We start from the raw sequence: 56998 nt of genomic DNA, 5'->3' as shown, positions 1-56998 counted from the left end.
GGCCTTCGTCATCACCTGGGCGGCCGGGACGCTCTGCTGCTCGATGGTCACCCCGAGCCGCTTGCCGCACCGGGCCAGCGTCTGGGCGTCCCAGCGGTGGTAGGACTCGTCGGTCGACGAGTTCATGACGGTGTACACGTCCGGGTCCCGCTGCTGCCCGCAGCCGGACAGGACCGCGCCGCCGGCCAGCGCGGAGACGACGGTGAGCGGAACGATGACCCGCCGGTGGTGACGACGGCGCCGTTGGCGCGGGCCGTCCGGGGAAGGCGCTGTCACCAGGGCGGGGCGGGTGGCGTCATCGAAGGGGTCGTCGCCGCGCCGGCCGGCGGTCCGGAGCCCGAAGGCGAACCGGTCGGCGGGGGTGTGATTGAAGCGGTTCGACATTCTGCTGCCTCTTGTCGACATGCCCGGATGGCCACGCTGCCGTGCGAGCGATTTGTTTGCTGGCAGTACTAATACGCCATCCTGGCGCGGGTTTCTAGACCACCTCCGTGACGTGCTCGTCACCTAGGGGCAACGTGAGGGTGGATTGTCGGGTATTGGGTCCCGGGCGGGGTGGGCTGAGGTGCACGTTCATAGATTGTCGAAGCGCTTCGAAAAACATTTGTTTTGTGTACGATCAAAATCGGGCTGACGGCACAACCCCGAACCCACCTCCGTACCCTCGTACCGGCTAAGGACGACCCCCATGAAGTTCACCGACGGCTTCTGGCAGATGCGAGACGGTGTGGACGCCTCGTACGCCACCGACCTCCGCGACCTGCGTCTCGACGCCGACCGGCTCACCGCCCACGCGTCCGTCAAGCGCGTGACGCGGCGCGGTGACACGCTCAACGCGCCGCTGATCACGGTGGAGGCGTTCGCCCCCGCCGAGGGCGTCATCGGTGTCCGCGTCACCCACCTCGCGGGAAAACGCCGCCCCGGACCGGAGTTCGCGCTGCCCGGCGCCACCGAGGACGCCACGGCCGCCACGCGTGACGACGGCCGGGCCGCCGAACTCACCAGCGGCCCCCTCACCCTCCGGCTGCCCACAGAGGGCGACTTCGGCCTGGAGTTCCTGGACGCGCACGGCCGCCTGCTGACCGCCGCCGGACGCAAGGGCACCGCCTTCGCCACGGTGGCGGACGGCGGGCACCACATGCTCGCCCAGCTGGCCCTCGGCGTCGGCGAGACGATCCACGGCCTCGGCGAGCGGTTCACCCCGTACGTCAAGAACGGCCAGGTCGTCGACATGTGGCAGGCCGACGGCGGCACCAACAGCGAACAGGCGTACAAGAACGTCCCGTTCTACCTGTCCTCGCGCGGCTACGGCGTCTTCGTCAACCACCCGGGCAAGGTCTCCTTCGAGGTCGGCTCGGAGGCCGTCGGACAGGTCCAGTTCAGCGTCGAGGACCAGGTCCTGGAGTACTTCGTCGTCGCGGGCCCCACGCCCAAGGACGTCCTCACCCGCTACACCGCGCTCACCGGCCGCCCGGCCCTGCCCCCTGCCTGGTCCTTCGGTCTCTGGCTCACCACCTCGTTCACCACCGACTACGACGAGGCGACCGTCACCTCGTTCGTGGACGGCATGTCCGAGCGCGGCATCCCGCTCTCCGTCTTCCACTTCGACTGCTTCTGGATGCGCGAGTACCAGTGGTGCGACTTCGAATGGGACCCGGAGACCTTCCCGGACCCGGTCGGCATGCTCACCCGGCTCAAGGAGAAGGGGCTGCGGATCTGCGTCTGGATCAACCCGTACATCGCGCAGAAGAGCGCCCTGTACGCGGAGGGCGCGGAGAAGGGCTACTTCGTCCGCACCCCGGAGGGCGACATCTGGCAGTGGGACAAGTGGCAGGCCGGCATGGCGCTGGTCGACTTCACCGACCCCGAGGCCACCGCCTGGTTCCAGGCCAAGCTGAAGACCCTCCTCGACCAGGGCGTCGACGGCTTCAAGACGGACTTCGGCGAGCGCATCCCCACCGATGTCGTCTGGCACGACGGCTCCGACCAGGAGCGGATGCACAACTACTACACGCATCTGTACAACAAGACAGTCTTCGAACTCCTGGAGAAGGAGCGCGGCCAGGGCGAGGCGGTCCTGTTCGCCCGCTCCGCCACCGCGGGCGGCCAGCAGTTCCCCGTCCACTGGGGCGGCGACTGCTGGTCCTCCTTCGGCGCGATGGCCGAGTCCCTGCGCGGCGGCCTGTCCCTCTCCCTGTCCGGCTTCGGCTTCTGGAGCCATGACATCGGCGGCTTCGAGGGCACCCCGGACCCGGCGGTCTTCAAGCGCTGGCTCGCCTTCGGCCTGCTCTCCTCGCACAGCCGGCTGCACGGCTCCTCGTCCTACCGGGTGCCGTGGGAGTTCGGGGACGAGGCGGTCGCGGTCGCCAGGCGGTTCACCGAGCTCAAGCACCGCCTGATGCCCTACCTGTACGGCGCCGCCGTCGAGGCCCACCGCACCGGCGTCCCGACCATGCGGCCCCTGCTGCTGGAGTTCCCCGACGACCCGGCCGCCCGCACGGTGGACCGGCAGTACCTGCTCGGCCCCGACCTCCTGGTCGCCCCGGTCTTCAGCGAGGACGGGCAGGTCGAGTACTACGTCCCCGAGGGCACCTGGACCCACCTCCTGACCGGCGGGACCGTCACGGGCCCCGGCTGGCACCACGGCACCTACGGCTTCGACAGCCTCCCGCTCCTGGTCCGCCCCGGCGCGGTCCTGCCGCTCGGCGCGGACTCCGCCCGCCCCGACGGCGACTGGACGCGCAACCTGGAGCTGCGCGTGTACGCCCCCGAAGGCACCGGCGACTTCACCCGCACGGTGACGGTCCCCGACCTCACGGGCGCACCCGCCGCCACGTACGAACTGGTCCGTGAGGGCGGCACGCTCCGCGTCACGGCGGACACGGACCGGCCGCACGAGGTCGTGGTCGTCGGTGACACGTCACTGGACGTCGTCATGGGCTGAGCGGCTTTCGTCCGTCCCGTCAGAGGTCGTTGTCGATTCCCGTGACGACCGGGGTTCCGAGCGGCGCGTCCTGCGCGGAGAACCCCGTCTCCCGCAGGGCCGTGGACACCAGTCCTGCCGCTTCGAGCTCCGCTTCGTACCGGTCCGCGGTCTCGACCTCCACCCGGATGGAGAAGGTGCCGTCGTCGTTGAGCGTCAGCAGGTCGATCCCCTCGCTTCTGCTCAGGTCCGTGTGCCGCTTGGCCAGCGCCTCCTCCAGTTCCGCACGGGAGGTGTCGGAGATTCCGGTGACGAAGGTTCCAGGGACGGTGATGACGAAGGTGGTCACGACGGCTCCTGCTTCCGTTGGGTAAGGGTGTCTTGTCCGGCTTCCCCTATTCTCGCCCCGCAACCAGGTGCGGGCCCCATCCGGGCGATGTCCCCCATGCCGGACGGTCCGCCCCGCCCGCGGCGGCTGTCCTGCCGGCCCGCCCGGAAGCGCCCCGTAGGCTCCCGTTCATGGACCACGTGGACGCGAACCCCGAACGGCTGGCCGGAACATGGCACATCGTCTGCTCGTCGTTCCCCATGTGGCGAGGCGGCAGGCGCACCGACGCCACGTTCACCTACACCCCACTGCCGGGCCGGAATTCGGGGCCCCGGATGCGGGACGAGGTCGCGTACCGGGTACGAGGCCGAACGCGCCGCATCCGGGGCACGGACACCCGGCTGACCTCGCGCCCCGGCACGGTCTACCGCTGGCGGGGCAAGGGCCTGCTGGCGGTGCTGACGAGCGTGTGGGAGGTGAGGGAGACGGGCGAGGACGACGCGTGGGCCGTCATCGCCTTCACCCGGTCGCTGCTCACCCCGGCCGGCGTCGACGTCGTCGTTCGTGCCGACCGCCTCACCGACCAGGCCGTACTGGCCGGGGCGAAGGCGGCGGCCGCCCGGTACGAGGCCGAGCCCCTCCCGCTCCCGGGCAGCGGATCAGCGTCCGCGTGAGCCTCTCCAGCCGGCGTCAGACAGGGCCTAGCGCTCCACGCGCCTCAGTCCGCGCACGGCCGGGATCGCCAGCAGCAGGACGCAGGCGACGATCGCCATGGACGCGGACACGTAGAGCAGCGGCCCGGCCCCCACGACGAGCGCGAGCGGTCCGGCCGCCGCCTGCCCGACCGGCTTCATCACCAGCGAGCCGGCCGCGTCGTACGCGTGCACCCTGCCGAGGACGTTCTGCGGGATGTGGGTCTGCACACTCGTGTGGAACATGACGACCCAGAAGGCCATGCCTATCCCGCTCACCCCGTAGCACCCGGCGATGAGCGGCGCGGGAAGGTCGAGGGCGAGCCCCAGCGGCATGAGCACCCAGAGGACCATCGAGAAGGCTCCGGCCCGCAGGGGATATCTCGGGCGGAGCCTGATCGCGATGATCCCGCCCAGCACGCTTCCCGCCCCCAGGGACGACATGACCAGCCCGAACACGGACGCCCCGTAGTCGGTGACGAGCATGCTGTTGCCCAGGGTCGTGCTCGGACCGGCACCGGCCAGCTGCCAGAGCATGAAGACGACGATGACACTCCACAGCCAGGTCCTGGACCTGAACTCCCGCCATCCCTCCACCAGATCGGCCCGGAACGAGGTTTCGTCCTCCCGCCCGGTCGGGCCCATCGGGACCGAGCGGAGCCGGAGCAGGCACGCCCCGCTGGCCGCGTAGGTCAGCGCGTCGAGGGCGACCACGGAGGCGGGCGAGGAGACCGCCAGCAGCAGGCCCGCCAGGGACGGTCCGATGACGACGGTGACGGACTCCGAGATGCGGAGGGTGGCGTTGGCCCGCTGCACGTCCCGGGAGATGAGCGGCGTGATGCTGGCGACGCCCGGCTGGAAGAGTGCGCTGCCCGCCCCGATCAGGGCCAGCAGGACCAGGATCTGCCACAGCCGTGGCGTGCCGAGCAGGAACAGCAGCGCGAGCAGTCCCTGGGAACACAGCCGGGCCGTGTCGGAGACGACCATCAGCCGCCGGGCACCCAAGCGGTCGGACATCACCCCGCCGAAGATGATCAGTGCCGCGAACGGGGCCACGAGTGCGGCGAGCGCGTAACCCACACCACTGGCCCCGTACCCGGCCCGGATCACGGCGGCCGTGATCGCGACCGGAAGCATCGCGTCGCCCAGCAGGGAAGTGGTGCGGGCGGTGAAGAACCGCCGGAAATCCGCCGTCCACAGTGGCGGATCGGACGAGGCCTCCTCGACTCGCAGGTCTCGGGTCACGTCCGAGTCGACCACCGCGCACCATCCCCTGTATTCCATTGACTGCGACCGGGGCGACCCTCTCACGCCTTGACCACTGTCGGTCAACGTGGTTTACGGACGCTCCTTAGACTTGGCCGGGTGAACCGGACCGATCGCCTCTATGCCCTGGTCGAGGAGTTGCGCGCCGTCTCGCCCCGTCCGCGCAGCGCGCGCTGGCTGGCCGACCGCTTCGAGGTCAGCTCGCGCACCATCGAGCGGGACATCAGCGCCCTGCTCCAGGCCGGCGTGCCGGTCTGGGCCGAGCCCGGCCGCACCGGCGGCTACTGCCTCGACCGGAGCCGGACGCTCCCGCCGGTCAACCTCACCCCCGGCGAGGCGGTGGCGATGGCGGTGGCGCTGCGCGGGATGGAGGGGACACCGTTCCGGGCGACAGCGGCGGCGGCGCTGCGGAAGCTGGTCGCGGCCATGGGGGAGGACGACGCGGCCGCCGCGCACGACATGGCCGGGCGCGTCCACCTGCTCGGACCGGTGGACGCGCCCCCGCCCGTGCCGGGGCCGCGAGGAGCGGCGGACGCGCTGTCCACCGGACGCGTCCTGCGCATCGAGTACGGCGACCGCGAAGGCGCCACGACGACGCGCGACATCGAGCCGCTCGGATACATCGGCAAGACGGGCCACTGGTACCTGCTCGCCTGGTGCCGGATGCGGGATGCCCTGCGCGCCTTCCGCACCGACCGGATCGTCTCCGTCCACGTCACGGCCGAGGTGCCGGAGCCGAGGGAGCTGCGGCGTGAGGACCTCGACATCCCGTACGGCGTCGTGCACCAGCTCTCGCTGAGCTGAGCTGAGCTGAGCTGAGCTGAGCTGAGCTGAGCTGAGCTGAGCTGAGCCGAGCCGAGCCGACGGTCCGGCCGGCGGCTGCCGTCGGCCGACCGGATCAGGCCCCGGTGAACGGCGGCCTGAACACGGCGAAGTGGTTGCCGGCCGGATCGAGCAGATGCGCGAAGGTCACCCCGACCGGGTTGACCTGCGGCGCGCGCTGAACCGTGCCGCCCGCCTCCTCGACCCGGCGGCAGGTCGCCTCGACATCCTCGACGAGCACGGTGAAGACCGCGTAGTCCGGCATCCTGCCCTCGGTCGCGAACAGCCCGCCGCGCATCCCCTCCCCGTCACCCGTGGTGATGATCCGGTATGCCTGGTCGGTGCTCCTGGTGTCGTCGTGCGCGACCGTCCACCCGAACACGTCCCCGTAGAACCGCTCGGCCTCCGCCGGACGGGCGGTGCCGATCTCGAACCAGGCGACCGCGTTGAACTGAGCCATGACGTACATCCCTTACGTGTTCCGCCGGGCTCGCCCCGGCCCTGCCCACTCTGGGTGCCTGCGGCGACAGCCCCCTGTCGGTGTTTCCGAACGGGAATCCGGGTGGGCGCGCCCGCCCGCCTCACCACGGGCGGAATGGGATCGTGGACCAGCGGGTTCGCACCATCGACAGCACCTGAGCGGTAACAGCACCGAGAGCGGATGGCCTTCACATGGGCGAGTTGATCCTGATCCGGCACGGCGAGACCGAGTGGTCCCGTAACGGGCAGCACACGAGCCACACCGACCTGCCCCTGACCCCCCTCGGTGAGCGCCAGGCCCGAGCCCTCGCGCCGCTGCTCGCGGACCGGGACATCGCGGTCACGCTGGTCAGCCCTTCGGTACGGGCCCGGCGCACCGCCGAACTCGCCGGGCTCGCCGCGCCCCGGATCACGCCCGAGCTGCGCGAATGGGACTACGGCGGCTACGAGGGCATCACCACGGACGAGATCCGCCTCACCCGCCCCGACTGGAACCTCTGGACGGACGGTGTCGCCGCCGGCCCGGAGGCGCACCCCGGTGAGACCCCCGTGGAGGTGGGCGAGCGGGCCGACCGGGTGCTCGCGGAGGTCAGGGAGGCGGCCGGACGCGCCGGGGACGAGGACATCGTGCTGGTGGCCCACTCGCACTTCCTGCGCGTCCTGACCGCCCGCTACCTGGGCCTGTCACCCGCAGAGGGCACGCTCTTCCAGCTCGCCACGGGCGCGGTCTCCCGGCTGGGCACGGAGCACGGAAACCCGGTCATCACGGCGTGGAACGTGTCCCTGCCCGAGAGCCTGTTCCCCACCGCCGTTCCGGACGCCTCCCAGCCCTGAGGCCGCCTCGGGCCGTGTCCGCACGGCCGGGAGGCGGGGCGGTCAGCCCGCGTCGGACAGTTCGCCGTCTTCGTGCCGGACACTCGGCGGGCAGGGGGGCGGCGGCGATGGTGCTCAGGACGCCCCGAGCACCGCCCGGTCGTAGCCGCTGTTGCGGACCTCCTGGTAGTTCTCCCGTATGTCCTCCCAGATCTCGCTGAGTTCGTCGAGCGTCGTGCCGTCCATGTCCCTCACGATCTTCATGACGCCCGGCGCGTCCGGGGGAGTTCCCGACGGGGCGTTTACAGTCCCGCACCGCCGCGCTAACCTGCCCGCTCAGTGCCTGGGAGCGCTCCCAGGCGCGAACTCGCCTGCGTGGTGGGGTGAGAACGCGGACGGCCGGCATCTCGTGGGGAGATACCGGCCGTCTGTGTGCGGTGCCTCGGTCAGGAGATCAGCTCCACCTCCGCGAGCGTCGCCGCACTGTCGAGCACCAGCCGGTAGTGCGCGTAGGAGCCGGGGGTCTTCACCGTGAAGGCCCTCGTCTGCTTGTCCCAGGCGAACGACTGGCCGGACCGCTTGTCGAGGTCCCTCCAGCGCTTGCCGTCGGCGGAACCCTGTACCACCCAGCCGCTCGGCGCCTTGGCCGCCGCGTCCGAGGTCAGCGTGTACTGGACCGCCTTCGTGCCGGCGGGGGCCGGCAGCTCCACCGACTCGACCTGGGCGGAGGTCGCCGAGGTGTTGTCGAAGAGGGCGCCCGCGCCCTTCAGGGCGTCCTTCTTGGGGGAGGGCACCTTGTCGTCCTTGGTGATGGAGACCGGGGCCGCGTCCTTGCCGGTGCCCCAGGCCGAAGGCTTCGGACCCATGTCGAAGTCCAGCACGCCGCCCTTGGCCAGCAGGTCGTGCGGCAGCGAGGTGGAGGTCCACTTCTTGCCGTTGACCCTCAGGCCCTGGACGTAGATGTTCTTCGCGCTGTTCTTCGGCGCCCTGACGACCAGGTCGTGGCCGTTCTCCAGGTGCACGGTGGTCTTGGTGAACAGCGGGGAGCCGATCGCGTACTCACCGCTGCCCATGACCAGCGGGTAGAAGCCGAGCGAGGAGAAGAGGAACCAGGCCGACTGCTCGCCGTTGTCCTCGTCGCCGTGGTAGCCCTGGCCGATCTCGCTGCCCGTGTACAGGCGGCCGAGGACCTCGCGGACCTTCTCCTGCGTCTTGTACGGCTCGGAGGCCGCGTCGTACATGTACGTGACGTGGTGCGCGACCTGGTTGCTGTGGCCGTACTGGCCCATCCGTACGTCACGGGCCTCCGTCATCTCGTGGATGACGCCGCCGTAGCTGCCGACGAACTCCGGGCCCGCCGTCTCCGGGGTGGCGAAGTAGGTGTCCAGCTTCTTGCCCAGGGCGTTCCGGCCGCCGTACAGGTTCGCCAGGCCCTTGCTGTCCTGCGGGGCGGTGAAGGCGTAGCCCCAGCCGTTGGTCTCCGTGTAGTCGTAGCCCCACACGCGCGGGTCGTACTGGTCGGACGGCAGCCGCCAGTCGCCCTTGGCGTCCTTGCCCTGGAAGAAGCCGGCCTTGTCGTCGAAGAGCTCGACGTAGTTGCGGGCCCGGTTCATGAAGTACTCGGACTCGTCCTTGTAGCGCTGCTTGTGCGTCTTCTTGTAGAGCGCCTGGCCCATCTGCGCGATGCCGTAGTCGTTGACGTAACCCTCCATCGACCAGGACATGCCCTCGTGGGTCGTGGTGTCGGCGTACCCGACGAACGGGGACGTCTCCATGCCCTTGCGGCCGACGCCGGAGGACGGCGGGACCACCGTGGCGTTCTTCAGGGCCGCGTCGTACGCCGCCTCGGCGTCGAACTTCACGCCCTTGACGTAGGCGTCCGCGAACGCCACGTCAGAGGAGGTGCCGGTCATCAGGTCCGAGTAGCCGGGCGAGGACCAGCGGGAGATCCAGCCGCCGTCCTTGTACTGCTGGACGAAGCCGTCCACCATCTCGCCGGCCTTCTTCGGGGTGAGGAAGGAGTAAGCCGGCCACGTCGTCCGGTAGGTGTCCCAGAAGCCGTTGTTGACGTACACCTTGCCGTCGACGATCTTGGCGCCGGTGTGGGTCGGGGTGTCCGAGCCGACCTGCGGCGAGAAGGGCGAGGCGTACTTGTCCTTGCCGCCGACCTTCTCGAAGCCCGAGTTCGGGTAGAGGTAGAGCCGGTACATGCTGGAGTACAGCGTGGTCAGCTGGTCGGCGGTCGCGCCCTCGACCTCGATCTTGCCCAGCAGGTCGTCCCAGGCGCCCTGGGCCTTGTTCTCGACCCGGTCGAAGGAGCGCGAGGCGGGGATCTCCGCGGCCAGGTTCTGCTTGGCCTGGTCGACGCTGATCAGCGAGGTGGCCAGGCGCAGGTTGACGGTACGGTCCTTGCCCGCGTCGAAGCGCAGGTAGCCCGTGACGTCGTCACCGCCGCCGCCGGACAGCTTGCCGCTGCCGGTGACGGGGGCGTCGAAGACGCCGTACACGAAGAGCCGGGTGGCGCCTGTCGAGCCGCCGCTCTTCACGTCGGAGAACCCGGTGAAGGAGCTGGTCTTCGGGTCGAGGGTGAGCCCGCCGTCGTTGGAGACGTTGTCGAAGACCATGCTCGCGTCCTTGCCCGGATACGTGAACCGCATCCGCGCCGCGTGGTCGGTCGGCGTCATCTCGGCCTTGAGGCCGTTCTCGAACGTGACCCCGTAGTAGTGGGGCCTCGCCGTCTCGTTCTCGTGCTTGAACGGCAGCGCGCGTGCCTTGCGGTCGGCGTCCGGGGTGCCGGACGCGACCGACGGCATCAGCTGGAAGGTCTGCCGGTCGCCCATCCAGGGGCTCGGCTCATGACTCGCGCTGAAGGCCTGCATGGTGGGCAGGTTGTCCGCGTTGTTGCCCGAGGCGTAGTCGTACAGCCAGCTCGTCGATCCGGCGTTGGTCACCGGGGTCCAGAAGTTGAAACCGTTGGGCACGGCGGTTGCGGGGATGTCATTGCCCCGCGAGAAGCTGCCGCTGGAGTTGGTGCCGCGGGTGGTCGAGGCGTAGTCCGAGAGGTGCGCCTTGCGCTTCTCGGGCGCCTTGGGGGCGATCTTGACGTCGTCGATCCAGCCCTGGAACTTCGACGGGCCCTTGGGGGAGTCGTACGCGACGAGGATCCGGTCGACGGTCTTGCCCGCCGCGACCGTGCCGATGTTGGCGTCGACCTTGTTCCACTGGTTGACGTACAGCCGCTTGGCGTCGGCCTGGCCCTGCGGGGTCAGCAGACCGCCGTTGGAGTCGGTGGCGCGCAGCTCGCTCAGGTACGTGCCGTCGGTGAACGCCAGGTCCACCGCGACGTGCGTGGCCGGGTAGGACAGGTCCGTCTCGCCCATCTGGGGGTAGACCAGGTAGGACAGCTCGGTGTCCCGGGTGACGGCGGTGTTGACGTCGAAGACCTTGTTGTACGAGTAGGCCCGGCCGTCCGCCTTGTGGGTGCCCGCGTAACGCAGTGCCTTCTTTCCGGTGAAGCCCGCGCCGGCCTTGGCGGTGGGGGAGCCGGAGGGGCCGCGGTCGATCTGGCTGCGCATGTCGTCGGGGGCCGGGGTGGAGGTGTCCCCGTCGGAGAACTGGACGTCGGCGAGCTGGGTCGCGTCGTCGGCGCCGTTGTTCTTCGTGATGTCCAGCCGGAAGTGCTGGTAGGCCTTGTCCGTCTTGAAGTCGTAGGACTTGGTCTGGAAGCGCTCGGAGAACGTCTGGCCGGTCCGCGAGTCCAGATCCGTCCAGCTCTTGCCGTCCTCTGAGCCCTGGAGCGTCCAGTCCTTCGGGTCCCGCTCGTCGTGGTCGTCGGCGGAGGTCAGCGCGTAGGTGACGACCTTGACCGGCTCGGACAGATCGAACTCGGCCCAGGCGGTGGGCTTGAACGACAGCCACTTCGTCCCGGATTCACCGTCGACGAGGTTTTCCTTCACCTCGCCGCCGCTGGTGTTCTCGTCACTCGCGCGGACATCTGTGACCTTGTCGGTCACATTGCCCGGTATTCCGGCGGAGAAGCCGCCATCGATACCCGATGTCCGCTTCTTTCCGTCCGGGCCTTCTTCGACGGTATTGCGCCAGTCCGGCTGCTTCTCGTCCTCCTCGAAGGAAGAACTGAAAGTCCGGTCGCCCGCAGGCTTATGACCCTTTTCTCCTGACCCGGCCGACTGAGCGGCGGCCGCGGTGGGGGCTGTCACGACCAGAACCAGTGAGGCCGCGATCAGCGCGACCGTGCTGTTTTGTCTCTTGCGAGAACCGTGTCGGGGCTGCATGCCGAGCCATTCCTCCCGAGGAAGTGCGCTTGGACAACGTTGTCAGAAGCGTGCGCAAGAACCAGTAGGAAGTGAAGTGCCTGGTGGTGTCAAGGGTGTTGGATGGAAGCCCGGTTCCGAATCAACCGTATTGCGGAAATCGTTACATCTGGAGGAGGCCGTGCGGTGCCGAGGTATCCGCGAGGTCTCAACTCGGGAAAGACTGCCGCTCAAACCTGCATTCGATCTTGCTCAGTTGGCCGCAAGTGGACTATACCTGTCGGCGTCTGCACAGGACTTTTTCATCTGCGCGACAAGGGGGACAACGGGGTCCGGGCAACTCGACGCGCCACAGGTGCGTCGGCTGGCCCCCTCCCCCTACACCCCCCACTGCAATGGCTAGCCTGCAATCTGCACCACCCAAGCGCAACTGACCGCGGTGGCGGGGCCCTTCGCCTGAGGCGAATATCGATGGGCGACCGGTACAACACCGCCTGAGTCCTGGAGAAGGCGAGGACTTGAGCATGGCATCCACCTCCGCCCGCAAGAATGAGGGCCTTGGCCGTCGCGACGTGATCAAGCGGTCTGCCGCACTCGGTCTGATCACCGTCCCGACAATGAGCTTCCTGTCGGCGTGTGCGAGTAGCGACAGCAGCGACGACGACACGGTCAAGAAGGGCAAGACCAGCGCGAAGAACCCGCTGGGCGTCAATGACACGGCCGGTCTCGACGTGGTCATCTTCAACGGCGGCTTCGGCGAGCAGTACGCCATCGACGCCGAGAAGGAGTACACCAAGGCGTTCCCCAAGGCGAAGGTCAAGCACAGCGCGACGCAGAAGATCCAGTCGCAGCTGCAGCCGCGCTTCAACGGTGGCACCCCGCCGGACCTGATCGACAACTCGGGCGCCGAGCAGATGGACATGGGTGTCCTCGTCGGCAAGAAGCAGCTGCTCGACCTGACGCCGCTGATGGACGCCCCGTCCTTCGACGACCCGAGCAAGAAGGTCCGCGACACCCTGCGCCCGGGTGTCCTGGAGATGGGTCAGTTCGACGGCGACCCGGTCTGGATCATGTACTACGCGTACACGGTCTACGGCGTCTGGTACTCGCAGACCGCGCTCGACGGTCTGGACGCCCAGTACCCCGAGAACTGGGACGACATGCTCGCCCTGTGCGCGAAGGCGAAGAAGAAGGGCATCGCCGGCTGGACGTACGCCGGCAAGTACCCCTACTACCTCCCGTTCTCGCTCTACCCGTTCATCGCCAAGATCGGCGGCCGGGAGGTTCTCGACAAGATCGACAACCTGGAGCCGAACGCCTGGAAGGACCCGGCCGTGAAGGCCGCGTTCGAGGCGTACTACGAGCTGCAGCAGAAGGGGTACATCCTCAAGGGCACCCCGGGCCTGACCCACATCCAGTCGCAGACCGAGTGGACCAAGGGCCGGGCGCTCTTCATCCCGAACGGTTCGTGGGTGGAGAACGAGGCGGCGCCGACCACGCCCAAGGACTTCAAGATGATGGTCGCGGCGCCGTCCGGCCTGGACTCGTCCGACAAGCTGCCCTTCGGCACCATCTGGGCGTCCGGCGGCGAGCCGTTCATCATCCCGGCCAAGGCGAAGAACCCCGAGGGCGGCATGGAGCAGCTGCGCATCATGCTCTCCGAGGCGTCCTCGAAGAACTTCACCAAGCAGGTCAAGTCGCTGAGCGCCTTCAACGGCGGCACCGACGGACTGACCCTGTCCACGGCCATGCAGTCCGGTGTCGACGTGCTGAAGAAGGCCGGCGACAACGTCGTGAACCCGCGTATGCAGGACTGGTACGTGAAGCTCCAGAAGGAGCAGATCGGTGCGGGCCTCGGCGAGATGATGGCCGGGCGTCTGACGCCCGCAGAGGCCATCAAGAAGATCCAGGGCTACGCGGACGCCGCGGCCAAGGACCAGTCCATCAAGCACTACAAGCACCAGTGAGTAACCGTCACCAGCGGCGGCACCCGCGGAAAGATCGGGGTCGGTAAACGATGCAGCACGGCAAGTACCGCTTCATTGTGGGGTTCCTGGTAGTCCCACTGGTGTTGTACGCGGTCTTCGTCATCTGGCCGTTCATCCAGGCCATCTACTACTCGTTCACGGACTGGACCGGTCTGAGCCCCGACTTCAAGATGGTCGGCTTCGACAACTACACCCGGATGCTGAAGGACGACATCTTCTGGAAGTCGTTGCAGCACAGCCTGCTGCTCGTGCTGCTGCTGCCGCTGGTGACGCTGGGCCTCGCGCTCTTCTTCGCCTTCATGCTCAATGTCGGAGGCCGGCGGCGCAAGAACGCCGCGGTCTCCGGCGTGCGGGGTTCTGGTTTCTACAAGATCGCCTACTTCTTCCCGCAGGTGCTGTCGATCGTCATCGTCGCCCTGTTGTTCCAGTTCGCGTTCAACCCGCGCAGTGGAATGCTGAATTCGGCGCTCAAGGGAGTCGGTCTCGGTTCCATTCAGCCGGACTGGCTGGGTGACCCGAGCCTGGCGCTCATCTGCGTCATGTCGGTGCTGATCTGGTCGACGGTCGGATTCTTCGTCGTCCTCTTCTCCGCCGGAATGGCGTCCATTCCGAAGGACTTCTACGAGGCGGCGCTCCTGGACGGGGCCAGCCGCGTCACGACGTTCTTCCGGATCACCCTGCCGCTGCTCTGGGACACCGTGCAGTCGGGCTGGGTCTACATGGGCATCCTGGCGCTCGGGGTCGAGGCGTTCACGGCGGTACAGGTCATGACCGTGGGCCCCGGCGGCCCCGACTACTCGACCACCGTCCTGCCGCTGTACGTCTACCAGACGGCGTTCCGTGACGGCCAGGCCGGATACGCGACGACGATCGGTGTCGGACTGCTCATCATCACCATGGCGTTCGCCGCCATCGTGATGCGACTGGGCCGGCGCGAGCGGCTGGAGTTCTGATGCCGCGCTCCCCGGGGCGCGGTGCCCGGACCCCCAGCAGGGAAGACAGCCCGGCCGAGGTGGCCGGCTCGACAGTAGTACGAGGTGAGCACGCGTGAAGGCCACTGACACCCCTCCCGTGGATAAGGTGACGGAACCGGCCCCCGTGTCCAAGCCGCCCGCACCGGCCGGCAAGGCGAAGAGCAGCGAGGGCAAGGTCCTCAACGTCTTCTCGCACGGTGTGCTGGTCATCTGGGCGATCCTGGTGGTCATGCCGCTGCTCTGGGCGATCATGGCCTCGTTCAAGACAGATGACTCGATCCTGTCGACGCCGTGGGCGCTGCCGGACAAGCTTCACTTCGAGAACTGGTCGCGTGCCTGGGGTCAGGCGCACATGAGCGATTACTTCCTGAACACCATTCTGGTGGTGGGCGGTTCGCTCATCGGCACCCTGCTGCTCGGCTCCATGGCGGCGTACGTACTGGCGCGGTTCGAATTTCCCGGCAACCGCTTCATCTACTACATGTTCATCGGCGGGATGAGCTTCCCGATCATCCTGGCGCTGGTCCCGCTGTTCTTCGTCATGAACAACATGGGCCTGCTGAACACGCGGCACGGACTGATCATGGTCTACATCGCGTACTCGCTGCCGTTCACCGTCTTCTTCCTCACCTCGTTCTTCCGCTCGTTGCCGAGTTCGGTGGCGGAGGCGGCGATGCTCGACGGCGCCTCGCACACCCGGACGTTCTTCCAGGTGATGCTGCCGATGGCGAAGCCCGGCCTGATCAGCGTTGGTATCTTCAACTTCCTCGGGCAGTGGAACCAGTACCTGCTGCCAACGGTGCTGAACACCGATCCGAAGTACCGGGTGCTCTCCCAGGGACTGGTCGAACTGGCCAACGGGCAGGGCTACAAGGGCGACTGGTCCGGGCTCTTCGCCGGACTGGTGATGGCGATGCTGCCGGTCCTCGCGGCCTACATCATCTTCCAGCGCCAGGTGGTGGCGGGCCTCACCGCGGGAGCGGTGAAGTAACTCCTCGAACGCTCGCACCGACCGACCGAACCGCCCGCCGGCATCCTCGCCGACGGGCGGTTCGTCTGTTTACGGGGGAGTTCGCAGGGGTCGAGGTGCGAGGGTCCGGTGCTCATCCGAGGCTTCGACTGCTCAAGGTCTTGACGGGGAGTACCCCAAAACGCTCAGCTTAGAGTTCACATGTTGGAGAATATGGCAGGAGTGAGAGAGTCGATGGAGACTCCGGGGTCGCAGACATCTCTGCATCGCGCCAACCTTGAGCGGGTCGTGCGCGCCGTACGTATGGCGGGGTCACTCACCCAGGCGGAGATCGCCAGGAGCACGGGCCTCTCCGCGGCCACCGTCTCCAATATCGTTCGCGAACTCAAAGAGGGCGGCACGGTCGAGGTGACCCCCACCTCCGCGGGCGGCCGCCGCGCCCGCAGCGTCTCCCTCAGCGGTGACGCGGGCATCGTCATCGGCGTCGATTTCGGGCATACGCACCTGCGGGTGGCGGTCGGCAACCTGGCCCACCAGGTGCTGGCCGAGGAGTCCGAGCCGCTGGACGTGGACGCCTCCTCCGCCGAGGGCTTCGGGCGGGCCGAACAGCTGGTCAACCGGCTGATAGAGACGACCGGGATCAGCCCCGGCAAGGTGATCGGGGTCGGCCTCGGTGTACCCGGCCCGATCGACGTCGAGTCCGGCACGCTGGGCTCCACGTCGATCCTGCCGGGCTGGACGGGCATCAACCCCAGGGAAGAGCTGGCCGGCCGCCTCGGGGTGCCGGTCTACGTCGACAACGACGCCAACCTCGGGGCGCTGGGGGAGCTGGTCTGGGGGAGCGGCCGTGGGGTCAGCGACCTCGCGTACATCAAGGTCGCCAGCGGTGTCGGCGCCGGTCTGGTGATCGACGGGCACATCTACCGGGGACCCGGCGGCACGGCCGGCGAGATCGGCCACATCACCCTCGACGAATCGGGCCCGGTCTGCCGCTGCGGCAACCGGGGATGCCTGGAGACGTTCACGGCCGCCCGGTACGTGCTGCCGCTGCTCCAGCCCAGCCACGGCCCCGATCTCACCATGGAGCGGGTGGTCCAGCTGGCCCGTGAGGGCGATCCGGGGTGCCGTCGGGTGATCGGTGACGTCGGGCGGCACATCGGCAGCGGGGTGGCGAACCTCTGCAATCTGCTGAACCCCAGCCGGGTGGTGCTCGGCGGCTCGCTCGCGGAGGCCGGCGAACTGGTCCTCGGTCCGATCCGCGACTCGGTCGCGCGCTACTCCATCCCCAGCGCCGCACGGCAGCTCTCCGTGCTCCCCGGGGCGCTCGGCGGCCGGGCGGAAGTGCTCGGCGCGCTCGCCCTCGTCCTGAGCGAGATGGGGGATTCAACCCTTTTGGAGAGCACCCTCCCCACGGCCACTCCTGCCTTCACTTAGATAACGAATGGCACCGTTGTCATCTCGTTAAGGATTTACTCCTTGACGCTGGCCTCGCGGCCGAGTTGACTTCCAGCCACCTCGGCCGCAACGCTGCGGCCTCGTCAGGGAGGCACACCCGTAATGAACGCAATGACGCGACGCATCGTCATAGGCACGGCCGCGGTTTCCATGGCCGTCTCCCTCGCAGCCTGTGGCAAGGCGGGCGACGACAAGGACAGCGGCAGCGGTGGCGACAGCAAGACCATCGGCCTGCTGCTTCCGGAGAACAAGACCACGCGTTACGAGACCTTCGACCGCCCGATGATCGAGGCGAAGATCAAGGCGCTCTGCTCGGACTGCGACGTCAAGTACAACAACGCCGGCGGCGACGCCGAGACGCAGAAGAAGCAGTTCGACTCGCTGGTCACCCAGGGCGTCAAGGTCATCATCCTGGACACGGTCGACTACAAGGCCGTGAAGTCCTGGGTCCAGCAGGCCGACAAGAAGGGCGTGAAGGTCGTCGCGTACGACCGTCTCGCCGAGGGCCCGATCTCCGCGTACATCAGCTACGACAACGAGAAGATCGGCCGCCTCCAGGGCGAGGCGCTCGTCAAGGCGCTGGGCGACAAGGCGAAGAGCAGCAACGTCGTCATGATCAACGGCTCGCCGCTCGACCCGAACGCCCCCTTCTTCAAGAAGGGCGCGCACAGCGTCCTGGACACCCAGGTCAAGAAGGTCGTATACGAGCAGGACATCCCGGACTGGTCGCCGGACGAGGCGAACAAGAAGATGGGTGCCGCCCTCGACTCGCTGGGCAAGAACGGCTTCCAGGGCGTCTACTCCGCGAACGACGGCATGGCCGGTGGCATCATCACCGCCCTCAAGAAGCAGGGTGTGAAGGTCCCGGTCGGCGGCCAGGACTCCGAGCTCGCCGGTCTGCAGCGCATCCTCGCGGGTGAGCAGTCCTTCTCGATCTACAAGCAGATCAAGCCGCAGGCGGACACCACCGCGGGTATCGCGGTGAAGCTCCTCAAGGGCGAGAAGTTCGACGACCTGGTCAACACCAAGGTCGACAGCCTCTCGGGCGAGTTCAAGGCCACCCCGTCGCGGCTGTACGACGCCACGGTCGTGACCAAGGAGAACATCGGCTCCACGATCGTCGCGGACAAGGTCTACAAGGCCTCCGAGATCTGCACCCCCGAGTACAAGAAGGCGTGCGACGCCGCCGGCATCAAGTAACACCGGCGGGCAAGCCCTCAGGGGCGCCCCTTGCCAGTCCGGCCCCCGCCCCGTCAACGCCCCGCAAAGCGGGGGCGGGGCCGGACTTCTTCTCACCGGATCCGGTCGTCGGACTGCCGCCGCCCCAGGCCCCACGGGCCACCAGGCGACGACGGTGGTCCGACGGCCCGAACCGGCACCCCCTGTGCAATGCAGCACCATCCCCGCCGGTCAGGCGGCGAAGGAGATGATTCACGTGTCCGCTACGCCCGTGCTGGCGTTGCGCGGAATCTCCAAGCGGTTCGGCGCCGTTCAGGCGCTCACCGATGTGAACCTGGAGATTCATTCCGGCGAAGTGGTTGCCCTGGTCGGCGACAACGGCGCCGGCAAGTCAACCCTTGTCAAGACCATCTCGGGTGTTCACCCGATCGACGAAGGCGCCATCGAGTGGGAGGGCGGGACGGTCCGGATCAACCGGCCGAACGACGCCCAGGACCTCGGAATCGCCACCGTCTACCAGGACTTGGCCCTCTGCGACAACCTCGATGTCGTCGCCAACCTCTTCCTCGGCAACGAGCTGCGCAGCGCCTCCGTCCTCGACGAGATCGGGATGGAGAAGCGCGCCAAGGAACTCCTTGACACCCTGTCCATCCGGATCCCCAGCGTCCGTATCCCGGTCGCCTCGCTCTCCGGTGGCCAGCGCCAGGTCGTGGCCATCGCCCGCGCCCTGATCGGTGACCCCAAGGTCGTCATCCTCGACGAGCCGACCGCCGCACTCGGCGTCGAGCAGACCGCCCAGGTGCTCGACCTCGTGGAGCGGCTGCGCGAGCGAGGCCACGGCGTGATCCTCATCAGCCACAACATGGCCGATGTGAACGCCGTCGCGGACCGGGTCGCGGTGCTCCGGCTGGGCCGCAACAACGGCGTCTTCGACGTCGCGACCACGTCCCACGAAGAGGTCATCGCCGCCATCACCGGCGCCTCGGACAATGCCGTCACGCGCCGCCAGGCACGCACAGTCACGAAGGAGGACGCAAAGTGAGCGACCTCGCCAAGACCCCCGGGACTTCCGACGAGAAGACCGAGAAGGCCGGGCAGAGCGCCACGGTGCCGGCCCAGGCGGCCGAACCGTCGGCGGCGGCCATCCCCGCGGTGGACCCGCGCCTGCTCATCCGCGAGGAGGGCTTCAAGGGCTACTGGTCGGAGTTCCTCCGCAAGGTGCGCGGCGGTGAGCTCGGCTCGCTGCCGGTCTTCGTCGGGCTGATCGTCATCGCGATCGTCTTCCAGTTCCAGAACAGCAACTTCCTCTCCGCCAGTTCCGTCGCCAACATCGCTGTCTACAGCTCCGGCCTCGGCATCATGGCGGTCGGCATCGTGTTCGTGCTGCTGCTCGGTGAGATCGACCTCTCGGTCGGCTCTGTCGCCGGTGTCGGTGCGGCGACCTGGGCCGTGCTCAACGTCAACCACGGCTGGCCGGAGTGGCTGGCGATCCTCACCGCCGTCCTCGCCGGGACCGCGCTGGGCGCCCTGCACGGCTTCTTCTTCGCGAAGATCGGGGTGCCGGCCTTCGTCGTCACCCTGGCCGGCTTCCTCGGCTGGAGCGGTCTGCAGGACTGGATGATGGGCGGCGAGGGCTCGATCAACACGCCGTCCGGCAGTGTCGTCGAGGACCTCACCAACTACTTCTTCGAGGACAAGGGCGTCGGCTACGGCCTCGCCCTGGTCGCGGTGATCGCGTACGCCGCGTCCCTCCTGGTGGACAGCAAGCGCCGCAAGGCCGCGAACCTGCCCGCCCGCCCGGTCACCGAGATCGTGCTGCGTACCGCTGTCGTCGCCGTCCTGTGCTTCGTCGTCGCGTACGTCCTGAACGAGCCCGAGGGCGCCCGCGGCCTGCCGCTGGCCCTGGTGCTCTTCCTCGCCGTCCTGGTGATCGCGGACTTCGTGGCCCGCCGGACCACCTTCGGCCGCCAGGTCTTCGCGGTCGGCGGCAACGCGGAGGCCGCGCGCCGCGCCGGTATCAGCGTGGACCGCATCCGCATCATCGTCTTCGCGCTCTCCGGCACGCTGGGCGCCTTCGGTGGTCTCTTCATCGCCAGCCTCTCCGGCGGCGCCACCAAGAGCGTCGGCGGCGGCAACACCCTGATGCTGGTGATCGCTGCCGCGGTCATCGGCGGCACCAGCCTCTTCGGTGGCCGGGGCAAGGTCTGGTCCGCGCTCCTCGGCATGGTCGTCATCCAGTCGATCCAGCAGGGCCTGAACATGATCGGCATGGCCAACGCCGTGCAGTACATGATCACCGGCGCGGTTCTCCTCGCCGCCGTGGTCATCGACTCGGTCTCCCGCCGCACGCAGAAGACCGCGGGCCGCGCCTAGTACGCAGCCCGCGCGCAGTACGCGGTCCGCGCCTAGTACGCAGCCCGCACCGCGACACCGACAGTGCCCGGCGCCCCTTCGGGGGGCGCCGGGCACTGTCGCGTTCCGGCGGGCACACGCCCTCGCGGGTGACATTAGTGTGTGGCGCACAGTATCGTGTCACGCGTGGGCACCGATGAACTGATCCTCAGCCAGGCCCAGGAGCTACGCCGCGGCACGGTCGTGCTGGCCTGCCTGGCGCTCCTGGAGGAACCGCAGTACGGCTACGCGCTCCTGGAGACGCTCGGTGACGCCGGGATTGCGGTGGACGGCAACACCCTCTATCCGCTGCTGCGGCGCCTGGAGAAACAGGGGCTGCTCGTCAGCGAGTGGAACACCGAGCAGTCCCGGCCGCGGAAGTTCTACCGGATCAGCGCCGAGGGAGCCCGGGTCCGCACCGGGCTGCTGCGCGAGTGGCAGGCACTGGACGCCTCGATAGCACGCCTGACCAAGGGGGACCGATGAGAACGCTGAGTGCGCCCGGCACCGGCACGCTGACCGACCGTTACGTGGCGGAGGTCGTCCGGCGCATCCCGGCCGGCCGGCGCGGCGACGTAGCCGAGGAGCTGTCCGCCACGATCGCCGACACCGTCGAGGCCAGGGGGCCGGGCGACCCGGCGGCCGCCGAACGCGAGGTACTCACCGAGATGGGTGACCCGGTCCGGCTCGCCGCCGGCTACGCGGACCGGCCGCTCACCCTGATCGGCCCCGAGCTCTACCCGGCGTACGTACGGCTCCTCACGGTGCTGCTCCTCGCCGTGCTGCCGGCCGTCACCGCGGTGAGCGCCGTCGTCGACGTCCTGGACGGGCGGGGAGCCGCGTCGGTGATCGGCGGGGCCGCCGGGACGGTGCTCTCCGTCGGCGCCCAGATGATCGCCTGGCTCACCGCGGCCTTCGCCCTGGCCGAGCGGTCCGGCAGGCGCCCCGGCGCGCCCGGCAGGGCGGTCTGGACGCCGGAGGAGCTGCCCGAGTCCCGTGCGCCGGGGAGACGCGGCGCGATGGCGTACGCCGGTACCGCGTGGCACGCGCTGCTGATCGCCCTGATCGTGTGGCAGCACACCGCGCAGCCGTACCGGACCGACGAAGGCGTACACCTCGACGTGCTCGACCCCGGCCTGTGGTCGGGCTGGATCTGGCCGGTCCTGGCCGGGCTCGCCGGACTCGTGGCGCTCGACGTGATCCGGGCGGTGCGGGCTCCGACGCGGGTGCTCGCGGTGTGGAACATCGCCGCGGAGGCGGCGTTCACGCTGCCGCTCGCCTGGATCCTGTACCGACGGGAGTTCTTCGACCCGGCCTTCCTGGCGGACGTCAACGGCGGCTGGCACACCCCGGACTCCTTCTACACCGTGGCGGTCCTGCTGGTCCTGCTGGGGGGCGCGCGGGCGGTGATGCGGCGGCTCGCGGAGGCGCGGGCCTGAATCCGCGGCGTCGTTCCCGTCACAGTGCCTGCCCGGAACCATTCGCGACGCGCCCCGAACGCACAGGTGGGGCCGTCCGTCCGGCCTCGCGGGGCGGGACCGGTGGGTCAGCACACGCCCGCCCGATGTCCGTGGCGGCGAACGGAACATTAGACTCATCGGATCGGCATGCTCGACCAGCACAATCGCAAGGAGGCACGGTGACACAGCCGCGCGAAGCGCGTCATGCACGGGCGGTGGCGGGCGACGGATGGGATCTGCTGGCCGGCATCGCCGGACCGCGTGACCTGGACCGGCTCACCCCCGAGCAGCTGGAGCAGCTCGCCGAAGAGATCCGGACCTTCCTCGTCGACGCCGTCTCCAAGACCGGCGGACACCTCGGACCCAACCTGGGCGTGGTCGAGCTGACCATCGCCCTGCACCGGGTCTTCGACTCCCCGAAGGACAAGGTCCTCTTCGACACCGGCCACCAGAGCTACGTCCACAAGCTCCTCACCGGCCGCCAGGACTTCACGAAGCTCAAGAGCAAGGGCGGCCTCTCCGGCTACCCCTCGCGCGCCGAGTCCGAGCACGACGTCATCGAGAACAGCCACGCCTCCACGGTGCTCGGCTGGGCCGACGGCCTCGCCAAGGCCAACGAGGTGCTGAAGCGTCCCGACCACGTCGTCGCGGTCATCGGTGACGGGGCGCTCACCGGCGGCATGGCCTGGGAGGCGCTGAACAACATCGCCGCCGCCAAGGACCGCCCGCTCGTCATCGTCGTCAACGACAACGAGCGCTCCTACGCGCCGACGATCGGCGGCCTCGCCAACCACCTGGCGACCCTGCGCACCACCGACGGCTACGAACGCTTCCTGGCCCGCGGCAAGGACCTCCTGGGGCGCACCCCCGTCGTCGGCAAGCCGCTCTACGAGACGCTGCACGGCGCCAAGAAGGGCCTCAAGGACTTCATCGCTCCGCAGGGCATGTTCGAGGACCTCGGCCTCAAGTACGTCGGCCCGATCGACGGACACGACCTGGAGGCACTGGAGTCCGCGCTCCAGCGCGCCAAGCGCTTCGGCGGCCCGGTCATCGTCCACTGCCTCACCGAGAAGGGCCGCGGCTACACCCCGGCGCTGCTGGACGAGGCCGACCGCTTCCACGCCGTCGGCAAGATCCACCCCGACACCGGCCTGCCCGTCGCCACCTCCGGCCTCGACTGGACCTCCGTGTTCGGCGAGGAGATGGTCAAGCTCGGCAAGGAGCGCGAGGACATCGTCGCGATCACCGCGGCCATGCTCCAGCCGGTCGGCCTGACCAAGTTCGAGAAGGCCTTCCCGGACCGGATCTACGACGTCGGCATCGCGGAGCAGCACGGCGCGGTCTCCGCGGCGGGCCTCGCCACCGGCGGACTGCACCCCGTCTTCGCGGTCTACGCCACCTTCCTCAACCGCGCCTTCGACCAGGTCCTGATGGACGTCGCCCTGCACAAGTGCGGCGTGACCTTCGTCCTGGACCGGGCCGGTGTCACCGGTACGGACGGCGCCTCGCACAACGGCATGTGGGACATGTCGATCCTGCAGTGCGTGCCGACGCTCCGGATCGCCGCCCCGCGCGACGCGGACCAGGTCCGCGCCCAGCTGCGCGAGGCCGTCGCGGTCGACGACGCCCCGACGGTCGTCCGCTTCTCCAAGGGCGCGGTCGGCCCGTCGGTCCCGGCCGTCTCCACGGCCGGCGGCATGGACGTGCTCCGCGAACCCGGTACCGACCGGCCCGACGTGCTGCTCGTCTCCATCGGCGCGCTCGCCCCGATGTGCCTGGAGATCGCGGACCTGCTCGACGCCCAGGGCATCTCGACCACGGTCGTCGACCCGCGCTGGGTGAAGCCGGTGGACGAGGCCATGGCGCCGCTCGCCGCGAAGCACCGCGTCGTCGTCACCGTCGAGGACAACAGCCGGGCCGGCGGCGTCGGATCGGCCGTCGCCCAGGCGCTGCGCGACGCCGACGTCGACGTACCGCTGCGCGACTTCGGCATCCCGCCGGTCTTCCTCGACCACGCCTCCCGCAAGGAGGTCATGGCCGAGATCGGGCTGACCGCACCGGACATCGCCCGCCAGGTCACCGGTCTGGTCGCCAAGCTCGACGGCCGCTACGAGACGGACGCGGAGAGCCGCTCCGTGGCGGAGCCCGTCCGGGACTGATCCGTAACGCCGCATCGCCGATGGGCCGGTCGCCCACCCTCCAAGGGTGGTCCGACCGGCCCATTCGTGTGAAATCCCGCGCTGCGGGGCGTGCCGGGAGCGAGCCGGTCCGAATCTCCGAATCATGGCATCCACGACGAGTGCGTGGAGGTACGCCGGTGAGCACGCAGCAGGACCTGCCCCCCAGCCGGGACGGGCTGTTCAGGACCAAGTCGATCGAACAGTCCATCCGCGACACGGAGGAGCCGGAGCACGCCCTCAAGAAGTCCCTCTCCGCCCTGGACCTCACGGTCTTCGGAGTGGGCGTCATCATCGGCACCGGGATCTTCGTCCTCACCGGCAAGGTGGCCAAGGAGACGGCGGGACCCGCCACCGCCATCGCCTTCGTGGTCGCGGGCGTCGTCTGCGCCCTGGCCGCCCTCTGCTACGCGGAGTTCGCCTCCACCGTCCCGGTGGCCGGGTCCGCGTACACCTTCTCCTACGCCTCGCTCGGCGAACTGGTCGCCTGGATCATCGGCTGGGACCTGGTGCTGGAGTTCGCGCTGGGCACGGCGGTGGTGGCGGTCGGCTGGTCCGGCTACGTCCGCTCGCTCCTGGACAACATCGGCTGGTCGCTGCCGAACGCGCTCTCCGGGACCGACGCGACGAAAGGATTCGGCTTCGACATCCTCGCATTCGTCCTGGTCCTGATCCTCACCGTCATCCTGGTGCTGGGCATGAAGCTCTCCGCCCGGGTCACCACCGTCGTGGTGGCGATCAAGGTGGCCGTCGTGCTGATCGTGATCATCGCGGGCCTCTTCTTCATCGACACCGCGAACTACTCGCCCTTCATCCCCGAGGCCCAGCCGCAGTCCGCCGGTTCCGGCCTGCAGGAACCGCTGGTCCAGCTGATCTTCGGGTACGCGCCCACCAACTTCGGCGTCATGGGCATCTTCACCGCCGCCTCCATCGTCTTCTTCGCCTTCATCGGCTTCGACGTGGTGGCCACGGCCGCGGAGGAGACCAAGGTCCCGCAGCGCGACATGCCCCGCGGCATCATGGCCTCGCTCCTCATCTGCACCACGCTCTACGTCGCCGTATCGATCGTGGTCACCGGAATGGAGCACTACACAGAGCTCTCCGTGGACGCCCCGCTGGCCGATGCCTTCAAGGCCGTCGGGCACCCCGTCTACGCCGGGATCATCAGCTTCGGCGCCGCCGTCGGCCTCACCGTGGTCTGCATGATCCTGCTGCTCGGCCAGACCCGGGTGTTCTTCGCGATGAGCCGGGACGGACTCCTCCCGCGCTTCTTCTCGAAGACCCACCCGCGCTTCCACACCCCGTACCGCCCGACCATCCTGCTCGGCGTGATCATCGCGATCGTCGCCGGATTCACCAGCATCGACGAGCTCGCGACCCTGGTGAACATCGGAACGCTCTTCGCCTTCGTGGTCGTCGCCCTGGGCGTCATGGTCCTGCGCCGCACCCGCCCGGAGCTGCACCGCGCCTTCCGCACCCCGTGGGTCCCGCTGATCCCGGTCCTCTCGGTGGCCGCGTCCGTCTGGCTGATGCTCAACCTGCCGGCCGAGACCTGGCTGCGGTTCGGCATCTGGATGGTCATCGGCGTCGTCATCTACTTCACCTACGGCCGCAAGCACAGCCGGGTCCACCGCAGCACGCGGTGAGCCCCGGACAGACTCCCGACGAAGGGTATGTCATGAAGTTCGCAGTAATCGGCGGCACCGGGCTGATCGGGTCGCAGGTCGTCAGGAACCTGAACGCCGCCGGGTACGAGGCGCTCCCGCACTCGAAGGCCACCGGCGTCGACATCATCAGCGGCGAGGGACTGGACGCGGCGGTGGCAGGTGCCGACGTCGTCCTCGACCTGACGAACTCACCGACCTTCGACGAAGCCTCGCCCGAGTTCTTCCGCACGTCGATGGGGAACATGCTGGCCGCTGCGGGAAAGGCCGGCGCCGGCCACTTCGTCATCCTCTCGATCGTCGGCGTGGACAAGGTGCCGGAAGTCGACTACTACCGGGCCAAGCTGCTCCAGGAGGAGCTTCTGGCGGCGGGCCCGGTCCCGTACTCGATCGTCCGAGCCACCCAGTTCATGGAGTTCATCGACGACGTGCTGTCCTGGACCGCGGAGGGCGACACCGTACGGCTGCCCACCACCCCGCTCCAGCCGGTCTCCGCCGCCGAGGTTGCCGAGACGGTCACCCGGATCGCCGAGGGGACACCCGTGAACGGCATCCACTCCATTGCCGGGCCCGAGGTCTTCGCCCTGGACGAGCTGGGCCGCATGACGCTGGCCGCCAAGGGCGACAACCGCAGGGTCGTGACCGACCCCACCGCAGGCATGTTCGCCGCCGTCCAGGGGGACGCCCTCACCGACCCGGGCGCGCATCTCGCGAGGACCCGCTACGCCGAGTGGCTCTCCTGACCGCGTCGCACCCACGCGGGCGCGACGCGGTGAACGGGTGATCAGCCGCCGGTGGCGGGCGACTTCCTGGCGGACGCGGGGATGGCGGTGTCCTCGCGCAGCGCCTTCCAGAGCGTCCTGGCCTGCGGCTGCGCCGCCACCACCCGGTTGGGGTCGATCCGGTCGTACGCCACCGGCAGCATGATGGTGTCCATGGAGCCCGGGTCGACGCCGTTCATCGAACGGGCGAACCTGCTCAGTGACGTGAGCGAGGCGAGACCCTCGTCGGTGGTGAGGGACTTGGTCGCGGAGTTGGCGATCCGGTAGGTGCTGGCCGGACTGCCCAGCAGGTCCCGCGACTTGACCTCGCCGAGGAGTGCCAGCAGGAACTGCTGCTGGAGTCCGATGCGGCCGAGGTCGCTGCCGTCACCGATGCCGTGGCGGGTGCGGACGTAGGAGAGGGACTCGGTGCCGTCGAGCTTGTGGGGCCCGGCGGTGAGGTCGAGTCCGGAGGCCTTGTCGTGGATATCCTGGGGCACATCGACGGTGACGCCGCCTATGGCGTCGACGAGGTCCTTGAATCCGGCGAAGTTGATCTCCAGGTAGTGGTCGATACGGACCCCGGACATCTTCTCCACGGTCTTGACCACGCAGGCCGGACCGACCTGGGAGTAGACGGAGTTGAACATCACGCGGCTCGCGGAGCCCATGGCCGAGCCGTCGGACCTGACGCACTCGGGCCGGGTCACCAGGGTGTCGCGCGGGATGGACACGGCGACGGCCCTGCTGCGGCCCTCGGGGATGTGCACGACCATCGCGGTGTCGGAGCGCGCGCCGCTGACGCCGCCCCCGCCGCCCAGCGCCTTGTTCTCCGCCCCGGCGCGCGAGTCGGAGCCGAGGACCAGCAGGTTCTGCCCGCTGGTGGGGAGCCTTTCGGGGCGGTCGTCACCGAGCGCCCTGTCGATGTCGACGCCCTTGATGTTCCCGTCGAGCCGGCTGTAGAGCCAGTACGCTGTCCCGCCCGCGGCGATGACGATCACGAGTAACGACAGCAGGAGCGCCCGGCGTATTCGCCGGCCGCGCGTCCGCTCGCGCCCGCGCCCGCGACGGGGACTGTCCGGGGAACTCGGGCTGTCAGGTGTGCTGGTGTCCTGGCTCATCCTGAATGAGTCCTCACAACTGGTGTGCGCACGGGGCCCACAGCGGGATCGTGACGGCCCCTGGCACGTACCGGAGCCCGTTCCGGCCGCGAATCGTACGCTGGTGAACCCCGGAATACCCCGCCTTACCGGGGTTTAGGATGTAACAGATTCGAATTCGTGCGCGAGTTGTCGGATGTCAGTTCTGGAAAGGTAATCGCAGAATCATGCTCGGACAGGATGCCCGTGCGACCTCGAAGGTTGCTCCCGGGGCCCCAGCGCTACGCGGCATCTGGCTCACCCGGGCCAAGGACGGCAGGCTCACCGCGTACGTCGCCGGTGACGGCCGTCTGCGCCGCTGGTCGGAGACGCGCCCCGGTGGTCCGCAGTGGGACGCCCCGGACGTGGTGCGGCTGCCGGGACTGACGCATCTGTCCGTGGCACAGAACTCCCAGGGCTACGTGCACTTCGCCGGCCGACGCGAACGGCCCGCGGCCTCGGGCGGCGTCACCGTGGACGTCGTGCACGCGATCCAGTACCAGACGGGACGCCCGGTCTCCTCCTGGAACTCGCTGGGCAACCCGCACAAGGAAGCCGATGTGGGCAGCGGGTTCGGCGCGCCCGTCGTCGTGGTGAAGGCCTCCGGCGAGGTGCACGTCGCCGCCCGCAACGGGCGCGGCGGCATGATGGTGCGCCGGGAGCGCGCCGACGGCAAGTGGCGCGGCTGGGAGGACCTTCGCTGCACGCGCATCAAGGAGGTCCCCGCCGTGGTGGCGCTCGATTCCGGCTGCCTGGAGATCTTCGCCTCCACCGACAAGGGCACGCTGTACTGGCAGCAGGAGAAGCCCGGTGGCGGCTGGGGCGAGGTCGAGCGTTCACCCTTCGCGGTGAGCCCGGGGTCGCTCGCGGTGCTGGAGACGGCACCCGGCCGCGCGACGTACTTCTGGACCGACCCCTCGGGCGGTGTCGTCGCCTACCGGGCCGACGGCTCGCCGATGGAGCTCGGCGGTACGCCCGGCGAGGGCGGGCACGCGTTGATCCGCACGGAGTTGGACGGGCTCGACTGCACGGTGCTTGCCCACCGCGGGGTGAACGGCGCGGTGGCCGTCGGCGTCGGGGTGACCGAGAAGGAGGCGGGCGGCGTGTGGTGGTCGGACACTGGCGCGGCCTGCCTGGGCACTCCGGCCCTGACGCACGACGCGCTCGGCCGGGTGGTCATGGCCGCCGTGGGTACGGACGGGGAGCCGCGGGTGGCACGGCAGACGGAGGGGCCGGGGCTCGGCTTCGACGAATGGCGCGCGCTGTGAACGCCGCGCGGTGACACCGGCGGTCAGCCCGGCCGGCCGCACTCCGGGCCCGTGCGCCGTGCGGGGCGCCGCCGGGCGGACGGGGCTTTCGGAACACGCCCTCGCCCGGTCTCAGGCAGGCGGACCGCTGTGCGCTCCGGCGATGACGATGCGGATGAGCAGGTCGTAACTCTCGTCCAGGCTCTCCGGCAGCCCGAACGCGCCGCCGGTTTCGAGGACCGCGAAGCCGTGGACGGCCGCGCGCAGGCAGCGGATCATGTGGATCGCCGCCGAGTCCGTCAGTCCGTACGAGCGCAGCGTGGCGCGGATGATGCCGAGCAGCCGTTCCCCGGCTTCGGCCGTACCCGGATCCGGGCTCTGGAGCATGGCCGCGTAGCGGTGCGGGTGGCGACGCGCGTAAGCGCGCCAGGCCTCCATGAACGCGCGGACCGCCTCGTCGGCCGAGCGGCCGAGCACCGCCTGGCCCGCGGCCTCCGCCATGTCGTCCATGATCCGCGCGGAGACGAGGACGCGGAGTTCGGCGAGGCCGCGCACGTGCTTGTAGAGGGAGGGGGTGGCGACGCCCGCCCGGTCCGCCACCGCGGACAGGGTGAGGGCGGAGGCGCCCTTCTCGTCCACCGTCTCCAGTGCGAGGGCGACGACCGCGTCCGGGGACAGGGCCGCCCTAGGCACGGGCGGTGTCCTTGAGGAAGGCCAGCATGGCGGTGGCGACCTCTGCCGGGGCCTGCACGTGGGGGTAGTGGCCCACTCCCTCGATCATCTCCAGCCGCCCGAGCCCTGCGGGCAGGCTCGCCACGATGCCCTCTCCCTCGGCCTGCGGGTCCGCCCAGTCGGGGTCCAGCGTGCCCTCGACGACGAGGACGGGGCAGCGGACACCGGCCAGCTTGGCGCCCGCGTCGGTGGGCGCGGACATGCCCATCTTGCTGACGACCGCCATCCGGCCCGGCCTGCGCAGGTCGGCCTCCAGAGCGGCGATATGGGCCGCGTACCCCTCGGGCTTGGTGCCGGGGAAGGCGTGGTCCAGGTAGCGCTTCCACAACCCGACGCTGCGCAGCAGGCCCGTCCCCATCAGCAGTGACATGCCCTTGCGGTAGCGGGCGTTGGAGAACAGTGCGCCCATGTCGATCTTCTGCGCGCGGGTGAAGGGGCCGAGCTCGACGACCGCGCTGACCAGCTCCGGCTCTTCGGCCGCCGCGATGGTGGCGCCGCCGCCCGCGAAGGAGTGGCCCACGATGACGGCGGGGCCGCCCAGGTGCCGGATCAGGGCCAGCAGGTCCGCCGCCGCGTCGGTGCGGGTGTAGGAGCTCCAGCCGGTGCTGGACTCGCCGTGCCCGCGCTGGTCCATGGCGGCGACCCGGAAGCCGGCCGCCGCCAGCAGGTCCGCCAGCTCGCGGAAGGCGCCTCTGTTGGTGCCCATGCCGTGGGCGAGCACGATCAGCGCGCCCTCACCGGTCACGTCGTACGCGAGCCGGCCGCCGTCGGTGTCCAGGAACTCGGTCATGTCCACTCCCGTTGTTAAGGTTGATAGCCATTAAGCTAATGGCATTAGCCAGAGGTGTCAACCGTCCGCACGCGGAAGGGCCGTACGGGACAAGTCCCGTACGGCCCTTCCGCTGCTGTGACCGGCCTCTGGCGAGGCCCGGCCCGGTGAATTACGCCGGAACGCTCGCCACACCCCGCGCCAGGAACTTCTTCCCGTTGACCCGCTCGGAGACGCCCTCGCGGTCCAGGTACGGCGTGATGCCGCCCAGGTGGAAGGGCCAGCCCGCGCCGGTGATCAGGCAGAGGTCGATGTCCTGGGCCTCGGCGACGACGCCCTCGTCCAGCATCAGGCCGATCTCCTGCGCCACCGCGTCCAGGACGCGGTCGCGGACCTGCTCCTCGGACAGGACGGTGTCGCCCTGCTTCAGGAGGGCAGCGACCTCCGGGTCCAGCTCTGGCTTTCCGGAGTCGTAGACGTAGAAGCCGCGCTTTCCGGCCTTGACGACCGCCGCGAGGTTCTGCGAGACGGTGAAGCGCTCCGGGAAGGCGCGGTTCAGGGTCTCGGAGACGTGCAGGCCGATCGCCGGGCCGACCAGCTCCAGGAGCACCAGCGGGGACATCGGCAGGCCGAGCGGCTCGATGGCCTTCTCCGCGACCTCGACCGGGGTGCCCTCGTCGATGACGTTCTGGATCTCGCCCATGAAGCGGGTGAGGATGCGGTTGACGACGAACGCCGGGGCGTCCTTCACCAGCACCGCGGTCTTCTTCAGCTTGCGGGCCACACCGAACGCCGTGGCCAGCGAGGCGTCGTCGGTCTGCTCACCGCGGACGATCTCCAGCAGCGGCAGGATCGCGACCGGGTTGAAGAAGTGGAAGCCGACGACCCGCTCGGGGTTCTTCAGCTTCGACGCCATCTCGGTGACCGAGAGGGAGGAGGTGTTGGTGGCGAGGATCGCGTGCGCCGGGGCGACCGCCTCGACCTCCGCGAACACCTGCTGCTTGACGCCGATCTCCTCGAAGACGGCCTCGATGATGAAGTCGGCGTCGGAGAAGCCCTCCGCCTTGTCCAGCACACCGGAGACCAGGGCCTTGAGGCGGTTGGCCTTGTCCTGGTTGATGCGGCCCTTGCCGAGCAGCTTCTCGATCTCGGCGTGGACGTAACCCACACCCTTGTCGACGCGCGCCCGGTCGATGTCGGTCAGCACGACCGGCACCTCAAGGCGGCGCAGGAAGAGCAGGGCGAGCTGCGAGGCCATCAGGCCCGCGCCCACCACGCCGACCTTGGTGACCGGGCGGGCCAGGTTCTTGTCCGGGGCACCGGCCGGGCGCTTGGCGCGCTTCTGGACCAGGTTGAACGAGTAGATCCCGGAGCGCAGCTCGCCGCCCATGATCAGGTCCGCCAGGGCCTGGTCCTCGCGGTCGAAGCCGGCGGACAGGTCGCCGTCCTTGGCCGCGGCGATGATCTCCAGCGCGCGGTACGCGGCCGGGGCGGCGCCGTGCACCTTGGAGTCGGCGATGGCCTTGCCCCGGGCGACGGCCTGGTCCCAGGCATCCCCCCGGTCGACCTCGGGGCGCTCGACGGCGAGGGTGCCGTTGAGCACGTCCGCCGTCCAGATCAGCGACTGCTCCAGGAAGTCGGCGCCCTCGAAGAGCGCGTCCGCGATCCCGAGCTCGAAGACCTGCTTGCCCTTGAGCTGACGGTTCTGGTTGAGCGAGTTCTCGATGATCACCGAGACCGCGCGGTCCGCGCCGATCAGGTTCGGGAGCAGCGCGCAGCCGCCCCAGCCGGGGACCAGGCCGAGGAAGACCTCCGGCAGCGAGAACGCGGGCAGCGCCTTGGAGACGGTGCGGTACGAGCAGTGCAGACCGACCTCGACACCGCCGCCCATGGCCGCGCCGTTGTAGTACGCGAACGTCGGGACCGCGAGGCCGGAGAGCCGCCGGAAGACGTCGTGGCCGCCCTTGCCGATGGCGAGCGCGTCCTTGTGCTCCTTGAGCAGCTCGACGCCCTTGAGGTCGGCGCCGACCGCGAAGATGAACGGCTTGCCGGTGATGCCGATGCCGGTGACCGTGCCCGCTGCGGCCTCCTTCTCGACCTGGTCGATGGCGGCGTTCAGGTTCGCCAGCGACTGCGGTCCGAAGGTGGTCGGCTTGGTGTGGTCCAGGCCGTTGTCCAGGGTGATGAGGGCGAAGTTGCCCGCACCTCCCGGCAGGTCCAGGTGGCGTACGTGCGCCTGGGTGACGACCTCACCGGGGAACAGCTCGGCCGCACCCTTCAGAAGCTCGGTGGTGGAGCTCACTTGCTGCCTCCGTCTGCGTCGAAGTGCGGGTTCTCCCAGACGACCGTGGCGCCCATGCCGAAGCCGACGCACATGGTGGTCAGGCCGTAGCGGACCTCCGGCTGCTCCTCGAACTGGCGGGCCAGCTGGGTCATCAGCCGGACGCCGGAGGAGGCCAGCGGGTGGCCGTAGGCGATGGCGCCGCCGTACTGGTTGACGCGCGCGTCGTCGTCCGCGATGCCGTAGTGCTCCAGGAAGGCGAGCACCTGCACGGCGAACGCCTCGTTGATCTCGAAGAGACCGATGTCCGAGATGGACAGGCCCGCCTTGGAGAGGGCCTTCTCGGTGGCCGGGATCGGGCCGTAGCCCATGACCTCCGGCTCGACGCCCGCGAAGGCGTAGGAGACCAGGCGCATCTTCACCGGGAGGCCCAGCTCGCGGGCGACGTCCTCGGCGGCGAGCAGCGAGGCGGTGGCGCCGTCGTTGAGCCCCGCGGCGTTACCGGCCGTCACCCGGCCGTGCGGGCGGAACGGGGTCTTCAGACCGGCCAGGGACTCCATCGTGGTGCCCGGACGCATCGGCTCGTCGGCGGTGACCAGGCCCCAGCCCGTCTCACCGGCTTCCGCGTTGGTGCGGCGTACGGAGACCGGCACCAGGTCCTGCTGGATGCTGCCGTTGGCGTACGCCTTGGCGGCCTTCTCCTGCGAACGCACCGCGTACGCGTCGGCGCGCTGCTTGGTGATCGTGGGGTAGCGGTCGTGCAGGTTCTCCGCGGTCATGCCCATGAACAGGGCGGACTCGTCGACCAGCTTCTCCGAGACGAAGCGCGGGTTCGGGTCCACGCCCTCGCCCATCGGGTGGCGGCCCATGTGCTCGACGCCGCCGGCGACGACGACGTCGTACGCGCCGAAGGCGATGGAACCGGCCGTCGAGGTGACGGCGGTCAGGGCGCCCGCACACATGCGGTCGATGGAGTAACCGGGGACGGACTGCGGCAGACCGGCCAGGATTCCGGCAGTGCGGCCGAGCGTGAGGCCCTGGTCGCCGATCTGCGTGGTCGCGGCGATGGCGACCTCGTCGATCTTGGCCGGGTCCAGGTCCGGGTTGCGGCGCAGCAGCTCCCGGATGGCCTTCACGACGAGATCGTCGGCGCGGGTCTCGTGGTAGATGCCCTTCGGGCCCGCTTTGCCGAACGGGGTGCGGACGCCGTCGACGAAGACGACGTCCCGGATGGTACGAGGCACGGTGGCTCTCCTCCAGGGTGCGGGATGGCACTGCTGCGGGGCACGCCCGGAAGCGCGCCGCCACCGCTCATGCTACTTGCGGGTAACCAGACTGCCCAGTCCTGGTGCCGGGAGCGGCGAAGGTCACACGCGCGAAATGGCCCGGACGGCCCCCAAATGGGGTCGTCCGGGCCATGCGGCACGGAGTGGGCGGCCGAAGGCCGCACAACCTGGCGTGAATACGCCCCTGGCCGATGCCTTTTCAGGCCTCCGGAGTCAGCGCGCTGAACAGCAGCGGGGCGACCTGTTCGATCTGCCAGTGCCGTGCGCCGTATCCCGCGAGTGCGTTCTCCACCGCGTCCCGGGTCGGATTCTTCGGCGGCTCCCAGCACACCCGGCGCACCGTGTCCGGCGTGATCAGGTTCTCCTGGGGCATGTGCAGCCGCTCCGCCAGCTCGGACACCGCGGCCCGCGCGGCGTGCAGGCGTGCGGCCGCGGCCGGGTCCTTGTCCGCCCAGGCACGCGGCGGCGGCGGGCCCGTCAGCGGCTGGCCGGGCTGCGGGAGCTCCGTCTCGTGCAGCTCCTTCGCCCGCTCCACGGCGGCCTGCCACTGCTCCAGCTGTCGCCGCCCCATCCGGTGGCCGAAGCCGGGCAGTGCGGTCAGCGCCTGGACGTTGACCGGGACCGCCAGTGCGGCCTCGACGATCGCGGCGTCCCCGAGCACCTTGCCCGGCGAGATGTCGCGGCGCCGGGCGACCTGGTCGCGGGTGTTCCACAGCTCCCGGACCACCGCCATCTGGCGGCGGCGGCGGACCTTGTGCATCCCGGAGGTGCGGCGCCACGGGTCCTGGCGCGGGGGAGCGGGCGGGGCCGCGGCGATGGAGGCGAACTCCTCCCGCGCCCACTCCAGCTTGCCCTGCCGGTCGAGCTCCTCCTCCAGGGCGTCGCGCAGGTCGATCAGCAGCTCGACGTCGAGCGCCGCGTAGCGCAGCCACGGGTCCGGCAGCGGGCGGGTGGACCAGTCGACGGCGGAGTGGCCCTTCTCCAGCGAGTAGCCGAGCACGTTCTCGACCATCGCGCCGAGGCCGACGCGCGGGAAGCCCGCGAGCCGCCCGGCCAGCTCGGTGTCGAAGAGCCCGGTCGGCGTCATCCCTATCTCACGCAGACAGGGCAGGTCCTGGGTCGCCGCGTGCAGGATCCACTCCGCCCCGTGCAGCGCCTCGCCCAGCCCGGAGAGGTCGGGGCAGCCGACCGGGTCGACGAGCGCGCTGCCCGCGCCCTCGCGGCGCAGCTGGACGAGATAGGCGCGCTGCCCGTAGCGGTAGCCGGAGGCGCGCTCGGCGTCGACGGCCACCGGGCCTGAGCCCGCGGCGAAGGCGGCGATGACCCCGGCCAGGGCATCGTCGGAGGCCACCACCGGTGGAATGCCCTCGCGAGGTTCGAGCAAGGGGATCGGCGCCGGGGCGACGTCGTCCGGGGGAGCGCCCCCGGTGGTTCGCAGTGAAGTGTCTGCTGCGGTCTCTTGGGCGTCGGTCACGCCTCAAGGGTATCTGTGTATGCACGGCGCCCGTCGACGGAACGTTCCGTCGACGGGCGCCGATGCACGTAAACCAGCCGGATCCGCATTTCCGCATACCGGCGGGGGTGTCGATTCAGTGGATGATGCCCGTCCGCAGGGCCACGGCGACCATTCCTGCGCGGTCTCCGGTGCCGAGCTTGCGGGCGATTCGGGCGAGGTGGCTCTTGACGGTCAGGGCGGACAGGCCCATGGAGACGCCGATCGCCTTGTTGGACTGCCCTTCGGCGACGAGGCGGAGAACCTCCACCTCGCGGCCGGACAGTTCGCGGTAGCCGCCCGGGTGGCTCGGGGTGCCGGGGGGACGGCGGTGCATACGGGCGGCATTGGCGCCGATGGGGGCGACGCCGGGACGGGTGGGGTGGCCGATGTTGGTACGGGTGCCGGTGACGACATAGCCCTTGACGCCGCCCGCGAGGGCGTTGCGCACCGCGCCGATGTCATCGGCGGCGGAGAGGGCGAGGCCGTTCGGCCAGCCGGCGGCTCGGGTTTCGGACAGCAGGGTCAGCCCGGAACCGTCGGGCAGGTGGACGTCGGCTACGCAGATGTCGCGCGGGTTGCCGACGCGGGGGCGTGCCTCCGCGATGGACGACGCCTCGATGACGTCACGTACTCCGAGTGCCCACAGATGGCGGGTGACGGTGGAACGGACGCGCGGGTCGGCCACGACGACCATGGCCGTCGGCTTGTTCGGGCGGTAGGCGACCAGGCTTGCGGGCTGCTCTAGGAGAACGGACACCAGGCCTCCTGGGGAGTGGCGGTACGGGGCGGCTCGGGGATGAAGCCGGGGCGAACCGTGCTTGAAGGGTCATTGACCTCTTCGGCACCGGAAGCCCGCTCCTTTAGAGGAAGATCACGATTTGGTGAGTAACAATTCGGGCAAATAGGACATGCGATCGATTGTACGAAAAGAGAGCCGGTGCCTGTGCGAGGTTTATGACGCAGTGTCACGAAATATGGAGGCGGTGCCCCGGACCGTGTCTGTCCGCCTCTCCGTCCTACGAAACCTGCGGCCCGCGTCGCTGCGGCAGCGTCACCACCGCCGCGTCGGCGGGGCCCGACGGCGGCAGGCCGGCGATCTGGCACAGCAGGTCGCCCCACGCCATCAGATGCGCCGCCGTGTCCGGCACCCCGCCGCGCCCCTCACGGGGTGTCCAGGACGCCCGGATCTCGATCTGCGTGGCGGGACGCCGCACCCCCAGAGCGCCGAAGTAGTGCGAGCTCGCCCGGGTGACCGTGCCGCCCGCCTCCCCGTAGCTCAGCCCGCGCGCCTCCAGCGCCCCGGTCAGCCACGACCAGCACACCTCGGGGAGTAGCGGATCGGAGGCCATCTCCGGCTCCAGTTCGGCACGCACCAGCGTCACCAGCCGGAAATTGCCCTGCCAGGCCTCGTGCCCGGCCGGGTCGTGGAGCAGCACGAGCCGCCCGTCCGCGAGATCGTCCTCGCCGTCGACGACGGCCGCCTCCAGCGCGTACGCGTGCGGAGCCAGCCGCTTCGGCGGGCGCGTCGGCTCCACCTCCAGCTCGGGCCGGAGCCGCGCCGAGCGCAGCGCGTCCACCGCCGAACGGAACGCGGGCGGGACGGAACCACCCTCCGCACTGTCCGTGCTGTCAGCACCATCGGATTGATCGGAGAAGTGTCCCTGCGCCGGAGCCATGCGGGGAAGAGTAGGCGGAACCGGAGCCTCGCGCAGGGAGGGACACCCATGCGGGGCCGGGCTCCTTCCGCGCGCGTGCGAAGATTCTGTGTGTGAGTGCCAACGACCGCCCTTCGGGCCAGCAGACGAAGACCTCCGCCGCCCACGAGTCGGCGTTCCTCAAGGCGTGCCGGCGCGAGCCCGTGCCGCACACGCCGGTCTGGTTCATGCGCCAGGCGGGACGGTCGCTGCCCGAGTACCTGAAGGTGCGCGAGGGCATCCCGATGCTCGACTCCTGCACGATGCCGGAGCTCGCCGCGGAGATCACGATGCAGCCCGTCCGCCGCCACAAGGTCGACGCCGCGGTCTACTTCAGCGACATCGTCGTCCCCCTCAAGGCGATCGGCATCGACCTCGACATCAAGCCCGGCGTCGGACCGGTGATCGCGGAGCCGATCCGTTCGCGGGCCGACCTGGCCCGGCTGCGCGACCTCACCCCCGAGGACGTCTGGTACGTCACCGAGGCCATCGGCCTGCTCACCGCAGAGCTGGGGTCCACCCCGCTGATCGGCTTCGCGGGCGCCCCCTTCACCCTCGCCAGCTACCTGGTTGAGGGCGGCCCGTCCCGCAACCACGAGCACACCAAGGCCCTGATGTACGGGGACCCGGAGCTCTGGGCCGACCTGCTCGACCGCCTCGCGGAGATCACCGGCGCCTTCCTCAAGGTCCAGATCGAGGCCGGTGCCTCCGCCGTGCAGCTCTTCGACTCCTGGGTGGGCGCGCTGGCCCCCGCCGACTACCGCCGCTCGGTGCTGCCCGCCTCCGCGAAGGTCCTCGACGCCGTCGCCCCGTACGGCGTCCCGCGCATCCACTTCGGCGTCGGCACCGGTGAACTGCTCGGCCTCATGGGCGAGGCCGGCGCGGACGTCGTCGGTGTCGACTGGCGGGTCCCGCTGGACGAGGCCGCGCGCCGTGTCGGCCCCGGCAAGGCGCTCCAGGGCAACCTCGACCCCTCCGTGCTCTTCGCGCCGACCGCGGCGGTGGAGGCCAAGACCCAGGAGGTGCTGGACGCGGCCGCCGGTCTTGAGGGCCACATCTTCAACCTGGGCCACGGGGTGACGCCGAACATGGACCCGGACGCGCTGTCGCGGCTCGTCGAGTACGTCCACACGAGCACCGTCCGCTGACCACGGGGCCGGGCGCCGCTCTCAGGCGGTGCCCGCCTCGCGTACGGCCGTCACCGTCTTGCGGGCCGCCACCAGCACCGGGTCCCAGACCGGGGAGAACGGCGGGGCGTAACCGAGGTCCAGGGACGTCATCCGCTCCACCGTCATCCCGGCGGTCAGCGCCACCGCCGCGACGTCCACCCGCTTCGCCGCCCCGTCCCGGCCCACGATCTGCACGCCCAGCAGCCGCCCGGTGCGGTACTCCGCGAGCATCTTCACCGTCATCGGCGCCGCCCCCGGGTAGTAGCCCGCCCGGCCCGTCGACTCGATCGTCGCCGTGACGAACCGCAGGCCCACCGCGCGGGCGTCCTTCTCGCGCAGCCCGGTGCGGGCGATCTCCAGATCACAGACCTTGCTGACCGCCGTGCCGACCACCCCCGGGAACGTGCCGTAGCCGCCGGCGACATTGGACCCGATGATCTGGCCGTGCTTGTTTGCGTGCGTGCCCAGCGCGATGTGCCGGGAGCGGCCCGCCACCAGGTCCAGGACCTCCACGCAGTCGCCGCCCGCCCAGATGTTGTCGTGGCCCACGACCCGCATCGACAGATCGGTGAGCAGCCCGCCGTGCGGGCCGAGCGGCAGCCCCACCGCACGGGCCAGCGTCGTTTCCGGCTCGACCCCGATGCCGAGCACCACCACATCCGCCGGGTACGAGGAGTCCGCTGTCTCCACAGCGCTCACCCGGCCCTCGGGCCCGGTGCGGATCGCGGTGACCTCGGCCCGGTTCACCGTGGTGATCCCCAGGGCGTCCATCGCGTCGTGCACCAGGCGCCCCATGTCGGGGTCGAGCGTCGCCATCGGCTGCTCGCCCCGGTTGAGCACGGTCACCTCGAAGCCGCGCTTCAGCATCGCCTCGGCCATCTCGACCCCGATGTAGCCCGCGCCCACGACGACCGCGCGCCGGCCCTTCGCCCGGTCCAGGGAGTCCAGCAGCGCCTGCCCGTCGTCCAGGGTCTGCACGCCGTGCACCCCGGGCGCGTCCATGCCGGGCAGCGCCGGACGCACCGGCCTGGCGCCCGTCGCGATCACCAGCTTGTCGAACTCGGTCCAGGAGGTCTCGCCGGACTCCCGGTCGACGGAGTGCACCCGCTGCCCCGCGACGTCGATCTCCGTCACCTCGGTGCGCATCCGCAGATCGATGTCCCGGGCCCGGTGCTCCTCCGGGGTGCGGGCGATCAGCTCGTCCCGCTGCTCCACGTCACCGCCGACCCAGTACGGGATGCCGCAGGCGGAGTACGAGGTGAAGTGGCCCCGCTCGAAGGCGGTGATGCTCAACCTGTCCGGGCCCTTGAGCCGTCGTGCCTGGGACGCGGCGGACATACCCGCCGCGTCCCCGCCGATGACCACCAGTCGTTCCGCCGTCATGCCAGTCCCTTCGGTACCCCGTCCGAAGGCCCACGCTACGGCGCCACGGCTCACGGGGGCGTCAGGGCGCCCCCGTGAGGCACTCACTCGCCCTCCGGGCCCGCCTTCCCGCCCCGGCGGCGCAGCCGCTGCCACAGCACCACCACGACGGCGGCCACGGCCAGGAACGGGGCCGCCGCGCCCAGCGCCATCGCGAGCCACTTGATCACCGTCACGAACACGTGCCAGCCACCGCTCAGGGCGTCCAGGAACCCCGGACCGTCCTCGTCGTCGTCGGCCACCGCCTTCGCGTGCGGCTTCGGCTCGGAGAGGTTGAGCGTGATCGTGGCCAGCGTGGTGCGGTCCTTCAGCGAGGCCTGCTCGGCCAGCATCGATTCGAGCGCGGCCTGACGGTTGCTCAGCTCACCCTCCAGCGAGACCACATCGGACAGCTCGTCGGCCCGGTCCATCAGCTTGCGCACCCGCGCCACACTGGTGCGCTGGCTGGCGATGCGGCTCTCCACGTCCACGACCTGGTCGGTGACGTCCTTGGCGGTCGACGTGCGGAGGAGCAGCTTGCCCGTGCCCGAGAGCTCCCGCAGCACACTGTCGTACTCGCCCTGCGGAACCCGCAGCACGACGTGCGAGGAGGCCCGGTGGGCGTCGACCTGTTCGGTCTTCTCGTCGGCTATCAGCCCCCCGGCGGCCTCCGCCGTCACCCGTGCGGCCGCCGCCGCCTCCGGCGCGCTCTTCACCTCCACGGACAGCGTGGCGGTACGGATGACATGGGCGGCGGCCGACGGATTCGGCTTCTTCGCCGCCGCCGAACCGCCCGCGCCCTTTTCCGCGCCTCCGGTGCCGGAGCCCACGCCCTCCTGCTGGGCCGGGGCGGCGGCCCGCCGGTCCGCGCTCTTTCCGGAGTCGTCACCACCGGCGCCGCAGCCGCTCAACGCCAGCACGGCGGTGAGCAGTCCGGCGGCGAGAGCGATCTGCGTGCGGCGGGCACCCGGACGGCCCGGCCGGTCCCGACGCCCCTGACGGCCCGTATGTCTGTTCGTGCGCGTGGCTGGTGCTGCCTGCATAACTGTCCCCCCAGGACGGGTGATTGGTGGTGTCCGTTCGACGTATGAGGGGTCCGCCGGGGTTGCGCGATACCGGTTTCGAAGCGGTCACGGTCAGGACTCGGAAGAGGTTTGAGAGAGTGGGGGTATGCAGCGTTCAGCAAACCGCTCGGACAGGGCCACGGGACACGTCGTCGTCATCGGCGGCGGCATCGCCGGACTCGCGGCCGCCCAACGGCTCCTCGGCACCGGGCTGCGGGTCACCCTCCTGGAGGCGACCGACCGGCTCGGCGGCAAACTCAGGACCGGCGAGGTGGCGGGCGTACAGGTCGATCTCGGCGCCGAATCGATGCTGGCCCGCCGTCCGGAGGCGGTCGGCCTGGCACGGGCCGTCGGCCTCGCGGACCGGCTCCAGCCGCCCGCCACGGCCACCGCCTCCCTGTGGACGCGCGACGCGCTGCGACCCATGCCCAAGGGCCATGTGATGGGCGTACCGGGCGACCCGGCGGCGCTCGGCGAGGTGCTCTCTCCCGAGGGGCTCGCCCGGATCGCGCAGGAGCGGGACCTCACCCCGACCGAGGTCGGGGACGATGTCGCGGTCGGTGCGTACGTCGCCGACCGGCTGGGCCGCGAGGTCGTCGACCGGCTGGTGGAGCCGCTGCTCGGCGGGGTCTACGCGGGCGACGCCTACCGGATCTCGATGCGCGCCGCCGTACCCCAGCTCTTCGAGATCGCCCGGCAGGGCGGCTCGCTGCTCGACGGGGTCACCCGCCTCCAGGAGCAGGCCGCGGCCCGGCAGCAGACCGGGCCGGTCTTCCAGGGCATCGCCGGGGGTATCGGCACCCTCCCGGACGCGGTCGCCGCCGCCGTACGCGCGGGGGGCGGCGAGATCCTCACCGAGACCCCGGTGCTCGGGCTGACCCGTACCGCGAGCGGCTGGGACGTCCGCACCGACACCCGGGTGATCCCCGCCGACGGCATCGTCCTCGCCGCCCCCGCCTGGTCCGCCTCCACCCTGCTCGCCGCCGAGTCACCGGCCGCCTCCGCCGAACTCGCGGGCGTCGAGTACGCGTCGATGGCCCTGGTCACCATGGCCTTCCGCCGCTCCGACGTGACCGCCGCCGGGACGCTCGACGGGCGCTCCGGCTTCCTGGTGCCGCCGGTCGAGGGCCGCACGATCAAGGCCGCCACCTTCTCCAGCCGGAAGTGGCAGTGGGTCGACGACGCGTCCCCCGACCTGTTCCTCCTGCGGACCTCGGTCGGCCGGTACGGCGAGGAGGACCATCTGCACCGCGAGGACGCGGAGATCGTCGACGTGTCGCGAGCCGATCTCGCGGCGGCGACCGGACTGGCAGCCCTGCCCGTGGCCACCGAGGTCACCCGGTGGATCGGCGGACTGCCCCAGTACCCCGTCGGGCACCTCGGCCGGGTCGCCCGCATCCGGCAGGAGGTCGCCAAGCTCCCCGCGCTGCGGGTCTGCGGCGCGGTCTACGACGGAGTCGGGATCCCGGCGTGCATCGCCAGCGCCCACCGGGCCGCGGATGAGATCAGGGACGAGATCACGGGAGCGGGCGGGGGAGAGGCCACGGGGGAGATCATCGCCACGCCGACCCTGGTTCAGGGCACAGGGAGCGAGGCGGGACAATAGCCGTATGAGTGCTCCCGAGACTGTGACATCAAGCAAGGCCCCCAACGCCGGCAAGAAGGCGAAGGACCTCAACGACGTCGTCCGCTACACCCTGTGGTCCGTCTTCAAGCTCCGTGACGTGCTGCCCGCCGACACGGACCGCGCCGCGTACTCCGGTGAGGTGCAGGAGCTGTTCGACCAGCTCGCCGCCAAGGACGTCACCGTTCGCGGTACGTACGACGTCTCCGGGCTGCGTGCCGACGCCGACGTGATGATCTGGTGGCACTCCGAGACGTCGGAGGCGCTCCAGGAGGCGTACAACCTCTTCCGGCGCACCCGGCTGGGCCGGAGCCTCACGCCGGTCTGGTCGAACATGGCGCTGCACCGCCCCGCCGAGTTCAACAAGTCGCACGTCCCGGCGTTCCTCGCCGACGAGACGCCGCGCGACTACATCAGCGTGTACCCCTTCGTGCGCTCCTACGACTGGTACCTGCTGCCCGACGAGGACCGCCGCCGCATGCTGGCCGACCACGGCAAGATGGCCCGCGGCTTCCCGGACGTGCGCGCCAACACCGTCGCCTCCTTCTCCCTGGGCGACTACGAGTGGGTGCTGGCCTTCGAGGCCGACGAGCTGCACCGCATCGTCGACCTCATGCGTCACCTGCGGGCCTCCGAGGCGCGGATGCACGTCCGCGAGGAGGTCCCCTTCTACACCGGCCGGCGCAAGTCGGTCGCAGACCTGGTGGCGGGGCTCGCGTAGCGAGCGGGTTCCGACCACCCCAACCCGGAAGATCAGACGGCGGGCATCGCGGCACTGTGTGCCGCCCGCCGTTCCAGCGACACCGGGTTCGGCTCCTGGTGCGGCGCGCAGCCTGCGCGCCGCACCGGCGTCGTTTTACGGGGCGTACGCGTTTTACGGGGCGTACGCGTCGCGGACGCTCATGAGCTGCTGCCGCAGCTCGACCCGCCTCCACAACTGGACCCGCCTCCGCAACTGGATCCTCCGCCGCAACTGGATCCTCCGCCGCAGCTGGACCCCGAGCCGGAACCGCAGCTGGACCCCGAACCGCACCCGCCGCCACCGCCGCCGTGTCCGGACGAGCCCCCGCACCCGCCACCGCCCGGCGTCGTACCGGCGCACCACGCCGTCGCGACGAACGGGGTGCCGGAGGAAGCCGAGAACTGGTGCGATGAGGCGGACGCATGGGCCGGCCTGACCCGGGACGCGGCGAGCAACTGCCCCCGCAGCTCGGGATCGGGTACGGCCCGAGGCCCCGCGACCGCCACCAGATGGGCCGGATCGGTCCGGTACCCGTTGGCGGCGAGGTACGTGAAGGCGGCCCTGCGACCCGCTTTGGTGATCCGGTACCGGGAAGTGGCCACGCAGGCGAAGCCGATGACGGTTCCGACGATGAGCGGCAGGAACACCTTCGCGAAGAACGGGAAGTCGGGTCCGCCGACGGACTCCGACGAGGTGAACTCCTGGATGGTCACCGCGAATGAGACCGGCATGGCGAGCAGACAGAGCACCCCCTGGGCCATACCCCAGCGGCTCCGGGCACGGCTGTCCCCGGGCGTACTCAGCAGACCGCGCGCCGCCAGCCCGTCGCCGATCTCCTGCACCGCGGCATGCCGCATCGTCGCGAACCGAAGGGTCCACAGCGCACCGTTCGGGGCTGCGGTCTGCTCCTGGAGCACGGCCCGCTCCACCGGGTCGTGGGCGAGGTGCCGCTGGATCGCGACGATGCCGGGCCCACCGACCGCCAGCCGGCCGTCCGCGTGCATGGCGGCGAACGCGGTGTCCACGACCCGGCCAGGGCCGCCGTTCAGGAAGGCCACCTCGAAGAGGTCATGGACGGGTCCGCCGGAGCCGTTCCCCGCGCGGCGGCCCGCCCTGATCAGCAGCGTCGAGGAGACCGCGATGGCGATCACCATGAGCAGGGCCACGAGGCTCATTGCGGCCATGTCATCGCCCCGCGAGTACGGATCGGGCGGCCCGCGCCAGCCGGGTGGTGCGGCGGGGCGGGCGTGGCGCGGCCCGGTCCTGCCACCAGTACGTCAGCCGCCGGCGGGCCGCGTTGTCGGCGGGGCGGCCCTCGATGAGCAGCTGCTCCGCGAAGTCCAGCGCGTCGCGCCGGTAACCGGCGGACATCGGGCGGGCCCTGGCGTACGCGAGGAACGCGTCCCGGTAGTCCGGGCCCAGGATCTCCGGGAGTTCGGGTGCCACCTTGGCGACGACATCGGCACGCTTGGCGGCCAGCGCCCGGCTCTGCACCCCGAGCCGGTGGTGGTCGAAGCCCTCCGGTACGGGGGCGCCCGCGACCAGGGCGGAGAGCAGCGAGGCCTGCGCCACCGCGACCCGGTCCCGGACGGCGTCGGGGCCGCCGGACCCGCCCGCCGGGGCGGGAGCGGGGCCCTCGGGCGGCGGGGTGGTCCGGGCCGCGCGCCCCGCCGGACGCACGCCCGCCCCGCCCGCGTTCAGCGTGGCCCGGATCGCGTCCAGCTCGCCCGCCAGCTCGGCGGCCGGCGGAAAGTCGTCGTCGCGCTCCAGCAGGACCCCGGGCGGGCTGACCCGGGAGCGCAGCTCGGCCAGGACGTCGCGGACGGGTGCGGTGACGGGGTGGGCGTGCGTGTCGTGCCAGACGCCGTCCTTCTCGACGCCGCCCGCCACATGCACGTACGCGATGGCCTCCACCGGCAGTTCGTCCAGGGCCGTGGCCGGGTCCTCGCCCCGGTTGACGTGGTTGGTGTGCAGGTTGGCCACGTCGATGAGCAGCCCGACCCCCGTGCGCTCGACCAGCTCGGCCAGGAACTGGCCCTCGGTCAGCTCCTCGTCCGGCCAGGAGATCAGCGCCGCGATGTTCTCCAGGGCCAGCGGCACCGGCAGCGAGTCCTGCGCGATCCGCACGTTCTCGCACAGCACGTCCAGCGCGGCCCAGGTGCGCGGCACGGGCAGCAGGTGCCCCGCCTCCAGCACGGGGGACGCGGTGCGCGGTCCGCCCGCCCGTACGAACGCGATGTGCTCGGTCACCAGCGGCGTGCCCAGCAGCGCGGCCCGCTCCGCGAGGGCGCTGAGCCGGCCGGGGTCCGGGCGCTCCGCCCCGCCGAGCCCGAGCGAGACCCCGTGCGGCACCACCGTGACACCGCGCTCCCGCAACCGCGTCAGGGAGGCGGGCAGGTGGTCGGCGCAGAGGTTCTCCGCGACCGCCTCCACCCAGTCGATCCCCGGCAGCGCCTCCACCTCTTCGGCGATCTCCGGCCGCCAGCCGATACCGATACCCAGCTTCATGGTGTCCCCCTACTGCTCCACTCCGTGCAGGTGTCATGGCCCCGGCACACGACGGTGAATCCGGGAAGAGGGACGTTCAGAGCTGGATTTGAGGTTCCCGCGAAGCCCGCGAAACTCTGCGCGGGCCCGCGTGCTTATGGACGCGTGCCTATGGACGCGTGCCTATGGACGGGGGCTTATGGCCGGGGCAGCGCCGGAAGGGAGCCGACGCGGTGGGCGCCCTCGGCCACCACGGTCTTGCCGGGGGCGATCTCGGTGAATCCGGCGTCCTCGACCACCGGCAGCCCGCTCACCGCGAGTTCCCGCCAGCGGTCCTCTGCCGCCGTGGCGACGGACAGCGGGAAGCCCGCCTCGCGCCATGCCGTGCGCTCCTGCTCGGAGAGATCCCACCAGGCGAGCTGCGCCCCGTGCCCGACCTGCGCCATCTCCTTGCCCGCCGACATGTCGAGCTCCGGGTTCAGCCAGAGCACCGGCCCGGTGAGGTCGGGTGCGGCGGGCGGCTCGGGGTCGTCCAGCTCCGTCCCGGAGACCTGGAGCTTGGCGAGCTCCTTGGGCCAGCCGTCCAGCGGCACCGGCGGGAACACCCGTACCTCGGCGCTCTCGCCGGTGACCGTGATCCCCGGCAGCGCGCAGGCCTTCCGCCACTCCGCGCCACGCGCCCGGCGCACCACCTTGCGGATCCGGGCGTCCTGCCAGTCCCGCATCGCCTGCGCCCACTCGCCCTCGCCCACGGAGCGCTCGTCCGAGAGCATCACCAGCACCGCGCGGGCCGCCGTGCGCAGGGCGTCGGTGCGTGCCGGGGGAGCCGCCTTCTCGATATGGACGACCAGCGGGAGTACGTACTGCTGTGCTTCGTCCCGGTTCGTCCGCTCGGGGCGGAAGGGGCTGTCCGCAGGCAGGCCGGCGGTCTCGGGCGGGGATACGGGGGTGTCGTTGCTGCTCACCCGTCCAGTCTGCCAGTCGCCCGGAATCCGGCTCTTGGCGGAATGAATCCCTCCGGGCGAGGATGCACCGCATGAAGAGCGATCTATTCTCCAGCGAACACATGGCGGAGCAGGCAACCGCCCCCGGGATGACCCTCCAGAACGCCAAATCGATCAAGTACGCGGTCAGCGGCGAGATGCACGCACGCCAGGGGGCGATGATCGCCTTCCGCGGCGACCTCCAGTTCGAACGCAAGGGGCAGGGCCTCGGCGGCATGCTCAAGCGTGCCGTCACGGGCGAGGGCCTGCCGCTGATGGCGGTGCGCGGCCAGGGCGAGGCCTGGTTCGCGCACGAGGCGGCCAACTGCTTCATCGTGGAGATGGAGCAGGGTGACGTCCTCACCATCAACGGCCGCAACGTCCTGTGCTTCGACGCCACGCTCACCTACGAGATCAAGACGGTGAAGGGCGCCGGGATGACCGGCGGCGGCCTCTTCAACAGCGTCTTCACCGGGTACGGAAAGCTCGGCCTGATGTGCGAGGGCAACCCCATCGTGATCCCCGTCACTCCGCAGCAGCCGGTCTGCGTCGACACGGACGCGGTCGTCGGCTGGAGCGCCCACCTGACCACCTCGCTGCACCGCTCGCAGAGCGTCGGCTCGATGCTGCGCGGCGGCTCCGGCGAGGCCGTCCAACTGCGTCTCGACGGCGAGGGGTTCGTGATCGTACGGCCCAGCGAGGCCAAGCCGGAGAAGGCGTCCGCCAACTGAGTACGGACATCCTGCGACTGCGGGGAGTGGGCCGCCGGTACGGACTGGCGGGCCCCTGGGTGCTGCGCGGGGTCGATCTCGCCCTGCCCGCGCGCGCCCTGGTCCGGATCGAGGGGGCCAACGGCACCGGCAAGTCCACCCTGCTGCGGCTCCTCGCCGGCATCGACGCCCCGACGGAGGGCCGGATCTCCGGCGACCGGCCGCGCACGGCGTACGTCCCCGAGCGGTTCCCGGCGGCGCTGCCCCTCACCGCCGCCGGATACCTCGTCCACCTCGGCCGGATCCAGGGGCTGCGCAGGGCCGAGGCGGCGGCGCGCGCGGAGGCGTGGCTGACCCGCTTCGGCGCCGCCGGGCACGCCCGCACCCCGCTGGCCGAGCTGTCCAAGGGCACCGCCCAGAAGGTCGCCGTCGCGCAGGCGCTGCTGGCCGAACCGGAGCTGCTGGTACTGGACGAGGCCTGGACCGGCCTGGACACCGCGGCCCGCGCCGAACTGGACCGGGCCGTCGTCGAGCGGGTCGCCGCCGGGGCGACCGTCGTCTTCGTCGACCACGACCCGGACCGCCTCGCGGGCGCGGCCGACCACGCGTTCCGCGTCGAGGCGCATGGGCTGCTCGCCGTATCCGTCGCCCCGCCCGGGACGAACCCCGGCCCCCAGGTCCGCATCGACGCCGTGGGCCCGCCGGGCACCCCGCTCCCCGCAGGCCTGCCGGGCGACCCCGCGCAGGCGGAGGGCGAGGACGGGGCGTTGCGGCTGACGGTCGCCGCCGCGTTCTCCGACGCGCTGCTGAGCGCCCTGCTCGCGGCCTGCCCGCCCTGGCACATCCGCCGCCTCGCACCGCTGCCGGAAGACTGCCCCACACTCCTGCCGGAAGGCCGCCCCATCCCCCTGCCGGAAGAAGCCGGTACCGCCCGGCCCCCGGCCCAGGCAGCCGCCCACTCCACCGCCCCGTTCCAGGCCTCCGACGCCTCCACCGCCCCCGACGAGGCGCCATGACCGCGCTCATCCGCTACCAGGCCGCCCTGCTGCTCCGCTCGCAGCGCTGGCTCGCGCCGGTACTCGTCTACCTGGCCTTCCTCGGCGTCGGCATCCGCCCCGGGCAGCCCGTGCTGGACTCGCTCGGCTACGCCTCGGCCGGGCTGCTGCCCGTCACCGCGTGGCTCGTGCGGATCTGCGTCGGCCAGGAACCGCCCGCCGCCCGGACCGTCGTCGCGGCGGCCGTGGGCGGAGCGCCACGGGCCCATCTGGCCTCGCTCCTCGCGGCGCTGGGGTGCGCCGGGCTGCTGGGCGTGGCCGCCACCGCGGCCGTGCTGCTGATCAGCGACCCGGCCGACGCCCGCCACACCGTCCGGGTCCCGCTGCCGTCCGCCGGGCTCGCCGGGCTGCTCGCGGCGGGCTGCTGCGTCCTGCTGGGGGTGGCGGTCGGGGCGCTGTGCACCCGTCCGCTGCTGCACCGGCGCGGCTGGTCCGTCGCTGCGACGGTGCTCGCCGCGCTGCTGGCCCTGGTGACCGCCGGATCGCCCGCGAAGTACGCGGTGACGGGGCTGGTCACCGGCTCGCTCACCGGCACCGTCCATGTGCCGGTCCTCCCCTTCGCCGGCGCGGCGGCCGTCGCGGCGGCCGCGCTCGCACTCGCCTGCAGGCTCACCTCCGTACGCGGCTGAGTAGGCTCCTGCCATGGACCGGAGCGCGCATGACGAGGTGGACGAGAGCGTGGACGAGCCGGACTGCGGGCCGCCGTTCGCGGAGTGCGTGCTGTGCCGGAAGCCGACCGAGTACGTTGAGTCGGTCAGCGGGATCACGCTCTGCCCGGTCTGTGAATGGCAGGAGGCCCAGCGCACGGCCTGCTCGGGCTGAGGCCTCGGCCCCAGGGCGTGTCGCCCCGATTGGTGCTCAGCCGCGCATCAGCTCGGACACCTTCACGAAGCGGTATCCGCGCTTCCGCAGTTCCGGCACCACCTGGTCCACCGCCCGGTCGGTGACCGGCGCCGCGCTGCGGGTGCAGTGCATGACCACCAGCGAACCGGGCTTCACCCCGTCGAGCACCTGCTCCGCCACCGCGTCCGCGTCCGTCGCGAAGGCGTCGCCGCTGACGACGTCCCACTGCACCGCCGTCACCTTCCGCGCCCCGAGCGCGCGCAGCGAGTCATCGTCGTAGCAGCCGCCGGGGAAGCGGAAGTACGGCACCACATTGCGGGCGCCGGTCTTCCGGATCGCGCCGAAGGCCCGCTCCACCTCGCCGCCGATCTCGGCGGACCCCATCGTCGGCAGCCCGTAGCAGGGCGACGTGAACGCGTAGTGGCTGTACGAGTGGTTGGCGATCTCGAAGAGCGGGTCCGTGCCGATGGAGCGGGCCTGCGAGGGGTACTCCTCGGCCCAGCGGCCGGTCATGAAGACGGTCGCGGGCACCTTCAGCCGGCGCAGCAGGGCGATCAGCTCCGGGTTGTCGAAGTGCTCGCCCCCGGCCGCGCGAGGGCCCTCGTCGGCGGTCATGTCGGCGTCGAAGGTGAGCGCGACGACCTTCGCGTCGCTCTTCGGTCCCCGTTCGAGGACGCGGGCCAGGCCCTCCGGACCCGGCGCCAAGTTGGGCGGCTTCGCGGCGGCCGGGGGAGCGCTTGAGGGGGCTCGTGACGGGGCTCGCGAGGGGGCGGCGGGTGCGGCGGCCGCGGGCCGGTCGCCCGGGGAGCCCTCCGAGGTGCTCGCGCAGCCGGCGAGGGCGCTTCCGAGGACCACTCCCAGAACAGCCACAGCGGTCATTCTTCGTACAGAAGGTGTCATTATCGGAAAATAGCTGATCAACCGTCACCGGCTCGTCCGTGGCGCCCCGTGCCGCGAAGCGGCCCCCGGACGGCGGTGGGGCGGGCGCGGCCGCCGTCGTCCGGGGGTGACTCAGCGGGTCAGCGCCACGGCCCCGTCACGGCGAACGTGGTTCCGGGGGTGTAGCAGTTCATGAACATCGTCCGGTAGTCCGGGGCGAATGTGACCCCGGCGAACTCGCCCCACTCGGGTTCCTCCGGCGTCCCGATGTTCTGCCGGCCGCGCGCCATCGCGTACACCTCTCCGCGCCTGGTCAGGCCGAACACGTGCTGGGCGCCACCGCCGTCCTCGCACACCATCAGTCCGCCGTCGGCGGCCAGACAGATGTTGTCCGGGGACTCGCCGGGCAGCTGGATGTCCGTACCGGGTCCGAAGACGATGACCAGGGTCAGCCGGTGCCGCTGCGGCTCGTACCGCCATACCTGACCGAAGTGGTCGGCGGCCGATCCCTCTGCGCTGTGGGCGAAGCTGGAGACGAAGTAGACGGACGACCCGCCCCAGTAGCACCCCTCCAGCTTCTGGCCGTGGGTGATCCCCTTCGGTCCGAAGTCCTGGAACCGGATGGGCGTCTGTGCGGCCAGGGGATCCGGTACGGGGACCCACTCGATCCCCTCGAAGCTCGTCCCGGTCTCCTGCACGGCGGAGAGGTCGGGGACGCCCGGCACCCGCATGGCCTCCAGCCGGCCGCCGGCCCGGAGTGAGCCCGTGCCGCCGAGCGGTTTCTCCGGCAGGAAGCGGTAGAAGAGCCCGAACGGCTTGTCGAACGCGTCCTCGGTCTCGTACACGACACCGCTCCGCGGATCGATCGCGATCGCCTCGTGCTGGAAGCGGCCCATCGCGGTCAGCGGCACGGCTCCGGTGCGGCGGGGGTCGGCGCCGTCCACCTCGAAGATGTAGCCGTGATCCTTGGTGTAGCCGTTGGTGCCGGCCTTGTCCTCGGTCTCCTCGCAGGTCAGCCAGGTGTCCCAAGGGGTACGCCCGCCTGCGCAGTTGACGGCCGTACCGGCGATGGCGACGCGTTCGGACAGGACATGACCGCCGCTGTCGAGCTCCAGGGCCGTACAGCCGCCCTTGCCCATCGGGTCGTAGGTGAGGCCCTCGATGACCGGCACGGCGATCGCCGCGTCGGCCCGGTTCTCGTGGTTGCGCACCAGCCGGACGTGTCCGCGCCGGCCGGCGAACGCGGCCATGCCGTCGCAGTGGCTGGGGACCGGACCCTCGCCGGAGCGCAGCGGGTCGCCCTCGCGGGAGAGCACCCGGTAGCGGAAACCTTTCGGCAGATCGAGCAGTCCGTCGGGGTCGGGCACCAGCGGGCCGTAACCGGCGTGCCCGTGAGCGGCGGAGGTACCCGCGAAGAGTTCGGTGAACACCCCGGCGAAGGCGACCGTTGCGACGGCGGCGCCGGTGCCTGCCAGGACCTGACGTCGTGACGCGGGCTGTTTTGCTGCTGCGGATGACATGAGGCAACTTCCTGTGGGGGACAGGAGCAGTGACCCGCACGTGTGTACCACGCGTAACACCGCGCGGGAACCATGCGGGCCACCGGCCTCAGATGTGTCCGATAAACGTCCCGGACCTAGGTCGTGTCCGCAAAGTCCCGTCTGGCCCGTGACGCCTGGCACGCACTCTCGCCGTACCGGCCGAAATCCCAAGTACATCCAGTACGAGGGATGTCGGCCGGCACGCCGAGAGTACGCACCAGACGCCACGGGCCACGCCCTCCGGGCGTACGACGGGACTTTGCGGACACGCCCTAGGACGGCCCGGGGACGGCCTCAGGCGAGCGACGCGCTCAGCGTGATCGTCGTGCCCGTCAGTGCCTGGCTCACCGGGCAGTTCGCCTTCGCGTCCTCGGCCGCCTTGACGAAGCCCGCCTCGTCGAGACCGGGCACCTCGCCCTCGACGGTGAGGTGGATGCCCGTGATGCCGGTGCCCGGCTGGAAGGTGACCTCGGCCTGGGTGTTCAGCCGGGTGGGCGGGGTGCCGGCCGTGGCCAGGCCGTTGGACAGCGCCATCGAGAAGCAGCTGGAGTGCGCCGCCGCGATGAGCTCCTCCGGGCTGGTCTTGCCGTTCGCCTTCTCCGCGCGGGACGGCCAGGAGACCGGGTACTCCCCGATGCCCGAGGAATCGAGGGTGACGACGCCCTTGCCCTCGATCAGGTTGCCTTCCCAGACCGTGTGCGCCTGACGCGTGGTAGCCATGCTGGATCCCTTCAAACGGAATGCGCGGTTGTACGGGGATGGCGGGGCACTCCGTCGTGCCCGGCCGGTGTTACGCCCCCGAACCTACTGCGCCACCAGCCCCTTCGCGTCACGCGCCAGTGCCGTCAGCCTGGAGATTGCCCGGAAGTACTTCTTCCGGTACCCGCCGTTCAGCATCTCCTCACTGAACAGCCGGTCGAACGGCAGCCCGGCGGCGAGGACCGGAACCTCCCGGTCGTACAGCCGGTCCGCGAGCACCACGAGCCGCAGCGCGGTCGACTGGTCGGGCACCGGCTGCACCTCGGTGAGGCACACCGCCCGCAGACCGTCCGTCAGCGCGCCGTACCGGCTCGGGTGGACGCGGGCCAGGTGGTCGAGCAGTGCGGGGAAGTCGTCCAGGCTGGCGCCCTCCGTCGCGTACGCGGCCCGGGTGACCTGCTCCTGGGAGAACGGCGGCGGGGCGTCGGGCAGACCCCGGTGCCGGTAGTCCTCGCCGTCGATGCGCAGCGGGCGGAAGTGCGAGGCGAGCCCCTGGATCTCGCGCAGGAAGTCGGCGGAGGCGAACCGGCCCTCACCGAGCTTGCCCGGCAGCGTGTTGGAGGTCGCGGCCAGCGCCACCCCCGCCTCGACCAGCCGGCTCAGCAGCGAGGAGACCAGCACCGTGTCGCCCGGGTCGTCGAGCTCGAACTCGTCGATGCACAGCAGCCGGTGCCCGCTCAGCGTCTGCACGGTCTGCTGGAAACCGAGCGCGCCGACCAGGTTGGTCAGCTCGACGAAGGTGCCGAAGGCCTTCAGTGAGGGCGCTGCGGGCGTGGCGTGCCAGAGCGAGGCGAGCAGATGGGTCTTGCCGACGCCGTAGCCGCCGTCCAGGTAGACCCCGCGCGGCGTGCCGGGCGCCGCCGAGGCCTTCCGGCCGAACCACTTGCGCTTGCCTTCACCCGAGGCGTGCGCCCCGCCGAGCCCGGCGGCGAAGTCGCTCAGGACCTCGACCGCCTCAACCTGGCTCGGCTGGTTCGGGTCGGGGACGTACGTATCGAAACGCACCGAATCGAAGCGCGGCGGCGGCACCATCTCCGCGACCAGCCGGTCGGCGGGGACGTGCGGTTCGAGGGCGCACAGGGACAGCGGGGCCGTTTCGGCTATGGGGCTGGGCCCCGGCACGGCGTGGGAGGACGACACAACTGTCTACCTTACGGGCGTGCCAGACTGCCTGACATGCGACGCCTGTTCCCTGTGACGGACCTGACAGCGGCTGAGGACCGGGGCGAGTGGAGCCTGGACGCCCTCGCCGACGCCTACGCCTACCCCGGTACGGACGGCCCCTGGCTGCGCGCCAACATGGTGTCGACGCTCGACGGGGCCGCCCAGCACGACGGCCGCTCGCAGCCGATCTCCTGCGCGAGTGACATGCGGATCTTCGGCACCCTGCGGGGGCTCGCGGACGTGGTGATCGCGGGCGCGGAGACCGTACGCCTTGAGGGCTACCGGCCCGCCCGCGCCCGGGAGGCCTTCGCGGCCCGGCGGGAGGCGGCCGGCCAGGGGCCCGCACCGGCCGTCGCCGTGGTGAGCGGCAGCCTTGACCTGGACTTCTCGCTCCCGCTCTTCGTCTCGCCGCTGGTCCCGACGCTCGTGCTGACCGGTGCGGGCGCGCCGCCGGACCGGATCGCGGCGGCCCGGACGGCGGGCGCGGAGGTGGTCATCGCGGGGGAGGGGACCCGGGTGGACCCCGCCAGGGCCGTACGGGAGCTGGCCGCCCTGGGCCACCGGCGGCTGCTGACGGAGGGCGGGCCCAGGCTGCTCGGTCAGTTCGTGGCGGCGGGCGTGCTGGACGAGATGTGCCTGACGCTGGCGCCGATGCTGACCGCCGGGGACGCGCAGCGGATCGCGGGCGGCCCGTCGGTCGCTGTGCCGGAACGATTCGCCCTGGCATCGGTGCTGGAAGAGGCCGGGTTCCTCTTCTCTCGGTACCGTCGGATCTGACAATCAGCGGAATATCCCGTTCCGGTTAGCGTTCGGTGGGCAGAATGGAACGCGGACCCCGTGCGAGAGCGGGGAAGGATGGTTTCAGCAGTGGCCGGCGACGGTCACTGAAGCAGAAGGGCGCCTGCGGTGTTCACCAGCGTTTTGATGATCGAGAAGCCCCTCACCTCAGAGGACGTCGAGTTCGTCACCACCCTGCACGGGGAGGAGCAGATCTCCTTCGTCGTGCTGATGCAGCCACGAGGCGACCAGGCGGATGTGCTGTTGCGGGCCATCGACGACCTGGCGATGGGCGAACTGAAGGAAGCGGCCCGTGAGAGCGAGGAACCGGAGGGCAGGAACGCCAGGGAGTCCGCCGAACTCGCGCTCGAAGTGTCCCTGGAGGCCCTGCGCCAGTCGGGCTCGGAAGCCGTCGGACAAGTGATCGAGACCCACCCCCTGGACAAGCTCACGTCCGTGGTCGAGGAGTCCGAGGCCGACGAGGTCATCGTGCTCACCGCGCCGCACTACGTCGAGGAGTTCTTCCACCGCGACTGGGCGTCCCGCGCCCGGCACAAGGTCGGCGTACCGGTGCTCAAGCTCTTCGCGCACAGCGAATAGGCTGGGAGGCCCCACCCGCACCGACCCTGGGAGACACACGCATGGCACCCGGTATTCCTGCCGCCATGGAACGGCCGCACTTCATCGGCATCGGCGGCGCCGGAATGTCGGGCATCGCGAAGATCCTCACCAGTCGCGGCGCGAAGGTCGCGGGCAGCGACTCCAAGGAGTCGCCCACCGCAGAGGCGCTGCGCGCGCTGGGGGCGACCGTCCACATCGGGCACGCCGCCGGGCACCTGGCGGACGACGCCACCTGCGTGGTCGTCTCCAGCGCCATCCGCGCCGACAACCCGGAGCTGGTGCGCGCCGGGGAGCTCTCGATCCCCGTCGTGCACCGCTCCGACGCGCTCGCCTCGCTGATGGAGGGCGCGCGGCCGATCGCCGTCGCGGGCACCCACGGCAAGACCACCACCACGTCGATGCTGGCCGTCGCCCTGACCGAGCTGGGCCTCGACCCCTCGTACGCGATCGGCGGCGACCTGGCCGGACCCGGCACCAACGCCACGCACGGCGAGGGCGCCATCTTCGTCGCCGAGGCCGACGAGAGCGACCGCAGCTTCCAGAAGTACGACCCCGAGGTCGCGATCGTCCTCAACGTCGAGCTGGACCACCACGCGAACTACGCCTCGATGGACGAGATCTACGACTCCTTCGAGACCTTCGTCGGCAAGATCGTCCCCGACGGCACCCTGGTGATCTCCGCCGACCAGGCGGGCGCCGTCGAGCTGACCCGCCGGGTGCGCGACCAGTCAGCACTCAAGGTCGTCACCTACGGTGAGGCCGCGACCGCCGACGTACGCGTCCAGAAGATCAACCAGCGCGGCCTGACCAGCGAGGTCACCGTCGTCCTGAAGGGCAAGTACCTCACCTTCACCGTCTCCGTACCCGGCCGCCACTACGCGCTCAACGCCGTGGCCGCCCTCGCCGCGGGCGTCGCCCTCGGTATCCCGGCGCACAACCTGGCCTCCGCCCTCGGCAAGTACACCGGCGTCAAGCGCCGCCTCCAGCTCAAGGGCGAGGCCGCCGGGGTCCAGGTCATCGACAGCTACGCGCACCACCCCACCGAGATGACCGCCGACCTGGAGGCGATGCGCGGCGCCGCCTCCGACGCCCGCCTCCTGGTCGTCTTCCAGCCCCACCTGTTCTCCCGCACCCAGGAGCTCGGCACCGAGATGGGCCAGGCCCTCGCCCTGGCCGACGCCTCCGTGGTGCTGGATATCTACCCGGCCCGCGAGGACCCGATCCCCGGCATCACCAGCACCCTGATCATCGACGCCGCACGGGCGGCCGGGGCCGACGTCACCGCCGTCCACGACAAGGCGGCGGTCCCCGAGGCCGTCGCGGGAATGGCGAAGCCCGGCGATCTCGTTCTCACCATGGGAGCGGGCGACGTCACCGACCTCGGCCCGCAGATCCTGGACCACCTGTCGAGCTGAGGGAGCCACCGTGCCGTACGACATCGACAAGCCCGACGAGGAGTGGCGGGCGGAGCTGTCCCCCGCCGAGTACGCGGTGCTGCGCCAGGCCGGCACCGAACCCGCCTTCGTCGGCGAGTACACCGACACCAAGACGACGGGCGTCTACTCCTGCCGCGCCTGTGACGCGGAGCTGTTCCGCTCCGACACCAAATTCGAGTCGCACTGCGGCTGGCCGTCCTTCTACGACCCGAAGGACAGCGACGCCGTCGAACTGATCCAGGACCGCACCCACGGCATGGTCCGCACCGAGGTCCGCTGCGCCCGCTGCGGCTCGCACCTGGGCCACGTCTTCGAGGGCGAGGGCTACCCGACCCCGACGGACCAGCGGTACTGCATCAACTCGATCTCGCTGCGGCTGACACCCGACGGGAGCTGAACGCGGGCCCCGGGGGGATCAGGCCTGCGCCCGCGCCACTGCTGGTGCCCCGCCCCGGGGCATCAGCAGGGTGCTCACCAGCGCGAAGA

The 56998-nt window shown here is 70.5% G+C and carries 51 protein-coding genes (2 of these 51 only partly in view); 28 read left to right on the top strand and 23 right to left on the bottom strand.

What is annotated here, in order from left to right; all coding sequences use genetic code 11:
* Positions 1-276, bottom strand: the 5' end (the start) of a protein-coding gene (locus tag ACZ601_RS06520) for an ABC transporter substrate-binding protein (protein WP_469533895.1). The gene continues 987 nt to the left of window position 1, outside the view; the window shows 276 of its 1263 coding nt (coding positions 1-276); its start codon is at positions 274-276; its stop codon lies off the left edge, out of view.
* A gap of 412 nt (positions 277-688) precedes the next feature.
* On the opposite strand from ACZ601_RS06520, the gene yicI reads away from it, so the two are divergent.
* On the top strand, positions 689-2944 hold the full coding sequence (yicI, locus tag ACZ601_RS06515; protein ID WP_469533663.1) for an alpha-xylosidase: 2256 nt from the start codon (positions 689-691) through the stop codon (positions 2942-2944).
* Between the two features lie 19 nt (positions 2945-2963).
* Here the strand turns inward: yicI and ACZ601_RS06510 are convergent, their stop codons facing one another.
* Positions 2964-3272: a hypothetical protein gene (locus ACZ601_RS06510; RefSeq protein ID WP_469533661.1), complete on the bottom strand. Its 309-nt coding sequence runs from the start codon at positions 3270-3272 to the stop codon at positions 2964-2966.
* Between the two features lie 170 nt (positions 3273-3442).
* On the opposite strand from ACZ601_RS06510, the gene ACZ601_RS06505 reads away from it, so the two are divergent.
* Positions 3443-3925, top strand: a complete 483-nt coding sequence (locus tag ACZ601_RS06505; RefSeq protein ID WP_469533658.1) for a hypothetical protein — start codon at positions 3443-3445, stop codon at positions 3923-3925.
* A 27-nt stretch (positions 3926-3952) separates the two neighbouring features.
* Here ACZ601_RS06505 and ACZ601_RS06500 read toward each other — a convergent pair whose 3' ends face one another.
* On the bottom strand, positions 3953-5203 hold the full coding sequence (locus tag ACZ601_RS06500) for an MFS transporter (protein WP_469533655.1): 1251 nt from the start codon (positions 5201-5203) through the stop codon (positions 3953-3955).
* A 105-nt stretch (positions 5204-5308) separates the two neighbouring features.
* Between ACZ601_RS06500 and ACZ601_RS06495 the strand changes: the two genes are divergently transcribed.
* Positions 5309-6013 carry a helix-turn-helix transcriptional regulator gene (locus ACZ601_RS06495; RefSeq protein WP_469533652.1) on the top strand — a complete coding sequence of 235 codons (705 nt, stop codon included), beginning with the start codon at positions 5309-5311 and terminating at the stop codon, positions 6011-6013.
* A gap of 94 nt (positions 6014-6107) precedes the next feature.
* On the opposite strand, the gene ACZ601_RS06490 is transcribed toward ACZ601_RS06495, so the two are convergent.
* A complete protein-coding gene (locus ACZ601_RS06490) occupies positions 6108-6491 on the bottom strand; it encodes a VOC family protein (protein ID WP_469533650.1) in 384 nt (127 codons plus the stop codon).
* 212 nt (positions 6492-6703) lie between these two features.
* On the opposite strand from ACZ601_RS06490, the gene ACZ601_RS06485 reads away from it, so the two are divergent.
* Positions 6704-7345, top strand: coding sequence for a histidine phosphatase family protein (locus ACZ601_RS06485; protein ID WP_440573521.1), 642 nt, complete (start codon positions 6704-6706; stop codon positions 7343-7345).
* 425 nt (positions 7346-7770) lie between these two features.
* Here the strand turns inward: ACZ601_RS06485 and ACZ601_RS06480 are convergent, their stop codons facing one another.
* Entirely contained in the window at positions 7771-11616 is a 3846-nt protein-coding gene (locus tag ACZ601_RS06480) for a GH92 family glycosyl hydrolase (RefSeq protein ID WP_469533649.1), read from the bottom strand.
* Between the two features lie 503 nt (positions 11617-12119).
* Between ACZ601_RS06480 and ngcE the strand changes: the two genes are divergently transcribed.
* The 12 genes from ngcE (at position 12120) to ACZ601_RS06420 (ending at position 26596) form a co-directional block, all read left to right on the top strand.
* Positions 12120-13562, top strand: a complete 1443-nt coding sequence (gene ngcE, locus ACZ601_RS06475; RefSeq protein ID WP_469533646.1) for an N-acetylglucosamine/diacetylchitobiose ABC transporter substrate-binding protein — start codon at positions 12120-12122, stop codon at positions 13560-13562.
* A 50-nt stretch (positions 13563-13612) separates the two neighbouring features.
* A complete protein-coding gene (locus tag ACZ601_RS06470) occupies positions 13613-14536 on the top strand; it encodes a carbohydrate ABC transporter permease (protein WP_363224031.1) in 924 nt (307 codons plus the stop codon).
* A gap of 94 nt (positions 14537-14630) precedes the next feature.
* Positions 14631-15548, top strand: coding sequence for a carbohydrate ABC transporter permease (locus tag ACZ601_RS06465; RefSeq protein WP_469533644.1), 918 nt, complete (start codon positions 14631-14633; stop codon positions 15546-15548).
* 213 nt (positions 15549-15761) lie between these two features.
* On the top strand, positions 15762-16961 hold the full coding sequence (locus ACZ601_RS06460) for an ROK family transcriptional regulator (protein WP_073734867.1): 1200 nt from the start codon (positions 15762-15764) through the stop codon (positions 16959-16961).
* A 123-nt stretch (positions 16962-17084) separates the two neighbouring features.
* On the top strand, positions 17085-18182 hold the full coding sequence (locus ACZ601_RS06455; RefSeq protein ID WP_440576013.1) for a substrate-binding domain-containing protein: 1098 nt from the start codon (positions 17085-17087) through the stop codon (positions 18180-18182).
* A gap of 226 nt (positions 18183-18408) precedes the next feature.
* Positions 18409-19203, top strand: a complete 795-nt coding sequence (locus ACZ601_RS06450) for an ATP-binding cassette domain-containing protein (RefSeq protein ID WP_440576014.1) — start codon at positions 18409-18411, stop codon at positions 19201-19203.
* Entirely contained in the window at positions 19200-20534 is a 1335-nt protein-coding gene (locus ACZ601_RS06445) for a sugar ABC transporter permease (protein WP_469533639.1), read from the top strand. Before ACZ601_RS06450 ends, ACZ601_RS06445 begins: the two co-directional genes overlap by 4 nt.
* Before the next feature lie 165 nt (positions 20535-20699).
* Positions 20700-21038: a PadR family transcriptional regulator gene (locus tag ACZ601_RS06440; RefSeq protein WP_073734871.1), complete on the top strand. Its 339-nt coding sequence runs from the start codon at positions 20700-20702 to the stop codon at positions 21036-21038.
* Positions 21035-21991, top strand: a complete 957-nt coding sequence (locus ACZ601_RS06435) for an HAAS signaling domain-containing protein (protein ID WP_469533636.1) — start codon at positions 21035-21037, stop codon at positions 21989-21991. Before ACZ601_RS06440 ends, ACZ601_RS06435 begins: the two co-directional genes overlap by 4 nt.
* A 200-nt stretch (positions 21992-22191) precedes the next feature.
* Complete coding sequence (dxs, locus tag ACZ601_RS06430; RefSeq protein ID WP_469533633.1) at positions 22192-24171, top strand: 1-deoxy-D-xylulose-5-phosphate synthase; 1980 nt, start codon at positions 22192-22194, stop codon at positions 24169-24171.
* A 158-nt stretch (positions 24172-24329) separates the two neighbouring features.
* Complete coding sequence (locus ACZ601_RS06425; RefSeq protein ID WP_469533631.1) at positions 24330-25835, top strand: amino acid permease; 1506 nt, start codon at positions 24330-24332, stop codon at positions 25833-25835.
* A gap of 32 nt (positions 25836-25867) precedes the next feature.
* Positions 25868-26596 (top strand): SDR family oxidoreductase, encoded by a 729-nt coding sequence (locus tag ACZ601_RS06420; protein WP_440576020.1) that lies wholly within the window; start codon positions 25868-25870, stop codon positions 26594-26596.
* Between the two features lie 41 nt (positions 26597-26637).
* On the opposite strand, the gene ACZ601_RS06415 is transcribed toward ACZ601_RS06420, so the two are convergent.
* Entirely contained in the window at positions 26638-27735 is a 1098-nt protein-coding gene (locus ACZ601_RS06415) for an LCP family protein (RefSeq protein WP_469533628.1), read from the bottom strand.
* Between the two features lie 206 nt (positions 27736-27941).
* Here ACZ601_RS06415 and ACZ601_RS06410 point away from each other — a divergent pair, with 206 nt between their 5' ends.
* Positions 27942-29021 carry a PLL family lectin gene (locus ACZ601_RS06410; RefSeq protein WP_469533626.1) on the top strand — a complete coding sequence of 360 codons (1080 nt, stop codon included), beginning with the start codon at positions 27942-27944 and terminating at the stop codon, positions 29019-29021.
* A 111-nt stretch (positions 29022-29132) separates the two neighbouring features.
* Here ACZ601_RS06410 and ACZ601_RS06405 read toward each other — a convergent pair whose 3' ends face one another.
* The 7 genes from ACZ601_RS06405 to ACZ601_RS06375 all read right to left on the bottom strand — a co-directional run bounded on the left by ACZ601_RS06405 (position 29133) and on the right by ACZ601_RS06375 (position 37239).
* Positions 29133-29693: a TetR/AcrR family transcriptional regulator gene (locus ACZ601_RS06405; protein WP_469533622.1), complete on the bottom strand. Its 561-nt coding sequence runs from the start codon at positions 29691-29693 to the stop codon at positions 29133-29135.
* Complete coding sequence (locus ACZ601_RS06400; RefSeq protein WP_469533620.1) at positions 29686-30522, bottom strand: alpha/beta fold hydrolase; 837 nt, start codon at positions 30520-30522, stop codon at positions 29686-29688. The genes ACZ601_RS06405 and ACZ601_RS06400 overlap by 8 nt, the downstream gene beginning before the upstream one ends.
* A gap of 151 nt (positions 30523-30673) precedes the next feature.
* Complete coding sequence (locus ACZ601_RS06395) at positions 30674-32803, bottom strand: 3-hydroxyacyl-CoA dehydrogenase NAD-binding domain-containing protein (protein ID WP_469533617.1); 2130 nt, start codon at positions 32801-32803, stop codon at positions 30674-30676.
* Positions 32800-34026, bottom strand: a complete 1227-nt coding sequence (locus ACZ601_RS06390; RefSeq protein ID WP_327339591.1) for a thiolase family protein — start codon at positions 34024-34026, stop codon at positions 32800-32802. The genes ACZ601_RS06395 and ACZ601_RS06390 overlap by 4 nt, the downstream gene beginning before the upstream one ends.
* 241 nt (positions 34027-34267) lie before the next feature.
* On the bottom strand, positions 34268-35542 hold the full coding sequence (locus tag ACZ601_RS06385) for an HRDC domain-containing protein (protein ID WP_469533614.1): 1275 nt from the start codon (positions 35540-35542) through the stop codon (positions 34268-34270).
* A 115-nt stretch (positions 35543-35657) separates the two neighbouring features.
* Complete coding sequence (locus ACZ601_RS06380) at positions 35658-36320, bottom strand: helix-turn-helix transcriptional regulator (RefSeq protein WP_024488613.1); 663 nt, start codon at positions 36318-36320, stop codon at positions 35658-35660.
* A 259-nt stretch (positions 36321-36579) separates the two neighbouring features.
* Positions 36580-37239: a DUF3000 domain-containing protein gene (locus tag ACZ601_RS06375; RefSeq protein WP_440578436.1), complete on the bottom strand. Its 660-nt coding sequence runs from the start codon at positions 37237-37239 to the stop codon at positions 36580-36582.
* Between the two features lie 92 nt (positions 37240-37331).
* Between ACZ601_RS06375 and hemE the strand changes: the two genes are divergently transcribed.
* Positions 37332-38405, top strand: coding sequence for a uroporphyrinogen decarboxylase (gene hemE, locus ACZ601_RS06370; protein ID WP_469533610.1), 1074 nt, complete (start codon positions 37332-37334; stop codon positions 38403-38405).
* 21 nt (positions 38406-38426) lie between these two features.
* Here the strand turns inward: hemE and ACZ601_RS06365 are convergent, their stop codons facing one another.
* Both ACZ601_RS06365 and ACZ601_RS06360 read right to left on the bottom strand, forming a co-directional pair.
* Positions 38427-39809 (bottom strand): FAD-dependent oxidoreductase, encoded by a 1383-nt coding sequence (locus ACZ601_RS06365; RefSeq protein WP_469533608.1) that lies wholly within the window; start codon positions 39807-39809, stop codon positions 38427-38429.
* An 83-nt stretch (positions 39810-39892) separates the two neighbouring features.
* Positions 39893-40870 (bottom strand): DUF4349 domain-containing protein, encoded by a 978-nt coding sequence (locus ACZ601_RS06360; RefSeq protein ID WP_469533605.1) that lies wholly within the window; start codon positions 40868-40870, stop codon positions 39893-39895.
* 127 nt (positions 40871-40997) lie between these two features.
* Here ACZ601_RS06360 and hemG point away from each other — a divergent pair, with 127 nt between their 5' ends.
* Positions 40998-42497, top strand: a complete 1500-nt coding sequence (gene hemG / locus ACZ601_RS06355; RefSeq protein ID WP_469533603.1) for a protoporphyrinogen oxidase — start codon at positions 40998-41000, stop codon at positions 42495-42497.
* 4 nt (positions 42498-42501) lie between these two features.
* Entirely contained in the window at positions 42502-43236 is a 735-nt protein-coding gene (gene hemQ, locus ACZ601_RS06350) for a hydrogen peroxide-dependent heme synthase (RefSeq protein WP_440578441.1), read from the top strand.
* A 179-nt stretch (positions 43237-43415) separates the two neighbouring features.
* Here the strand turns inward: hemQ and ACZ601_RS06345 are convergent, their stop codons facing one another.
* The 3 genes from ACZ601_RS06345 to ACZ601_RS06335 form a co-directional block, all read right to left on the bottom strand.
* Positions 43416-44441: a TIGR04222 domain-containing membrane protein gene (locus ACZ601_RS06345; RefSeq protein WP_469533599.1), complete on the bottom strand. Its 1026-nt coding sequence runs from the start codon at positions 44439-44441 to the stop codon at positions 43416-43418.
* A 1-nt stretch (position 44442) separates the two neighbouring features.
* Positions 44443-45765: an MbnB/TglH/ChrH family RiPP precursor modification enzyme gene (locus tag ACZ601_RS06340; protein WP_469533596.1), complete on the bottom strand. Its 1323-nt coding sequence runs from the start codon at positions 45763-45765 to the stop codon at positions 44443-44445.
* 176 nt (positions 45766-45941) lie between these two features.
* Positions 45942-46709 (bottom strand): peptidyl-tRNA hydrolase, encoded by a 768-nt coding sequence (locus tag ACZ601_RS06335; RefSeq protein WP_469533593.1) that lies wholly within the window; start codon positions 46707-46709, stop codon positions 45942-45944.
* A gap of 71 nt (positions 46710-46780) precedes the next feature.
* On the opposite strand from ACZ601_RS06335, the gene ACZ601_RS06330 reads away from it, so the two are divergent.
* The 4 genes from ACZ601_RS06330 to ACZ601_RS06315 are packed head-to-tail and all read left to right on the top strand — an operon-like array spanning position 46781 to position 49314.
* Positions 46781-47458: an AIM24 family protein gene (locus ACZ601_RS06330; RefSeq protein WP_440578904.1), complete on the top strand. Its 678-nt coding sequence runs from the start codon at positions 46781-46783 to the stop codon at positions 47456-47458.
* 11 nt (positions 47459-47469) lie between these two features.
* A complete protein-coding gene (locus tag ACZ601_RS06325; RefSeq protein ID WP_469533894.1) occupies positions 47470-48453 on the top strand; it encodes an ABC transporter ATP-binding protein in 984 nt (327 codons plus the stop codon).
* Positions 48450-49121 carry an ABC transporter gene (locus ACZ601_RS06320; RefSeq protein WP_469533590.1) on the top strand — a complete coding sequence of 224 codons (672 nt, stop codon included), beginning with the start codon at positions 48450-48452 and terminating at the stop codon, positions 49119-49121. The genes ACZ601_RS06325 and ACZ601_RS06320 overlap by 4 nt, the downstream gene beginning before the upstream one ends.
* Before the next feature lie 13 nt (positions 49122-49134).
* Positions 49135-49314, top strand: a complete 180-nt coding sequence (locus ACZ601_RS06315) for a hypothetical protein (protein ID WP_469533588.1) — start codon at positions 49135-49137, stop codon at positions 49312-49314.
* Positions 49315-49350: 36 nt separating this feature from the next.
* Here ACZ601_RS06315 and ACZ601_RS06310 read toward each other — a convergent pair whose 3' ends face one another.
* The 4 genes from ACZ601_RS06310 to zapE all read right to left on the bottom strand — a co-directional run bounded on the left by ACZ601_RS06310 (position 49351) and on the right by zapE (position 53654).
* A complete protein-coding gene (locus ACZ601_RS06310; protein WP_469533585.1) occupies positions 49351-50214 on the bottom strand; it encodes a polysaccharide deacetylase family protein in 864 nt (287 codons plus the stop codon).
* A 140-nt stretch (positions 50215-50354) separates the two neighbouring features.
* Positions 50355-51734: an alkaline phosphatase PhoX gene (locus ACZ601_RS06305; protein ID WP_469533583.1), complete on the bottom strand. Its 1380-nt coding sequence runs from the start codon at positions 51732-51734 to the stop codon at positions 50355-50357.
* A gap of 315 nt (positions 51735-52049) precedes the next feature.
* Positions 52050-52475 (bottom strand): OsmC family protein, encoded by a 426-nt coding sequence (locus ACZ601_RS06300; protein WP_073734893.1) that lies wholly within the window; start codon positions 52473-52475, stop codon positions 52050-52052.
* 84 nt (positions 52476-52559) lie between these two features.
* Positions 52560-53654 (bottom strand): cell division protein ZapE, encoded by a 1095-nt coding sequence (zapE, locus tag ACZ601_RS06295; RefSeq protein WP_469533580.1) that lies wholly within the window; start codon positions 53652-53654, stop codon positions 52560-52562.
* Between the two features lie 36 nt (positions 53655-53690).
* Between zapE and ACZ601_RS06290 the strand changes: the two genes are divergently transcribed.
* From ACZ601_RS06290 to msrB, 4 genes are all read left to right on the top strand, one after another.
* Positions 53691-54455 (top strand): pyrimidine reductase family protein, encoded by a 765-nt coding sequence (locus tag ACZ601_RS06290; RefSeq protein ID WP_469533578.1) that lies wholly within the window; start codon positions 53691-53693, stop codon positions 54453-54455.
* 147 nt (positions 54456-54602) lie between these two features.
* Positions 54603-55055 (top strand): hypothetical protein, encoded by a 453-nt coding sequence (locus tag ACZ601_RS06285; RefSeq protein WP_024488879.1) that lies wholly within the window; start codon positions 54603-54605, stop codon positions 55053-55055.
* A gap of 41 nt (positions 55056-55096) precedes the next feature.
* Positions 55097-56491, top strand: coding sequence for a UDP-N-acetylmuramate--L-alanine ligase (gene murC / locus ACZ601_RS06280; protein ID WP_469533575.1), 1395 nt, complete (start codon positions 55097-55099; stop codon positions 56489-56491).
* Positions 56492-56501: 10 nt separating this feature from the next.
* Positions 56502-56909, top strand: a complete 408-nt coding sequence (gene msrB, locus ACZ601_RS06275; RefSeq protein ID WP_073734897.1) for a peptide-methionine (R)-S-oxide reductase MsrB — start codon at positions 56502-56504, stop codon at positions 56907-56909.
* 18 nt (positions 56910-56927) lie between these two features.
* Here the strand turns inward: msrB and ACZ601_RS06270 are convergent, their stop codons facing one another.
* Positions 56928-56998: the final stretch of a serine/threonine-protein kinase gene (locus tag ACZ601_RS06270; RefSeq protein ID WP_469533573.1), read on the bottom strand. The gene runs 1525 nt beyond the window's last position; only the last 71 of its 1596 coding nucleotides appear in the window; its start codon lies beyond the right edge, outside the window; its stop codon occupies positions 56928-56930.

It is taken from the genome of Streptomyces sp. NPDC104307 (assembly GCF_055584045.1).
This window is presented reverse-complemented; position numbering and strand designations above follow the sequence as displayed.

What these genes read in the sequence shown, in the direction of transcription:
- ACZ601_RS06310 (WP_469533585.1), bottom strand. Translation starts at nt 50,214, where the DNA reads ATGACCGCTGTGGCTGTTCTGGGAGTGGTCCTCGGAAGCGCCCTCGCC.
- ACZ601_RS06365 (WP_469533608.1), bottom strand. Translation starts at nt 39,809, where the DNA reads ATGACGGCGGAACGACTGGTGGTCATCGGCGGGGACGCGGCGGGTATG.
- ACZ601_RS06400 (WP_469533620.1), bottom strand. Translation starts at nt 30,522, where the DNA reads ATGACCGAGTTCCTGGACACCGACGGCGGCCGGCTCGCGTACGACGTG.
- ACZ601_RS06410 (WP_469533626.1), top strand. Translation starts at nt 27,942, where the DNA reads ATGCTCGGACAGGATGCCCGTGCGACCTCGAAGGTTGCTCCCGGGGCC.
- ACZ601_RS06285 (WP_024488879.1), top strand. Translation starts at nt 54,603, where the DNA reads ATGATCGAGAAGCCCCTCACCTCAGAGGACGTCGAGTTCGTCACCACC.
- ACZ601_RS06320 (WP_469533590.1), top strand. Translation starts at nt 48,450, where the DNA reads ATGACCGCGCTCATCCGCTACCAGGCCGCCCTGCTGCTCCGCTCGCAG.
- ACZ601_RS06490 (WP_469533650.1), bottom strand. Translation starts at nt 6,491, where the DNA reads ATGGCTCAGTTCAACGCGGTCGCCTGGTTCGAGATCGGCACCGCCCGT.
- yicI (WP_469533663.1), top strand. Translation starts at nt 689, where the DNA reads ATGAAGTTCACCGACGGCTTCTGGCAGATGCGAGACGGTGTGGACGCC.
- ACZ601_RS06300 (WP_073734893.1), bottom strand. Translation starts at nt 52,475, where the DNA reads ATGGCTACCACGCGTCAGGCGCACACGGTCTGGGAAGGCAACCTGATC.
- ACZ601_RS06450 (WP_440576014.1), top strand. Translation starts at nt 18,409, where the DNA reads ATGATTCACGTGTCCGCTACGCCCGTGCTGGCGTTGCGCGGAATCTCC.
- ACZ601_RS06470 (WP_363224031.1), top strand. Translation starts at nt 13,613, where the DNA reads ATGCAGCACGGCAAGTACCGCTTCATTGTGGGGTTCCTGGTAGTCCCA.
- ACZ601_RS06330 (WP_440578904.1), top strand. Translation starts at nt 46,781, where the DNA reads ATGAAGAGCGATCTATTCTCCAGCGAACACATGGCGGAGCAGGCAACC.
- ACZ601_RS06360 (WP_469533605.1), bottom strand. Translation starts at nt 40,870, where the DNA reads ATGCAGGCAGCACCAGCCACGCGCACGAACAGACATACGGGCCGTCAG.
- ACZ601_RS06315 (WP_469533588.1), top strand. Translation starts at nt 49,135, where the DNA reads ATGGACCGGAGCGCGCATGACGAGGTGGACGAGAGCGTGGACGAGCCG.
- ACZ601_RS06485 (WP_440573521.1), top strand. Translation starts at nt 6,704, where the DNA reads ATGGGCGAGTTGATCCTGATCCGGCACGGCGAGACCGAGTGGTCCCGT.
- ACZ601_RS06480 (WP_469533649.1), bottom strand. Translation starts at nt 11,616, where the DNA reads ATGCAGCCCCGACACGGTTCTCGCAAGAGACAAAACAGCACGGTCGCG.
- ACZ601_RS06290 (WP_469533578.1), top strand. Translation starts at nt 53,691, where the DNA reads ATGCGACGCCTGTTCCCTGTGACGGACCTGACAGCGGCTGAGGACCGG.
- ACZ601_RS06420 (WP_440576020.1), top strand. Translation starts at nt 25,868, where the DNA reads ATGAAGTTCGCAGTAATCGGCGGCACCGGGCTGATCGGGTCGCAGGTC.
- ACZ601_RS06455 (WP_440576013.1), top strand. Translation starts at nt 17,085, where the DNA reads ATGAACGCAATGACGCGACGCATCGTCATAGGCACGGCCGCGGTTTCC.
- murC (WP_469533575.1), top strand. Translation starts at nt 55,097, where the DNA reads ATGGCACCCGGTATTCCTGCCGCCATGGAACGGCCGCACTTCATCGGC.
- ACZ601_RS06505 (WP_469533658.1), top strand. Translation starts at nt 3,443, where the DNA reads ATGGACCACGTGGACGCGAACCCCGAACGGCTGGCCGGAACATGGCAC.
- ACZ601_RS06345 (WP_469533599.1), bottom strand. Translation starts at nt 44,441, where the DNA reads ATGGCCGCAATGAGCCTCGTGGCCCTGCTCATGGTGATCGCCATCGCG.
- hemG (WP_469533603.1), top strand. Translation starts at nt 40,998, where the DNA reads ATGCAGCGTTCAGCAAACCGCTCGGACAGGGCCACGGGACACGTCGTC.
- hemQ (WP_440578441.1), top strand. Translation starts at nt 42,502, where the DNA reads ATGAGTGCTCCCGAGACTGTGACATCAAGCAAGGCCCCCAACGCCGGC.
- ACZ601_RS06375 (WP_440578436.1), bottom strand. Translation starts at nt 37,239, where the DNA reads ATGGCTCCGGCGCAGGGACACTTCTCCGATCAATCCGATGGTGCTGAC.
- ACZ601_RS06340 (WP_469533596.1), bottom strand. Translation starts at nt 45,765, where the DNA reads ATGAAGCTGGGTATCGGTATCGGCTGGCGGCCGGAGATCGCCGAAGAG.
- ACZ601_RS06460 (WP_073734867.1), top strand. Translation starts at nt 15,762, where the DNA reads ATGGAGACTCCGGGGTCGCAGACATCTCTGCATCGCGCCAACCTTGAG.
- ngcE (WP_469533646.1), top strand. Translation starts at nt 12,120, where the DNA reads ATGGCATCCACCTCCGCCCGCAAGAATGAGGGCCTTGGCCGTCGCGAC.
- ACZ601_RS06305 (WP_469533583.1), bottom strand. Translation starts at nt 51,734, where the DNA reads ATGTCATCCGCAGCAGCAAAACAGCCCGCGTCACGACGTCAGGTCCTG.
- ACZ601_RS06435 (WP_469533636.1), top strand. Translation starts at nt 21,035, where the DNA reads ATGAGAACGCTGAGTGCGCCCGGCACCGGCACGCTGACCGACCGTTAC.
- ACZ601_RS06415 (WP_469533628.1), bottom strand. Translation starts at nt 27,735, where the DNA reads ATGAGCCAGGACACCAGCACACCTGACAGCCCGAGTTCCCCGGACAGT.